Origin of the sequence: Rathayibacter sp. PhB127 (genome assembly GCF_003751665.1) — a bacterium.
GTDB classification, from domain to species: Bacteria; Actinomycetota; Actinomycetes; order Actinomycetales; family Microbacteriaceae; genus Rathayibacter; species Rathayibacter festucae.
The window spans coordinates 1-56,659 of record NZ_RKHW01000005.1 but is presented as its reverse complement, the minus strand read 5'-3'; the positions used below and the strand labels follow the sequence as shown (position 1 = coordinate 56,659).

The following is a 56,659-nucleotide window of genomic DNA, read 5'->3' as shown; positions in this document are numbered from 1 at the left end:
CCGTCAGTGCGCGAAGAACCCGCGCCTCATCCCGTGCTCGTTCGAGTACGTCTACCTCGCGCGGCCCGACTCGATCCTCTCCGGGATCTCGGTCTACGAGGCCCGGCTGCGCCTCGGCGACCGGCTCGCCGATACCATCGCCGAGTACACGCCGGGCGGCGCGATCGACGTGGTCATGCCGATCCCGGACTCCTCGCGCCCCGCCGCGATGCAGGTCGCGCAGAAGCTGGGCATCCCGTACCGCGAGGGCTTCTACAAGAACCGCTACGTCGGCCGGACGTTCATCATGCCCGGGCAGGCGGTGCGCAAGAAGTCGGTGCGGCAGAAGCTGAACGCGATGTCGAGCGAGTTCAAGGGCAAGAACGTGCTGATCGTCGACGACTCGATCGTGCGCGGCACGACGTCGAAGGAGATCGTCGACATGGCCCGCACGGCCGGCGCGAACAGCGTCACCTTCGCGTCCGCGGCGCCGCCGGTGCGCTACCCGCACGTCTACGGCATCAACATGCCGTCGCGGCAGGAGCTCGTCGCGCACAACCGCCGGATCCCCGAGATCTCGGAGGCGATCGGCGCCGACTACCTGATCTACCAGGAGGTCGCCGACATGAAGGCGGCGATCCTGGAGGGCTCGGACGTCACCGACCTGGAGACCAGCTGCTTCACCGGCGAGTACGTCACCGGCACCGTCACGCCGGAGTACCTCGACTGGGTGGAGCGCACGCAGCTGAGCTGACGCTGGGAGAGCGCGCATCCGGCAGGCACAGCACCCGGGTGCGCGCAACGGGGTGCCCTGCGGCGACGGATCGTCCATGATCGTGGGGCGCCGCTCCGTGCGCCCGAGACGAGGAGTCCCCGTGATCTACCGCCTGCTGCCCCTGCTCCTGACGTTCATCGCGGGTCGCCTGAAGAAGTCGCAGAAGGCCAAGCGCGCCACGCAGAACGCCGCGCGCTCGACGAGCCGCAGCAGCCGCAAGCGCCGCTGACCACTCGCTTGCAGAGCGTCGTCTCTAGCGCGTCGAGGCGTCCGGCTCCGTGCCGGGCGCCTCGTTCTCGTCCGGGGCGTCTAGGTCGTCCGTCGGCTCGTCGTCGCGGTCCACCTCGCGGGCGACCGTGCGCTCGGCGGTGGTGCGGACGACGCGGCGGCCGACGACCCGGTCGAGGATCACGACGACGAGCGCGGCGAGACCGCCGAAGATCGTCACGAACAGCAGCAGACTGAAGCCGAAGACCTGCGCCTGGCTGAAGCCCTCGGTCTCGGGCAGCGCGAAGGTGAGCACGAAGGCGACGATCGCGCCGAGGCCCGCGCCGAGCGCGAGGATGCGCCAGACCCGCGGCGAGCGGCGGACGTCGACCTCCTCGCGGGTGATCTCGACGTCGTCGGGGCGCGGCGAGGAGTCGAGCGGATCGGTCATGCCTCCATTGTCCCCTGTGCCCGGCCGGGCGCGGGCCGAGTGGCGAGGCGGCGGCGGATCGGGTAGCGCGCGAGACGGGGCGGGGCCGCAGCATGGTTATCGAGTAGCCGACGAAGTCGGCGTATCGAGATCCACCGTCGTTCGGTGGGCGGGTCTCGATACGCCGCTGCGCGGCTACTCGACCAACATGAAAAGGACGCTGCGCGACTGTTCGACCAGCACAGGGGCGCCACACCGTGCTGATCGAGTAGCCGACGAAGTCGGCGTATCGAGATCCACCACCGTCGGAACGGTGGTCTGCAGGCCCCCGCGCTGGAGGACGGTGGGTCTCGATACGCCGCTGCGCGGCTACTCGACCAGCATGAAGGGGGCGCCGCTTCGCGGCTCCGACGCCAGCCATGAGGGGGCGCCGCCTCGCGGCTCCGCGGCCGGTCAGGAGGGGGCGCCGCATCGCGGCTCCGAGGGCGCGGCTCCGCGGCCGGTCAGGAGGGGGCGCCGCATCGCGGCTCCGCGGGTGCCGCGTCGCGGCTCCGAGGGCGCGGTCACATGGAGTGGAGGAGCCGGCCCGCCTGCGCGCGGAGCTCGCGGACGACGGTCCGCACGGAGAGCCGCTCCGCGCGGTCGGGGCGCATCAGCGCGACGATGTGGCGCACGGAGTTCACGCCGCGGAGGGGCTTCACGACGATGCCCGCCGTGCCCGCGGTGTAGCGCGGGACCACGGCGATGCCGAGGCCGGCCGCCACGAACGCCTCCGTCACGCGGGTCGAGGCGAAGCGCTGCTCGACACGGACCGGCTCGCCCGAGGTCGTCTCGATCTCCTGCATGATCCGCTCGAACGGGAAGCCGTCGGGCACGCCGATCCAGGTCTCGCCGACGAGGTCGCCCGCCGTGACGGTCGCGCGGTCGGCGAGCCGGTGGCCGAGCGGCAATGCGATGTCGAGCGGCTCGACCATCAGCTCGGCCATCGCGAGGCCGTGCCCGGCCCAGGCGCTGCGGCCGGTGGGCGAGTGCGCGAGCACGATGTCGAAGTCGGCGGTGAGATCGAGGAACTCGTCGGTCCCGGGATCCGCGTCCTCGCAGTGCACGACGAGCCCCTCGACGCTGCGCAGAGCGACCAGGGCGTCCGGCAGCAGCATCTGGCCCGCCGTCGGGAACGTCGCGATCGTCACCTCGCCGATCGGGTTGTTCTTGAACGTCTGCCAGACCGCGTCGGCGCGCTCGAGCGCGGTCGCGATCTCGGTGGCGCTGCGGGCCAGCTCGCGGCCGGCCGCGGTGAGGACGACGCCGCGTCCCGAGCGCTCGATCAGCGGCACACCCGCCTCGCGCTCGAGCACCTTGAGCTGCTGCGACACCGCCGAGGGAGTGCGGTGCGTCGCCGCCGCCACCGCGGTGATCGAGCGCCGCATCGAGAGCTCCCGGAGCAGTTCCAGCCGTCGCACGTCCATGTAGGAACGCTACACGTCAGGCCAAGAACAGTGCGATTGTCCTAAGGAACAGAAAGCTCGAGAGTGGACGTTGTACAGAGCATCCCGGCGGATGGATCGCCAAACCTGGCAGACACGTCGGAGCAACGAAAGGCAGAACACTCATGAGCATCGCAATCCTCGTCGTCCTCGGTGCCGTCGCCGCATGGGGCACGGTGTCGACGGTGCTCGTCGCCAGCCGCGACGGATACCGTCAGGTCCCCGTCCGCCACTGAGCCCCGCGCTCCGCGACAGCACCTCATCGCGTTCCGACGCCGTCTCCCCCTCCGGGGAGGCGGCGTTCTCGCGTTTCGAGGGTCATGCCGTCGACCACCGCACCCGTGAACGCGGAAGAGGCCCCGCGGCGCGAACCGCGGGGCCTCTCCTGTGCGAGTGCTACTTCGCGGCGGTGCGGCGGCGCAGGCGCGCCACGGTCATGCCGAGTCCGAGCAGCAGCGCCGCGGCACCGGCTGCGAAGGCCGGAGTCGCGTCGACGCCGGTCGCGGCGAGGTGACCGGTCGAGCCGCCCGAGGCGCCGGGCACGGCAGGAGCCGTCGTCGCCGGGGTCGTCGGGATGACGGTCTCGGTCGGCTCAGGAGAAGGGGTGACGCCGGGGCCTGCGGCCTCGGTCACCGTGAGCGTCGACACGACCGAGACACCCGTGACCGGCAGAGCGAACTCGAGCTCGTGGTCACCGGCCGACAGCTCCGCGACCGAGAAGCCGACCGACGCGCGACCCTGCTCGTCGGTGGTGTCGACGACGGTGTGGTCGATCGGAGCGGTCGCCACCTGGACGCCGTCGATCAGCACCTGCACCTCGTCGTCGCGGACGGTCGAGTTGTTCACGTCGAGCGAGGACAGCTCGTAGGACAGCGTCTCCGCACCCTCGACGCTGGTGTCGACGATGCCGATCGAGCGCGAGGCGGGGTCCGGCGTCACCGGCGAGAACTCGGCCATGTACTCGGTGAAGGCGTTCAGATCGCTGCGACCGGAATCGGCCTTGTCCGCCCCGGTGCCCAGCGCGGTGAAGTTGTCGCCGCCGGCGCCGAGGAAGGAGTTGGTCACGATCTTGAAGGTCTCGTCGTCGCCGACCGGCGCTCCCTGGTAGAAGACTCCGGTGATGTGCGAGCCCACGGCGGCCGTCGGGTCGTAGGTGTACGACAGGTCGGCGGAGATGCCGAGGTGCAGCTCCGGCCGCGACTTGCCGGGCTGCCACTGCTGCTCGAGCACCTGGCGGATCTGAGCGCCGGTCAGCGTCTCGGTGACCAGCGTGTTGGCGAACGGCTGGACGACGGCGGCCTCGCGGTACGTGACGTTGCCGTCCGCATCTCCCTCACCGCTGGAGGCGTAGGTGATGTCCTGGCGGATCCCGCCAGGGTTCATGAAGGCGATCTGGGTTCCGAGGTCCTCCTGCGTCGCCCAGAGCTGCGCGTCGGCGACGAGGTTGCCGATCGTCGACTCCGCTCCGCGGTTCTCGGTGCCGTCCGACTGCACTCCGCGGCGCACGTCTCCGGTGACCGAGCCGATGGAGACCGCGCCCTCGACATCCGCGACGGCGACGGCGTCAGCGACCAGCGCGGCGACCGTGGTGCCCTCGGGAGTGGACTCGGGGGTGTAGATCGGCTGGTAGACCGTCGAGACGACGCCCTTGGCGTCCGTGACCTCGACCGGCTGGAGGAGGTCGACGAGGTCGGACGTGATCGAGGTGAGAGTCTTCGTGTCAGCGTCGACGGTCATCTCGAGGTGACCGAGGTAGGTCCCGTAGCTGCCGGTCTGGAGGACGGGAAGCGTCTTGTCGCCGATCGTGACGTCCTGGTCGTAGACCTGGTGGGTGTGGCCCGAGACGATCGCGTCGACGTTCGGACCGACGCCGTTCACGATCTTCCCGAACACCGACTCCTGGTCGGTGAAGCTCACGGTGGGCGATGCGGCCCCCTCGTGCATGACGACGACGACCACGTCGGCTTCGAGGTTCTTCTGCTTGACGGGCACGGAGGCGTCGTCGGTCTCGTCCACGCCGTCGTGCAGACGGGCGGTCTCCTCATTGACAGAGTCGACGATCGAGGCGACGTCGAGCGTCGAGATGCCGTCCGGGCTGACCAGGTAGGGCAGGTCCTCCGTGGTCGCGCCGACGAAGCCGACCTTCACTCCATCGAAGTCCTGGACGTAGGACGGCGAGTAGGCGTGCTCGTGGGTGTCCTTCTCGAGCAGGTTCGAGCTGATGTACTCGTAGTCCGAGCGCGGGATGATGCGCTCGTCGAGGTCCTCGCGGCCCTTGTCGAGCTCGTGGTTGCCGACCGCGGTGGCGCTCAGACCGATCTCGTTCAGCGCGTCGATCGTGGGGTTGTCGTCCTGAACCAGCGAGGTGAAGGTCGAGGCCCCGACGTTGTCGCCCGCCGACACGAGGATGGAGTTGGCGGGGTTCTCGGCCTTCAGCGTCGAGAACGCCGAGGCGATGGAGGCGGCACCCGCGGTGCTCTGCGCGACCGAGGAGCCGGCAGTGGCCTCGAGACGGCCGTGGAAGTCGTTCATCGTGTAGACGTCGATGACGCGCTCGTCGGCGGCCATCGCCGGAGCCGCTCCGAGGAGGGCCGCTCCGGCCACCGCGCTGACGGCGGTGACGGAGAGGAGTCTGGTCAGGCCGCGACGGCCGGGGGTAGTGCTTCGCATCTTTAGGAGGTCTCCAAGCATCGAGCGGCGATTCGGAGCGAACTCCTGCCGCAGTGGGGGAACTTTCCCAGACAACCCGACGCGGGCCTGCCCGTCAAACGTCGATCGGGGCGGCGGCGGTGCGTTTACGAGATGTTAATTCGCCGACGGCCGGCGGACGTGGAGCAGCGGGAGGTAGAGCGAGAGGTCGGCGCGCACGCCCGAGGCGTGGATCCGGCCGCTCGCGAGGCCCTCGCTCCAGGGCAGGGAGCCGGTCGCGAGGGGCAGCCAGGTGGCGGCGTCCATCTCGATCACGTTGGGCGGAGTGCCGCGGGTGTGGCCCGGGCCCTCGACGCACTGGGCGGCACCGAACGGCGGCACGCGAACCTCGACGCTGCGGCCCGGGACGTTCGTCTCGATGATCTGCAGGAGGAAGCGCACGGCGGTCGCGGTCGTGTTGCGGTCGGCCCCGCCGGCGAGCGCCGCCCGCACGGCGTCCTGCCCGGTCGCCTCGTCGATCTTCCCCTTGGCCATGCGTCCAGTCTGCCGTGCCGCCCGGTGCCCGCCGGTGCCCGGCGGCTCCGCGAGATGCCACTTGTGCACGCGACACGCCGCAGAAGGCGTGCACAAGTGGCATCTCGCGGAGGTGGGGGCGGGGCGCGCGGCGACGGGGCGCGCGGCGGGCGGGGGCGCTCCGGGGCGGGCCTATCCTGTCAGGGTGAAGATCCTCGTCCTCGGCTCGGGTGCCCGTGAGCACGCCATCATCACCGCTCTGCTCGCGGAGGAGGAGGCGCACGAGATCATCGCGGCCCCCGGCAACGCGGGGATCGCGCGCGACGTGGAGGTCATCCACTTCGACACCAACAGCCCGCGCCTGGTCAGCGACTTCGCGGCCGAGCAGGGCATCGAGCTCGTCGTCATCGGCCCGGAAGCCCCGCTCGTCGCGGGGGTCGCCGACGCCCTGCGCCGCCGCCGCATCCCCACCTTCGGCCCCGACCGCGCGGCCGCCGCCCTCGAGGGCTCGAAGACCTTCGCCAAGCGCGTGATGGACATGGCGCGCGTCCCCACCGGCCGGGCGACCCGCGTCTCGACCCTCGTCGACGCGACGCGCGTCATCGACGAGTTCGGCGCCCCCTACGTCGTCAAGGCCGACGGCCTCGCCGCAGGCAAGGGCGTGCTGGTGACCGAGTCGCGCACCGCCGCCGTCGCGCACGCCGAGTTCTGGCTGCAGTCGGGCGACGTGCTGATCGAGGAGTTCCTGGCCGGCCAGGAGGTCTCGCTCTTCCTCCTCTCCGACGGCCACGACGTCGTCCCGCTCTCGCCCGCCCAGGACTACAAGCGCCTCGCCGACGGCGACGAGGGCCCGAACACCGGCGGCATGGGCGCCTACTCCCCGCTCCCCTGGCTCGCGGACCGCTGGGAGAGCGAGCGTGCCTTCGTCGACGAGGTCATCGACACCGTCGCCATCCCGACCATCCGCCAGCTCGAGCGCGAGCGCACCCCGTTCGTCGGACTCCTCTACTGCGGGCTCATCGTCACCGACGCCGGCATCCGGGTGATCGAGTTCAACGCGCGCTTCGGCGACCCGGAGACCCAGGTCGTGCTGCCGCGTCTGGTCTCCCCGCTCTCGGCGCTGCTCTTCGCGGCGGCTACCGGCGCGCTCGCCTCCGTGCCGTGGCCGGCCTTCTCGGAGGACGTCGCCGTGACGGTCGTGCTCGCCAGCGAGGGCTACCCCGAGAACGCCGCCACCGGGCGCGTCCTCGGCGGCCTGGAGGCGGCGGCCGAGGTCCCCGGCGTCACCCTCGCGCACGCCGCGACCCAGCTGGTCGACGGCCGCTTCGTCGCCACCGGCGGCCGGGTGCTGAACGTCGTCGCCCGCGGCGCGGACTTCGCCGAGGCACGCGAGCGGGCCTACCGCGCCCTCGACCTGATCACCCTCGACGGCGGCCAGTACCGCCGCGACATCGCGCTGCGCGTCGCCGGGCGCTGACGCCCCGCGCCGCTCGCTCGCTCGCTCGCTCCGCAAGAGTTGTCGTACCCGCCGCACGGGTACGACGAGTTCTGGAGAGTCGGTGCGGCGTCGGCGGACGGCTCCTCACGAGTCGTCGCAGCGGAGGCGCCGGTACGACAACTCTTGGAGAGCGGAGCGGGGCAGCAGGGGGTCAGGCGGTGCGCAGGGGCGTGCGGCGGGTCGCGGACCACCATGCTGCCGAGTAACCGAGGACGACGGCGCTGCACAGGGCCATGACGGTGCGCGGCTCGAGGAGCAGGATCCCGAGCGAGACCAGGGCCTGGCTGAGGGCGATCGCGAGCATGGCGACCATGTTGTCGACGGCGAAGACGCGGCCTCGCAGGTCGTTCGCGGTGATCGACTGCAGGCCGTAGCCGCTGAGACTCGCGTTCATGCTGCCCCCGACGTGGGCGATCAGGACGAGGGCGATCGCGAGGACGACGGAGGTGCTGATCGACACCAGGGCGTAGCCGAGGCCGAAGAGGAGCACGGCGCCGACGATCCCGCCGCGCAGGTCGGGCGAGCGCTCCGCCGCGAACCGCGCGACGCGGGGCCCGATCACGGCGCCGACGCCGCGCGCGGCGAAGAGGAGACTCGCGGCGACGGCGGGGTCCGCCGCCATCGTCAGAGCCAGCGCCGGGAAGAGCGCGATGGCGCCGTTGCCGAGGTGGCTGCCGGGCTTCGCCAGCAGCAGGGCCGGGATCCTTCGGTCGGAGCGGCAGAAGGCGGCGACCTCGCGGACGTCGCGGGCGAAGCGAGCCGCTCCTCCGCGGCGCCCGGCCTCGCACCCCGCCCCCTGCGCCGCCCCGCGCTCGGCGCCGCGCGCCGCGGGCAGGCCGAGCAGCAGCAGCGCGGAGAACCCGTAGGCGCCGGCGGTGATCGCGAAGCAGAAGTACGGCGAGACGAGCGCGGAGGCGATGCCGCCGAGGGAGGCGCCGAGCGCGAGCATCACTCCCCAGACCGAGTTCAGCCCGGTGCTCGCGACGAGCAGGCTCTCCCGCGGCACGATCTGCGGGACGATCGCGTTCACGGCCGGAGTGAAGAACGCCTTCCCCGCCGCGAGCAGCGCGAAGGTGAGCACCGCGAGCCACGCGGTCCCCGCCGACTGCAGCAGGAACAGCGGCAGCACGGCGAGCGCCGACCCCGCCTGCGCGACGACCAGCACCGTCCGGCGCGACATGCGGTCGACGAGCCCGCCGGCCCAGAGCGAGAGCACGGCGATGACCGCGGTCTCGGCCGCGAGCAGCAGCGCGCCGAGGGCGCCGTCGCCGGTGAGGCGCTGGAGCAGGACGATCAGCGGGATCATCGTGAACCAGTCGCCGCCCTGGCTGACGATCTGGGCGAGGAAGACGCGGCGGTAGTCCGGGTTCGCCCGCAGGATCCGCCGGACGCTCTCGCGCGCGGCCGTCATCGCGGCGGGGTCCGTCCGGTCGGGTCGTGGCCGGGGGCGTCGCTGCGGATCGCCGCGAGGTCGCTCCGCCGGAACCGCGCGACCATCAGCGCGTCCTCCTCCGAGAGCTCGTCGAGCAGCCCAGGGGGCAGGAGGTCGAGGAAGTCGCAGGCCCGCGCGACGGCGACCCCGATCGCGTCGCCGGTGCCGCGCTGCACGGCGTTCGCGACGACCCGCATGTCGCCGTGCACGATGTCCAGCGCCAGCTCCGGCAGGAGCTCCGGCGCGAGGCGCTGCAGGACGAGCGCGGTCTCGACCGCCATGGTCATCCGTGCCGCCGCGTTCGCCGGCTCGTGCAGGCGCTGCGTGATCGAGTGCGGACCGGACTCGCGCACGCGCCAGTGGTAGACCACCTCCGAGACGACGTCGACCGACGCGGCGCGCAGGTGCGCCTCGATCATGACCGGGCCGTCCTCGTACTCGGCCAGCTGGAACGCCAGCCCCGAGCGGTCCCAGAACGAGCGGCGGAACACCTTGTTCCAGGACATCCGGTCGAGGATCAGCGCGGGATCGCGGGTGAGGTGCGTCCCGAGCCGGGTCGCGGCGAAGACGTCGCGGTAGCGCGGGTGCGCCCAGACCCGGGCGGAGTCGAAGCGCCGCACGTCGCCGGACGCGAAGTCGGATCCGCTCGCGCCGAGGGCGCGGAGGAGGTGGTCGTAGGCGCCGGGCGGCACCCGGTCGTCGGCGTCGCAGAAGGCGAGGAACTCGCCCTGCGCGGCGGCGACCCCGGTGTTGCGGGTGGCGCTCAGGCCGCGGTGCTCCTCGCTGAGGACCGTGACGCGCGGCTGCGACGCCGCGAAGGCGCGGGCCAGGGCGAGGGTGCCGTCGGTCGAGCCGTCGTCGACCACGACGACCTCGCCCACGTCGTCCCGGTCCGCCAGGGAGGTGAGGCACTCGAGGAGGTAGGCCTCGACGTTGTAGGCGGGGACGACGATGCTCAGGTTCTGCGGCACGGGAGGTCAGCTCTTCTCGGAGGGTGCGGGGGTCGCGGGTGCGGGGACTGCGGAGGCGGGGGACCCGGTGGGGTCGAAGCGCAGGGCGGGGGCGGCGGGTCCGGCGGCCAGGCCCCGGGTCAGTCTCGCGGCGTACTCGCGGAGCCGCTCGTCGCCGTCGCCCGGCGCAGCCTCGGGTCGCCGGCGCTCGAGGGCGATCGTCGCGGGCCGCGCGGACAGCACGAGGGTGCGCTGCCCGAGGCGGACTGCCTCGTCGACGTCGTGCGTGACGAAGACGATCGTCGGGGTGCAGCGGCTCCACTGCCGCAGGAGCACGTCCTGGGCGATCCCGCGGCTGTGCAGGTCGAGGGCGCTGAACGGCTCGTCCAGGAGGACGACGCGCGGGTCGGCCACGAGCGTCCGGGCGATCTGCGCGCGCTGGCGCATGCCTCCGGACAGCTGCTTGGGCAGCAGGTGCGCGGAGTCGGCCATGCCCACGCTCGCCAGCAGCTCGTCCACCCGGGCCCGCCGCTCGGCGCGCCCGACGCCCTGGAGCAGCAGCGGCAGCTCGACGTTGCGGCGCACGGTCCGCCACGGGAGGAGGGCGTCGTCCTGGAAGGCCATCGCCCGGCTCGCGTGCGGTCCGGTGACGACGGTGCCGCCGGCCCGGACGACTCCGCCCGAGGCCGGCTGCAGCCCGGCGAGGACGCGCAGGAGCGTCGACTTGCCGCAGCCGGAGGGACCGAGGACCGTGACGATCTCGCCCGCGCCGACGGAGAAGGACAGGTCCGCGAGCACGGGCCGGCCCGCCAGGGTGACGGTGAGCTCCTCCACCCGGAGCTCCTCGCCGCCGCTCACGCGTCGCCCCGCGGCAGCCAGGAGGTCGCGCGTCGGCCGAGCCGCTCGACGGCCGCGGAGGTCAGCCAGCCCAGCAGCCCGATCACCGTCATCCCGGCGACGACCGCCGGGTAGTCCACGACGGTGTAGGACTGCCAGGTCCGGTAGCCGATGCCGAACTGCCCCGAGATCATCTCCGCGGAGATGACGCAGACCCAGGCGACGCCGACACCGACCGAGAGACCCGCGACGATCCCGGGCAGCGCGCCGGGCAGGACGACCCGGGCCAGCACCTGGAGGCGACCGCCGCCCATCGTGCGCACGGCGTCCTCCCACGACGCGGGCAGGGCGCGGACCGCGTGCCGGGTGCTCACCGCGACCGGGAAGAACGCGGCCGCGAACGTGATCGCCACGATGCCCTGCTCGCTGGTCGGGAAGAGCAGGATCGCGATCGGGACCAGCGCGATGGCCGGGATCGGACGGGCGATCGCCACGAGGGTGCCGATGCTGGCGTCGGCGAAGCCGCTCCGGGCGACCGCGACGCCGACGACGGTGCCGAGGACGCCTGCGAGGACGACGCCGACGCCGATCCGGCCGAGACTCGCCAGCACGTCCTGGTGGAGCGCGCCGGTCGCGATCTGGGCCTGCAGCGCGGCGAGCACCTCGGTCGGCGGCGGCAGCGTGCCGAAGGACAGCCAGAGCCGCGCACCGCCGGTGGTCAGCAGCTGCCACAGCAGGATCGCGAGCGCGACGGTGCCCAGACGCGTGGCGATCCTCAGGGCCGTGGTCCGGTGCTGTGCCGACGCGGGCGCGGTGACGCTCCCGATCCCGGTCGCACTCGCGGTCGCGGTCGCGTCGGCGGTCTCAGAGCGCGCGCGCACGGTCCAGCGCCTCCCCGTAGGTCAGCGACTCGCCGCCGGGCTCCGCGTCGAGGAACCCCTGCGCCGCGGAGCGCGTGGCGAACGGCAGCAGGCGGTGGCCCGCCTCCGCGCCGGGGACGTGGACCCACTCCGACCGGTCGGCGAACCAGCGCGTGCCCGTGCTGTGGTCGGGCACGTAGGCCGCCCGCGGCGGGAGGGGTGAGGAGGCGAGCGCCGCGAGGAGGCACTCCGGGGTCGCGTGGAACACGGTCTGCTCCTCGCCGGCCGGCCACGCCTCGGACGCGGTCGCGGCGGCCCACTCGGTCACCGGGCAGTCCTCGTCCCGGACGAGCTGGACCGCCGGGTTCTCGAGCGACTCGGCCGCCGCGTCGTAGCCGTCGCCCCAGGCGGCGCGGAGGGCGGAGTCGTCCGCGAAGGACCCGGCGTCGAAGTCGACCGGGACGCCCGACGCGTCGAGGTACTCGGCGTCCTCCGCGAGAGCGTCCAGGAGCGGCTGCTTCAGCGTCGGGTCGAAGGTGGCGATGCCGTTCGCCCCGTTGTAGAGGTGCACGACCTCGACCGGCAGGCCGGTCTCCTCCGCGACGATCGTCGACGCCCGGAGCGGATCGGCGTGCAGGAAGGCGGTCGCCTCGATCATCGAGGAGAGGAAGGCGTCGACGACCTCCGGCCGCTCCTCGGCGAAGGCGCTGCGCACGACGACGCCGTGGAAGGTGGGCGCGCGGGTGGCGGCGCCGTCGACGAGGAGGCGGGCGCCGCCGTCGTGGACCATCAGCCCGGGCCAGGAGGTGAACTGGGAGACGGCGTCGACGGATCCGGCCGTCAGGGCGGACGCGCCGACGCTCGGCGCCTGGTTCACCCGGGTGACGTCCGACTCGGCGAGGCCGGCGCCGCGCAGGACGCGCGAGAGGAGGCCGTCGCCGGCCGAGCCCGTGCTCGTGGAGATCGAGGCGCCGCGGAGGTCCTCGATGCCGTCGGCGTCGGAGGAGGCGGGGACGACGATCCCGTTCAGGCCGCCGTCGATGCTGTACGCCGTGACCGCGATCAGCTCGGTCCGCGCCCGCTCGTGCGGCCTCGTCGTCGACGCGTTGACGACGAGGGGGAAGTCGCCCATCGAGCCGAGGTCGACCTTCTCCGCGAGCATCTGCGCGGTGATCGGGGCGCCGGTGTCGTAGTCCTGCCAGGTCACGCGGTAGCGCACGCCGCCGCCGTCGAGCTCCTCGAGGGCCTTCTCGAAGAAGCCCCGCTCGCGGAGCAGCGTGCCGGCCGTCACCGTGTTGATGGTCCTGGACTGGTAGCCGATGACGACGTCGACGGTCTCCTCGCCCGGCGCCGTGCAGGCGGTGGCGAGGAGGGCGGCAGTGAGGACGGAGGCGACGCCGAGGGCGCGGCGGAGCCGGCGCGGGGAGGGCCGGGCGGTGCGGAGGGTGCGGCCGGTGGGCGCGGTGCGGGTGCGGGCGGTCATCGGGTGCCTCCGTCGGCGTCGGTGGGGTGCGGCCGGAGCTCGACGGCGAGCGTGAGCACGGTCCCGGTGCCGAGGTCCAGGCGGTGGACGCCGCTCGGGAGGGAGCGCAGCCTCGGGACGCAGACCTCGGCGAGGATCGAGCGCGAGCCGAGGACGGTCCGCTTCTGCTCCGAGCGCAGGACCAGCTCGGTCGAGAGGGTCGCGTTCACGATCTGGCAGCAGTCGGCCGGCACGGTGACGACGCGGCCCGGCTCGGTGCAGATCAGGACGATGCCGACGTCCGTGCACAGCAGGAGCACGCCGTCCCGGTCGCTCTCGCGGTGGGCGCCGGCGCCGTGGTGCAGGAGTGCGCGGTACCAGCGGTGCACGCGGAGGAGGCAGACGCGCTGGCCCGGATCGAGCGCGGTGAGGTCGCGTCCCCAGGCGGGGACTCCCCCGGCGACCATCCGCAGGGCGATGACGCACACCTCGGCGGGCGACGCCGAGCGGGGGAAGGTCTGGTAGTCGTTCAGCCCCGGCATCCCCCGGGCCTGGATGTAGTCCATCCGCACGAGGTTGGTCCGCGACGCGTACGGGGAGTCGCCGCCGCGCACGACCGAGCCGAGCCCGGCGATGGCGGCGGTGGCGTAGTCCTGCTTCATCTCGACGACGACCGGCCGCGGCTGCGCCTCGGTGATCGCCGCGCACTCGGCGAGGACGCGGTGCAGTCCGACGATCGTCGAGCCGAGGTCGTGCGCGTGCTCGGGGGACTCGCACTCCTCGGACGGCAGCCAGTTGAAGAGGTCGTACTTGACGCCGTCGAACGGGTGGCGCCGGAAGAGGTCCCGCACGACGTCGACCATGACCCGCCGGGCGCGCTCGCTGCGGAAGCACAGCGAGTAGAACATCGTCGGGTTCAGGATCGGGGCACCGAGAGCGTCCTGGACGAGGAGGTCGCCGACCCGCCCGAACGCCGCGGAGGCGGGACCGACGGCGTGCGGGGCGCACCAGATGATCACCCGGCTGCCGAGCGCGTGGATCGACTCGATCAGCCACGGCAGATCCGGGTACTTGACCGGATCAGGGGTCCAGTCGCCGATGTCCATCGGCACGTCGTAGCTCGAGTCCAGTCCGCGGCCGAACCAGCCGTCGTCGATGACGATGTTCGGGATCCCCAGCTCCGCGGCGAGGCGGGCGTTCCGCAGGACGAGCTCCTGCGTGACGTGCTCGGAGCTCCAGTCGACCCAGGTGCACCAGTAGGGCTCGAGCGCCTCGGGGCGGGTGGAGTAGCGCACGTCCAGGGCCAGCCGCTCGCAGGCGGAGAACCGCCGCAGCACCGAGCGCCAGTCGGCGTGCTGCGACGCGGGGAGGACGGCGATCCAGAACCGGTGCACGGCCTCGCCGTCGTCACCGGCCTCCGCGGTGTCGGCGAGGTGGAGCAGCGTGAACTCCACCCGCAGCCGGCGGAAGTGCACGTTCAGCGCCCGGTTCGAGGCGGGCTCGTGCAGGGTGATGTCCATCTCCGTGGGCGCGGCGATCACACCCACGCCGTGGACGCCGCCGCCGAGCCGCTCGAAGACGTAGACCGGCGTCTTCAGCGAGTTCGCGCGCACCTGCAGGTCGCCGCTGAAGCGCCAGGCGGAGATCGGGTGGCTGCTGTTCATGTGCCAGCGGCCGGTGTCCGGGACGACGACGTGGTCGAGGTTGTCGAGGGTCGTCGTGTAGACGACGCTCACGTCGCGCAGCTCGGGGCGGGCGGGGAGGCGGACCTCGAGCAGCTCGTCCGCGGCGCCGGTGAACCGCCAGCCCGTCGGGACGGGAGTGCTGTCCGCGACGACGAGGCGGCCGTCGCCGGTCGCGACCAGCACGGCGCGGAATCCGACGGACGTCCCGTCGACGCGCCGGGCACGGACCTCGACGCTGCCGGCCGCGGTTCGCCGGGCCGTGCTGTCGCTGGATCCCACGGTGCGCTGCTTCCTTCGTCGGCGGTGCCCGGCGGAGTCGGCGGCGCCGCGATGATCCGTGACCGTTCACGGAGCGCAGGGCCGCCTCGTGTCGCGACACGGTGATCCGCGCCGTTGCAGGCATGGTGACGTTAGCATCCGAGCGCGTGCGATGAGTACCCGGGTGATCGGGTAGCGACGCTGCGGGGACGGGGCGGGCGGTCCCGGCCCGGGGTCAGCGCGCGGTCGCGACGATGTCGCGGAGGGCCTCGCCGAGGTCGGGGTGGGCGAAGGCGAAGCCGGCGTCCTCGAGGCGGCCGGGGACGACCCAGCGGCTCTTCAGCAGCAGCTCGGACTCGGTGCGCAGGGCGAAGGTCGCCGGCTCGAGGACGAAGCGCGGGGCGGGCAGGCCGATCCGCCGGCCGACCGCGGCGCGCAGGAGACGGGAGAGCTCGGTGTTGTCGCTGGGGTTCGGTGCGGCGAGGTTCACGGGGCCGTCGAGGGGCTGCTCCTCCAAGAATCGGATCGAGCGGTGGACGTCCTCGACGTGGATCCAGCTGAAGTGCTGGCGGCCGCGGGTGGGGCGGTACTCGTGGTGCACGCCGGCCGCGCGCCGGGCGCGGGTGGCGGGCCAGCGGCCGTCGAACTGCGGGCCGCCGAGGCCCAGGCGGGCGAGCTTCAGCAGGATGCCGGTGGCCGGGCCGTCGCCGAGCACGATCGTCATCCGCAGGGCGAGGCGGCGGACGCCGGGGGTCTCGCCGGCGAAGAAGGCCTCCTCCCAGGCGCGTGCGACGTCGACCGAGAAGCCCTCGCCGAGCACGCCGTCCCGCTCGGTGTTGGCGCGCTCCTCCTCGTGGCGGTAGATCGTGGCGGTGCTCGCGTTCATCCAGACCGGCGGCGGGGTCGCGGCGGCCGCGACGGCGCGGTGCAGCTCCTGCGTGGTGTCGATCCGGGAGCGCAGGATCTCGGCGCGGTTGGCCGGCGTGTAGCGGCAGTCGACGCTCTTGCCCGCGAGGTTGACCAGCAGGCGGGCGCCGTCGAGGGCCCGGGTGATCGCGGCGGTGTCGCCCCAGCGGGCGTCGGGGCCGGAGCGGCCGATCCGGCGGACGGTCCAGCCGTCGGCCTCGAAGCGGCGGGCGAGGTCGGTGCCGAGGAAGCCGCTCGCTCCGGCGAGGACGACGACGGGGCGCGCGGGGTCGGGCATGCGTTCATCGTGCCGCATCGGGGCGGTCGAGGGTGCGTCGCCGAGGCGTCAGAGCCGGCGGGCCGCTGCCAGCGCACCGGCGAGGCGCTCCGGGAAGCCGGGCGGGACGTCCTCGGGCAGGGCGTCGACCGGCCACCAGGCCAGGGCGTCGCTCTCGTCGCTGACGGCGAAGGGCTGCGCGGGGTCGGCGATCGCGCCGTAGCCGATGTCCCAGTGCGCGCTGCAGCGGCCGAAGCCGCCGCCGAGACCGTGCCGGTCGAGGTCGAGCGGGACGTCGCCGAGCAGGGTGAGGGCCGACAGGCCGCTCTCCTCGCGGGCCTCGCGCTCGGCGGCGGCGGGGACGGAGACGTCGGCCGACTCGACGTGCCCGCCGAGCTGCACCCAGAAGCGGCCCTTGCGGTGGTAGCAGAGCAGCACGCGGTCGAGTGCGGGCGAGAGCACGAAGCAGCTCGCGGTGACGTGCTCGGGGCCGCCGTCCCGCTCGAGGGCCGCGTCGCCGTGCTCCGCGAGGAAGGCGAGGTACTCGTCCCGCAGCCCCGCGAGCGCCGCGGGCGCCGCCCACTCCGTCAGCTCACTGCTCAGCCTGCCTCCACGCGCGTTCTCCACCCGCACGAGCGTAGGCGAGAGCCCCCTCCCGCGCTGCGCCTGCGGCCACGGTCCGCGAGATGCCACTTATGAGCGCGACACGCCGCCGCGGGGGCTCATAAGTGGCATCTCGCAGGGAGGGAGGGTCAGACGGCCAGGCCCGAGAGGCCTTCGCGGTCGACGCGGCGGTGGAAGCGCATGCCGGCGAGGCCACCGAGGACGGCGCCGACCAGGGAGACGACCAGGGCGGCGAGGACGGTCACGATCGCGGTGACGGTGGCGTCGCCCGCGTCGAGCGGGATCTGCGGGAAGCCGCTGACGGCGGAGAGGATCTGGCTGCCTCCGGTGAGCGCGGAGACGATGCCGACGACGATCGCCACGACGACGGCCCAGGCCCAGACCGCGACGCCCTGCTTGGCGCCGCTGAAACGGGCCATCCGGCCGGCGACGTAACCGCCGGAGTAGTAGGCCACGAGGAGGATCACGAGCAGCGCGATCGCGCCGACCCAGCCGAAGGCGGCGGGGTCCGCGGCCAGGTCGGCCGTGACGTCCTGCGTGCCGACGACGGCCGCGCCGATCGCGGTGACCAGGGCGGTGAGGATGACCGCGAGGCCGGTCGCGGCGAGCCAGCCGAAGAAGGCGCAGCCGATCTTGAGGCCGCCGAAGCGGTCCTTCTCGCGCTGGTGGATGTCCTTGCGGGCGGCGGTGCGGGCCTTCGCGGCCTCCGCGGAGTCGGGGTCGACGGGGGCGCGGTGCGCGGCGGGCTGGTCGTCGGGGGCGGTGGTCGCGGTGGCGCCCGTGGCGGTCGCTCCCGTGCCGGGGGTGGTCGAGGCGGTGCTCGTCGTGTCGAAGCGGGCGGTCGCGTCCCGGTCGCTGCGGGTCGGGTCGCTGCTGTCGGAGCCGGGGCCCCGATCGGTGGGCGTGCTCATGTCGGCCTCCTCGTGCGCCCCGGTGCGGAGCGTCGGCTCAGTCAACTCCCCGGCGGCTCCCGGTGTCTCGGGCTTGACGGCGCGGATCGACGGGCGGGGCGGGTGCCGGCGGGGTCGTCGCCTCCTACTGATCGAGTAGCCCGCGAAGCGGGCGTATCGAGATCCACCGTGGTCAGCAGGTGGGGTCTGCAGAATCCGACTTCTGATGACGGTCGGTCTCGATACGCCCCTTCGGGGCTACTCGACCAGCATGGGGGCGCTGCGGGGCTACTCGACCAGCATGGGGGCGCTGCGGGGCTACTCGACCAGCATGGGGGCGCTGCGGGGCTACTCGACCAGCATGTTCGCGCACGACCACGCTCGGCGCGGCCGAACGGGCGTCAACCCCGTTCCGCCGCGCGGCGGGAGCGGCTTGCATGGGGAGACCGACCCACGACGAGAGGGAGCATCATGACTCCGGAATCCCCTGAGCAGACCCCGCCCGGTACCGAAGGCCAGCTGACGCCGAAGGCCGACCACGGCGAGACCAGCTACCGCGGCTCCGACCGCCTGCGCGGCAAGGTCGCCCTGGTCACCGGCGCCGACAGCGGCATCGGCAAGGCCGTCGCGATCGCGTTCGCCCGCGAGGGCGCCGACGTCGCGATCTCGTACCTGAACGAGCACGAGGACGCCGAGGACACCGCGAAGTGGGTGCGCGAGGCGGGCCGCGAGGCTCTGCTCCTGCCCGGCGATCTGCAGGACCCGGCGCACTGCCGCTCCGTCGTCGCCGAGACCGTCGAGAAGCTCGGCCACCTCGAGGTGCTCGTCAGCAACGCGGCGTTCCAGATGAGCCGCGAGGAGGTCACCGACATCCCCGACGAGGAGTGGGACCGCACGATCGCGACGAACATCAGCGCCTACTTCCACCTGGTCAAGGCCGCGCTGCCCCACCTGAACAGCGGCGCCTCGATCATCGCGACGAGCTCGGTGCAGTCGGATCAGCCGTCGTACCAGCTGCTGCCCTACGCGGCGACGAAGGCCGCGATGCTCAGCATGACCGCCTCGCTCGCGCAGGCCCTCGGCGAGAAGGGTATCCGCGCGAACGCGGTCGCCCCGGGCCCGATCTGGACCCCGCTGATCCCGGCGACCATGCCGCCGGAGGCCGTCGCCTCGTTCGGCGAGCAGGTCCCGCTCGGCCGCCCCGGCCAGCCCGCCGAGGTCGCCCACGCCTACGTGCTGCTGGCCTCGGACGACGCCAGCTACATGAGCGGCTCGACGATCGCCGTCACCGGCGGGAAGCCGATCCTCTGAGCACCGCCACGCGGAGCCTCCGGAGCGCCGCTCACCCGCAGGAACGTGCGATAGGTTCCCGCGGGTGAGCGTCCACATCCGCAGCATCGAGACGGCCGTCCCGCCCACGGTCCTGCACCAGCCGGCGCTCCGCGACCTCTTCGCCGCGCAGCCCGCCGTCACCCGCCTCGGCTCGCGGCTGATCGGCGCGGCCTTCAACGCCTCGGGGATCGACACCCGGTACACGGTCGTCGACGAGCTGGACGGCGAGGAGCGCGAGGGCGAGAGCACCTTCTACGACGCCCGCTCCGGCCGGCTGCTCGACCCGGGCACGGCCGCGCGCAACGCCGTCTACACGGCCCGTGCTCCGGAGCTCTTCGCGCAGGCGGCCCGGCGCGCGCTCGACGCCGCCGGCTTCGCGCCGGACGAGGTCACGCACGTGGTCACCGTCTCCTGCACCGGCTTCTACGCACCCGGGCCCGACTACCAGCTGGTCCGCGCGCTCGGACTGCGGGTCTCGACGCAGCGCTTCCACCTCGGCTTCATGGGCTGCTACGGCGCCTTCCCCGGGCTCCGCGCCGCCCGCGCGTTCTGCGAGGCGGACCCGTCGGCCGTCGTGCTGGTCGTCGCGGCGGAGCTCTGCAGCATCCACCTGACCAGCTCCAGCGATGCGGAGCAGATCGTCGCCACCTCCGTCTTCGCCGACGGGGCCGCCGCCGCGGTCGTCACCGCCCGCGCGCCCGAGCCGGGCACCGCGGTGCTTGACATCGACGAGCTCGACACGACCCTCACCCCCGAGGGCGAGGACGAGATGGCCTGGACGATCGGCGACCACGGCTTCACCATGCGGCTGAGCACCTACGTGCCGTCCATCATCGGCACGAACATCACCGCCGCGCTCGAGCCGATGCTCGGCCTCGGCGGGGTCGGCGCCGCGGACGTGCAGCGCTGGGCCGTGCACCCCGGCGGCCGGAGCATCCTCGACCGCGTGCAGTCGGCAATCGGCCTCTCGGACGAGCAGATGCGGCCCTCGCGCGAGGTGCTGCGGACGGTCGGGAACATGTCGAGCGCGACCGTGCTGTTCATCCTGCGCCGCCTGCTGCACGGCGAGGCGGCCGCCGGCGAGCGGATCGGCGCGATGGCGTTCGGGCCGGGGCTGACCGTCGAGATGGCGCTGCTGACCAAGCGCGGCGGGGCGTGAGCGCCCACGCGCCGCTCGTCCCCGACCTCCGGCACCGGGAGACCGACGCGCAGGAGCTGATGGACGACCCGGCCTGCGACCGCGCGCTGCTCGACGCGACCTACGCGCGGTTCGGCACGGTGAACCGGCTCGTCTCCGGCTGGCGGCGGCTCTACCGGACCCGGCTGCGACCGCTGTTCCGGAGCGAGGAGCCCCTGCGGCTGCTCGACATCGGCTCGGGCGGCGGCGACATCGCGCGCTCGCTCGCCGACTGGGCGCATGCGGACGGGCTGCGGCTCGCGATCACCGCGATCGATCCGGACGAGCGGGCGTTCGCCTTCGCGACGTCGACGCCGGCGCCGGCCGGGCTCGAGTTCCGGCGGGCGAGCAGCGCCGAGCTGGTCGCCGAGGGCGCGCAGTACGACATCGTGACGTCGAACCACCTGCTGCACCACCTGCCGGCCGAGGCGCTCCGCGCGCTGCTCGAGGACAGTGAGCGGCTCGCTCCGCGCGCGCTGCACAACGACATCGAGCGCTCGCGGCTGGCGTACACCGCGTACGCGGCGGCGACCCGGCCGATCGCGGCGGGGTCGTTCCTGCATTACGACGGGTCGCTGTCGGTGCGGCGGAGCTATACGGCGCCGGAGCTGCGCGTGCTGGCGCCCGAGGGCTGGCGCGTGGAGCGGGCGGCGCCGTACCGGCTGCTGCTGGCGCGCGGGTAGGGCGCGCTCCGGGCTGGGCTGCTCGGCGACACGCGGCCGGGCTCACGCGCGGGCGGACTGCTGACCGGGGCCGGCGGCTGAGCGGGAGCGGGTCCGGCCCGCGGGCCGGCTGAGCGCGGGCTAGCGGTGGGGGCGCTCGACGTCGTCGCCGGGCGTGCGCTCGTCGGGGCCGTGCGAGCGGCGGTACTGCCAGCCGGCGAGGGCGAGGATCAGCACGCCGCAGAGGACGGTGATGATGTCCGGCACGGAGACCCCGTCGCCGAGCGAGCTGATGCCGGCGCCGAGGAGCAGGACGCCGCCGATGAGGTAGAAGATGACTCGCGTTTTCATGGCCTCGTCGCTTTCGTCCGCCGGAACAGGCCCTGCGATGCTACCCGGTCGCGCCGGACGGCGGCCGGGCGCGGGTCCAGGCGCGCTGGACCTCCGGCACGCGGAATCGGCTCCGGCACGCTGGAATGCGCCGGAACCACGAGCCCGGGGTGGAAGCACGAGCCGAACGTCGTGACGCGCGAGCTCCGGCACGCGGAAACACCTCCGGCACGCTGAAATGCGCCGAGATCGCGAGCCCAGAGCGGAAGCGCGAGCCGAACGTCCGAGCGGAGTGCGTCCGGGACGCGAGAAGGTCACCTCGTCAGGGGGGACGCTCCATGCTGATCGAGTAGCCCGCGGAGCGGACGTATCGAGATCCACCCGCGTCGAGAGGACGAGTCTGCAGACCCGCCCTGCTGAGGACGGCGGGTCTCGATACGCCCCTGCGGGGCTACTCGACCAGCATGGAGGGGGCGTCACATCATTGCCCGCCCCGGAGAACTTCACCTCGTCAATGCGGGAACCCCATGCTGATCGAGTAGCCCGCGCAGCGGGCGTATCGAGGTCTACCCCCGTCTGCACAGCGACCCCCGGGTAGGGGGCGCGGCCCGGGCTGTCAATGGGGCATCGGCGTGTCTCCCCGCCGATTCCGCGTGGAGGGGTTCCACCGGTTACCGTCCCCGAGGAGCCGTCCGCCGTGGGCGGCTCGCACTGACGAAGGGCGCCCGTGGCCACGCTGACCTATGGACCGCAGAATCTCGAGATCGAGTTCGAGGAGCGGGTCCTCGCCCACCTCAAGGTCGCCGTGCTGTCGAAGCTGCGGCGCAACGAGGCCTTCTCCCTCTCCTGGACCGAGGACGCCTCCACCGGCCACGGCCGCAGCTCGGTCTGGCTGCACCCGTCGGTGCCGCTGCACTTCCGCTTCGCCGAGACGCACCAGCCCAAGCTCAACCGCGCGTGGATCGAGCAGATGCTGAGCGTCGCGAGCATGCACGGCGAGCTGTCCGTCCTCCCGGAGCCCGAGGAGACGCGCCAGGGCTCCTGAGCCCGCCGCCTTCTCCCCCGGGACCGGATCCGTCAACCCCACCCCCCATCACAGGGTCACGACGTAGCGTCTGAGGACAGTGACCGGGCGGTTCTCCGTCGGTCGCGACCACGGACGGAGACGACGATGACCGATACCGCGCGAGCAGTCGCAGCACCCACCCTGACCGGGACGGGAGGCTCCCTGCGCAAGGACGAGCCGATCGCCGTCCGCCACGCTCCCGACTCCGCCTCGACCGACTCGCAGCCGGTGCTCGGCTGCCGGATCGATGTGAGCGGCCGGATCTTCACGGTCGAGCTCGAGATGGCCGGCGTCTTCCTGCGGCAGGTCCGCCGCACCCTCCGCGACGGCGACAGCGCGCTCGTCCTTCTGCGCCACGTCGACGGGATCGAGATGATCCCCTTCACCCGCGCGACGCCGTTCGAGGTGTCCGACATCGTCTGCCCCGAGGGCGTCGAGCCCGCGGAGGCGCGGATCGCCGAGGGACTGCGCGCCCGCTAGGACCGCCGCGGCGCGGGGTCGATCCCGCGCCGCCGTTCGATCGGATCCGCGCAGCCGCCGCGATCAGGCGGGGAGCGACGCCTCGATCAGCTGGACGATCCGCGGGTCGTCGGGCTCGACCGTCGGGCGGAAGCGGTGCACGGTGCCGTCCGCGGTGATCAGGAACTTCTCGAAGTTCCACTTCACCTTGCCGGCCTTGCCCGCCTCGTCCTCGGTCTTGGTCAGCTCCGCGTAGAGCGGGTGCGCCGAGCGGCCGTTGACCTTGACCTTCTCGAACATCGGGAAGGTGACGCCCCAGGTGGTGGAGCAGTACTCCTTGATCTTGTCGGAGTCGCTGAGCTCCTGCAGGAACTGGTTGCTCGGGAAGCCGAGCACCGTGAAGCCGCGGTCGCCGTACTGCTTCTGCAGCGCCTCGAGCTTCTCGTACTGCGGGGCGAGGCCGCAGCGGGAGGCGACGTTGACGATGAGCTTCACCGGCGCGTAGTCGGCGAGCGTCGACGAGGATCCGTCGATCGTGGTGAGCGGGATGTCGGTGATCGTCTCGGGCACGGGGGCTCCTTGTCGAGGAAGTGGGGGGGGTGATCGTCAGGCTATCCAGTGCAGCCGTGCGCGGGCCGCGAGACACTCCTCCACAGCCGCGCCCTCACCGCGACTGTCCCCCGTCGGCGCAACTCCCTCCCCGCCGGTGTGCGAGCGGCACCACCATGGAGGCATGACCCCCTCCTCGCAGCAGCTCGTGTCGGTGGGTGGGCGGCGCCTGCGGCTGACCAACCTCGACAAGGTGGTCTATCCGGAGGCGGGGTTCACCAAGGCCGACGTCCTCTCCTACTACGCGTCCGTCGCCTCCGCGATGCTGCCGCACCTCGCGCGCCGGCCGGTGACGCGCAAGCGCTGGGTCGACGGGGTCGGCACGGCGGAGGAGCCCGGCGAGGTCTTCTTCGAGAAGAACCTGCCCTCCTCCGCGCCCTACTGGCTCAGCCGGACGAAGCTCGCGCACTCCTCGCGGGACGTCGAATACCCGCTCGTCGACGACGTCGCCGGGCTGACCTGGCTGGCCCAGCAGGCCGCGCTCGAGCTGCACGTGCCGCAATGGCGGGTCGGCTCGGACGGCGAGCGGCGCCCGCCGGACCGGCTCGTGCTCGATCTCGATCCGGGCGAGGGGGCGGGGCTGGCGGAGTGCGCCGAGGTGGCGTTCCTGGCGCGGGACCTGCTGGAGGGGATGGGACTCGAGCCGTTCCCGGTGACCAGCGGCAGCAAGGGCATCCACCTCTACTGCCCACTGGACGCCTCCGCCTCGAGCGATCAGATCTCCTCGGTCGCGCACGAGCTGGCGAAGGTGCTGGAGTCCGACCACCGGGATCTGGTCGTCTCCGACATGAAGAAGACCCTGCGCGAGGGCAAGGTGCTCGTGGACTGGAGCCAGAACAGCGCGGCGAAGACGACGATCGCGCCGTACTCGCTGCGGGGCCGGCTGCTGCCGTGGGTCGCCGCGCCGCGCACCTGGGAGGAGATCGGGGCGGAGGACCTGCGGCACCTCGCCCCGGACGAGGTGGTCGAGCGGCTGCGGAGCGACGGCGACCTCCTGCGCCCGGTGCTGGCCGCGCGCGGTGCGGGGCTCGAGCCGTCGCCGGAGCGGATGGCGGGATTCGCGGCGACCGACGCCTCCGCCGACCGGCTGGCCGCCTACCGGAGCATGCGCGACGCCTCGAAGACGCCGGAGCCGGTGCCCTCGCCGGGGGCGGGGATCGCGACGTCGGGCGACACGTTCGTCGTGCAGGAGCACCACGCGCGGCGGCTGCACTACGACTTCCGGCTCGAGCACGACGGTGTCCTGGTCAGCTGGGCCGTGCCGAAGGGGCCGCCGCTGGACGGCGACCCGAACCGGCTGGCGGTCCAGACGGAGGACCACCCGCTCGAGTACGCGACCTTCGAGGGCACGATCCCCGCGGGCGAGTACGGCGGCGGCGAGGTGCGGATCTGGGACGAGGGCACCTACGCGCTGGAGAAGTGGCGCGAGGGCGAGGAGGTGATCGCGGTGCTGACGGGCCGGCCGGACGGCGGGCTCGGCGGCGAGCCGCGCCGGTACGCGCTGCTGCACACGGGGGCGAAGGGCGGGAAGGGGGACGAGAAGAACTGGCTGCTGCACCTGATGGCGCTGGGGGCCGCGGCGCACGGCGGACAGTCACACGGAGGGAAGACGCACGGGCGCGGGGTCGGGGTGCGGAAGGGCGGTGGGTCCGGCGGGGCGTCGGGGTCCGGCGCGTCGGGGTCGTCCGCTGCGGCCGCCACCGATTCCGGGGCGTCGGGGTCCTCCGCTGCCGCGCCGACCGCGGAGGCCGCCGCCTTCCGGCCGATGCTCGCGACCGCCGGCCGTGCGGCGGACATCCCCGGGGATTCCGCGATCGAGATGAAGTGGGACGGCTATCGCGCCCTGGTGCGGGTGGCGGGCGGAGCGGTGACCCTGACCAGCCGGAACGGCAACGACCTGACGGCCGCGTTCCCCGACCTGCTCGGTCCGATCGCCGAGGCGGCGGCGGTCGACTGCGTGCTGGACGGCGAGATCGTCGCGCTCGACGACCGCGGCCGGCCCGACTTCGGCCGGCTGCAGACCCGCGGCGGGCTGACCAGGCCGCGCGAGATCGAGGCGGCGGCACGCGCGACTCCGGCGCACCTGATGCTCTTCGACCTGCTGGCGATCGACGGAACGGAGGCCGTCGGCCGCCCCTACGACGAGCGCCGCGCGGCCCTGGAGCAGCTGGCGACCGAGAACGAGCGCGTGCACGTGCCGTCGGTGTTCGACGGCGACCTGGAGGAGGCGATGTCGACGAGCCTCGCGCTCGGCCTGGAGGGCGTGGTCGCCAAGCGCCGAGACGCGGCGTACCGGCCGGGCGTCCGCTCCGGCGACTGGGTGAAGCTCACCCATCACCGCGTGCAGGAGGTGGTGATCGTCGGCTGGCGCGAGGGCGAGGGCGGCCTCGTCGGCTCGGTCGGCTCGCTGCTGACGGCGCTCCCCGGCGACGACGGCCTGGTCTACTCCGGCCGGGTGGGCAGCGGCTTCAGCGACCGAGAGCGCCGCGGACTCGTCGACCGCCTCGCCGAGCACGCCACCGACGAGCCCGCGGTCTCCGTCCCGCCCGCCGAGTCCCGCGGCGTGCACTGGGTCGAGCCCGTCCTCGTCGGCGAGGTCCGCTACCGCGAGCGCACCGCCGGCGGCACCCTCCGCCAGCCCGTCTGGCGCGGCTGGCGCGCCGACAAGTCCGCCGCGGAGGTGCGCCTGGAGTGAGCGGCGAGTTACTGAGAGACGAGGTTGCGGTCTTCTGGGATCACGCCGCTCACTTCGCTCGCCCGCCTGTGTAATGCGGACAACTCGATGGCGTTGCGCCAGCGTTTCGCACAAACGCGAGCCGAAAACCCCCGCACAGCCGCACCTACAAGGAGGAGAGAATGCCATGGACAGAAGAGCCGCGGTACCGTTCAGAGCCCGCTTGGCTTTATCGTCAGCACTGATCGACCTTGGCTTACACGCCTCGCGCAGCTTGATTCGGCTAGCGGAGCGCGAGAAAGCCGAGTCGAGCGAAGCCTATCGATGGCAAACCGTCGGCGGTCAAATGCCGCTCGCAACCATCCATCGCCTCGCCCTCGTCAGCACCGACCATTACCACGCCTTCGCTCGACTCCTTCGACTTGCGGAGCCCTATGCCCCCTCATTGGCATCGCTAGCTCGATCGTTCGGAGAGGTCAGTGGTAAAGCCTGGTGGCTACTCGAGTCCACTTCCGCTGAACAACTCAGTCATCGTACGGCGGCCCTCAAGCTGTCGGACACGACGAGTGCTGGAAAGCGAGAAATCAGCACCTTCGGACCTGACGGGGTCTCGACGCCCGTCGCGGATCCCCTGCAGTCCGCTCAAGCAGCACTGACTCGATCGGAGGTCTCTGGAAAGCGCGAAAAAGTGCCGAATTACACACAATCCTTCGAACTCGCCTGCTCCAAGTCCGAACTAAAAGGCGGGACCGAGCTTTATCGCCACCTCTCAGGAGCCGCCCACGGCTCCCTTCTGACTATGGGATCACTCACTCACGTCGGTCCGCAGAATGCGGATGGCTCCGCCTACACATACCTTGCCCTGTCACTCGATCTCACCGAAAGCTATCTGGATGCCCTTGTCGGAATAATGAGTTCCATCGTTCGGCGCGTCTCGGTCGCTTATGATGCGCAGGATGAACTCGAGAGACTGCGGCAGGTAGTGATACGCGTGGATGACTCGATCAGAGCAGTCCTTCGAGAGGTTGAGTACCGCTGACATTCGTCTCCGCACCGACTCTTGCGGGTGTGGCAATCGGCATGCGAAGCGAGACGCCGGCGCTCAGTGGAGGTTCTTCAGTCGAGGCGGACGCCGCGGAGGAGGACGAGGGTGGAGCCGACGGCGACGCCAGTGCCGATGAGGACGCCGCCGGCGCCGGCCGCGGCGGCGATGGTGCCGAGGAGGGTGGGCAGGGCGATCAGGCCCATGCGGTTGCCGGCCAGGCGGAGGGAGAGGGCGCGACCGTGGCGGTCGGCGGGGGTGCGCTCGATCAGCCAGGACATGGTGATCGGCTGGCCGATGCCGAGGCCGAGGCCCAGCAGGGCGACGGCGACGAAGAGCAGCGCGGTCGGAGCGGGCAGGGCGGTGAGGACCAGGCAGACGGCGGAGACGACGACGCCGGCGACCATCACGCGGGTGCGGCCGAAGCGGGAGGTCGTGGCGCCGAGCAGGAGGCGGGAGGCCATCGAGGCGAGGGCGCGGACGGTCAGCAGGGCGCCGACCACGCCCGCGGGGAGTCCGCGTTCCGCGCCGAGGGCGGGCAGGTAGACGACGGTCAGGTCGACGGCGGCGACGACGGTCGCGCTGGTGAGCAGGGCGCGGGCGAGGCCGGGGATCCGCAGCAGACCGAGCGTCGAGCCCTCGGACGGCGCTGCTGCGGCGGCGGGGCGGGGCGCGGGGCGGGCGATCGCGGTGGTGACGGCGAGGAGGAGGACGGCGAGCGCGCCTCCGACGAGGAACAGCGGCGCGGGGTCGGGGCGGACGGCGCTGCCGGCGAAGACGGGGATGAAGGCGGGGCCGATCGCCTGGCCGAGGGAGGCGGCGAAGGTGTAGTAGCCGAAGCGGCTGTCGAGGCGGGTGCCGGCCGCTCCCCCGGCGACCACCGCCTGCTGGCCGACGACGCAGCCGAGGTGACCGGCGCCGAGCAGCGCGGTGCCGCAGAGCAGGCCGACGAGGCCGCCGCCCGCGAGGAGCAGCAGCCCGGCGGCGGCGATCGTCAGCAGCGAGCCGCAGGCCATCACGAAGCGGGCGCCGACCCGGTCGACGAGGCCGCCGACGGGCAGCGCGATCAGCAGCGGCACCACCGCGAACGAGGCGCCGAGCGCGCCGAGCGCCCAGGCCGGCACGTCGAGCTGGATCGCCTGGTAGACGGCGGCCGGCCGCAGCAGGAAGGCGACGGCCTGGATGAGCACCGCGTGCGCCAGCAGCGCGCCGGTCGAGAGAGCCTGGCGGTCCGGCACGGCGCTCCCTCCCCTCGGCGGGCGATCGCCCGCCGTCCATCCTGGCGCACCGCCGCACGGGAGCCCGCGCACACGATCGACGGCCCCGATGCGGTGAGCGAGAAGCCCTCGGCGGCGAGTCGCCCGAGAAGGCTCGTTCCGGGGCTGCAGAACGAGCCTTCTCGGGCGACTCAGTAGGCGAGATGGGGGCTGAGCTGCGAGGCTCCGGCGGCCGCACTCGACGCGCGGCGAACCCGAGCGCCGAGTCGCCCGAGAAGGCTCGTTCTCGGGCCGCAGAACGAGCCTTCTCGGGCGACTCGGTGGGTGCGGGGGTCCCGCAAGCACAGGGGGCGGTGATCCGGCGCGAACGGCTCGCTCGGCGGCGGGCAGGCAGCCGTTGGTGACGGATCGGGCGACACGGAGGGACGGGCAGGAGCGCGGACGTCGGCGGGTCAGCGGTCGAGCGGCTCCGGGAGCGGCTGCGCGTGCTCCGGCAGGACGCCGAGGTGGTGGCGGCCGCGCAGGCGGAACCACACCAGGCCGACGGTGACGACCGCGCCGACGACGATGAGGGCGATCCAGCGGAGGGGGCCGTCGCCGTAGACCTCGGTGCGGGGCCAGGCGAGGTTCACGGCCATCGCGGCTCCCCAGAGCACGGCGACGATGTTCACCGGCAGGCCGAGGCGGCCGAGCGAGAAGTAGCCGGCGGGCGCGTCGGCGGTGGGCCAGCGTCGGCGCAGGCGGCGCAACAGCAGGGGGACGGTGACCAGCAGGTAGGCGAGGTAGATCAGGATGACGGCGACGCTCGTCACGGCGGTGAAGATCTCGGGGGTGCCGATGTTGACGACGAGGATCAGCACGGCGAGCACGCCGATCAGGACGGCCGGGGCGACCGGGGTGCGGCGGCGCGGGTCGACGCGGGCGAGCAGGGTGCTGCCGGGCAGGGCGTTGTCGCGCGCCATCGCGAAGACCAGGCGGATGCCCGCGGTGTGCACGGCGAGCGCGCAGACGGTGATCGCGACGACGATGCAGCCGAGGAACACCGAGCCGAGCGGGCCGCCGAGCACCTGCAGGACCACCAGCTGCAGGCCGCCGGACGGGGAGCCGAGCGCCGGGTCGGCGAGATCGGGGGCGGCGAGGAGGCCGAAGAGGATGATCAGGCCGCCGAGAACGAACGAGGCGGTGATCGCGCGGAGGATCGCGGCGGGGGCGGTGCGCCGGGGGTCGACGGTCTCCTCGCCGAGCGAGCCGGCGGTGTCGAAGCCGTACATCACGTAGGCGGAGGCGATCGCGGCGATGAGGAACGCGCCGAGGTAGCCGCCGGGGACGCCCTCGCCGCGGCCGGCCGTCTCGAGGACGACGCTCGGCGGGTTGACCGCATTGGCGGCGAGGACGACGACGAGCAGCACCGCGGCGACCAGCTCGATCAGCACGCCTACGCTGTTGATGCGGGCCATCAGCCGCACACCGATCGCGTTCACGCCGGTCGTGAACGCCACCAGGATCGCGCCCCAGAGCACCGCGCTGACGCCGGCGCTCGTGCCGGTGCCGTCGCCGACGAGCTGGAAGCCCCGCCAGATCTGCGGGAGCGTGCTCTGGTAGGCGAGCACGACGGCGGCGAGCGACACGACGGAGGCGAGCGCCATTATCCAGCCGGCGAGCCAGCTCACCGTCGGGCCGGCCAGGCGCTTGCTCCAGTTGTAGACGGAGCCGGCGACGGGGTAGCGCGCGGCGAGCTCGGCGAAGCAGAGTGCCACGGCGAGCTGGCCGGCGAAGACCATCGGCCAGGACCACCAGTAGGCGGGGCCGCCGTTCGCGTAGCCGAAGGAGAAGAGCTGGAACGTGCCGGTCAGGATCGAGATGTAGCTGACTCCCGCGGCGAAGCTGCCGAAGCGGCCGATGCCGCGGGTGAGGGTCTGCCGGTAGCCGGACTCGGCCATCCCGTCGTCGGACATCCGCGCCTCCATGCACGGGGTCGGGGCGTGCGAGGTCAGGATGGCAGGCCGCGGCGGGGCGCGGGGTGCGGGGGCACGGATGGGGGTGGTTGACGGAGCAGGCAGGGGAGGGTCTCGATACGCCGCTGCGCGGCTCCTCGACCAGCATGAGGCGGAGACGTCCGGGCGGGCGGGGTCTCGATACGCCGCTGCGCGGCTACTCGACCAGCATGATCTGACGGCGGGCGGTTCATGCTGATCGAGTAGGCCGCGGAGCGGGCGTATCGAGATCCACCGTGGTCAGAAGGCGGGTCAGCAGGCCCGAGGTGCTGGCGACGGCGGTCTCGATACGCCGCTGCGCGGCTACTCGACCAGCATGAGGACGCCGCTGCGCGGCTACTCGACCAGCATGAGGACGCCGCTGCGCGGCTGCTCGACCAGCACGGGGACGCCACTGCGGCTGCTCGACCAGCATGGGACGTGAGCGCGTCAGCTCGTCGAGGGGGTCGGCGGGCCGAAGACGAGGATCAGCTCGGCGGGGGCGGCGGACTCGTTGGCGACTCCGTGGTGACTGCCGGCCGGGGCGTAGAGGGCGTCGCCCGCGCGGAGGACGGCGCTCTCGCCGTCGACGGTCATCACGACCTCGCCGAGGACGACGACGTAGAGCTCGTCGGAGCTGTCCGGCGAGCAGCTGCCGGGGTCGCCCGCGAGGTGCACGTGCTCACCCTCGGAGGTGCCCGGCTCGAGATGGAAGCGCATCACCGAGCTGGGCAGCGCGGTGGTCGCCCGGAAGTAGTACTCCAGATCGAGCACGCCCGAGCCGCCGTAGAGCGGGCGGCGGCGCGCATCCTCACCGAGTCTCTGGATCTGCACGGGGTCCTCCTCCGAAGTCGGTCCTCATCAGCCTGCCGGACGCGCGGCGCTCAGCCCAGGAGCGGCGCCGCGACCGGCGGCGTCACTCCGAAGGCCGACACGTCCTCGCTGGTCGCACCGTCGAGGGCGAGCTCGGCGAGCACGCGGCCGATGGTCGGCGTGAACTTGAAGGCGTGCCCGGCGCCGAGCCCGACCAGGATGTCGGGGTGCTCGTCGAGCGGGCCGAGGACGAAGCGGCGGTCCGGCGTCAGCGCGTACTGGCAGGTGACGGTCCGCAGCACCTCGCCGGCGGTGGGCACCACGGCGCCGACGAAGCCGGTCAGCTCCTCCAGCAGCTCAGCCGAGGGGACGAAGGTGCGCTCGCGCGGCGCCATCAGGTTGTCGGAGACGTCGCGCGCGGCCTTGATCGTCGGCTCGCCGTAGGTCGGGAAGCCGTAGAAGCAGTGCTCGTCCTCCCAGATCCAGACCGGGAAGCGCTCGCGGTCGAAGGCGCTCGGCTCGGGCGGCGCGAAGTAGCTGACCTGCTCCTGCATCGTGACGAGCGGGATCGCGGCGCCGAGCGGCGCGAGCAGCTCGTTCGTCCAGGCGTCCGCGGCGAGGATCACCTTGCCTGCGAGCACGTCGCCGCCCGCGGTGCGCACGACCACGCCGTCCTCGCCGGGGAGCAGCGCCTCGACCGGCGTGCGGTCGCGGATCACGGCCCCGTGCTGCCGAGCGCGAAGCTGCAGCACGGCGACCGTGCGGGCGGCGTGCACGATGCCGGAGTCGGCGGTGTACACCGTCTGCGTGCCCTCGGGCAGCGAGAACTGCGGCCAGCGCGCGGTGACCTCGGCCGGCGTGAGCAGCTCGAACGGGACTCCGCTCTCGGTGAGACTCGACCGGAACGCCTCGGCGGAGTAGGGGCTGCCGGCCGGGAAGAACACCAGCCCGCCCGTGATCGTGACGAGCGACTCGCCCGACTCCGCCTCGAGGTCGGCCCAGTCGAGGTACGCCGACTGCGCGAGCCGGACGTACTCGGGGGCACCGTAGGAGGTGCGCAGGATGCGCGAGGTGTCGTGCGAGGCGCCGCGCACGTGGCCGAGCTCGAACTGCTCGAACGCGACGACCCGGGCGCCGCGGCGGGCCAGGTGGTAGGCGGCGGCGCTGCCGAGAGCGCCCATTCCGACGACGGCGACGTCGAACTTCTCCATGCTGATGCTTCGCTTCCGTGGATCGGTGAGGGCCGCCGGGATCGACGGCTCGGGTGACAGGGTCAGAGGACCTTGGACAGGAACGCGCGGGTGCGCTCGTGCTGCGGGTCGGCGAGGATCCGCTCGGGCGGCCCCGACTCGACGACGACGCCGCCGTCCATGAAGGTCACCGTGTCGGCGACCTCGCGGGCGAAGCCGATCTCGTGGGTGACGACGATCATCGTCATGCCCTCGGCGGCGAGGTCGCGCATCACGTCGAGCACCTCGCCGACCAGCTCGGGGTCGAGTGCGGAGGTCGGCTCGTCGAAGAGCATCAGGCGGGGTCGCATCGCGAGGGCCCGGGCGATGGCGACCCGCTGCTGCTGACCGCCGGAGAGCGAGCGCGGGTAGGCGTCCGCCTTGGCGCCGAGGCCGACCCGGTCGAGCAGCACGCGGGCGCGGGCCGTGGCGTCCGGCACCTTCTCGCGGCGGACCAGGACGGGCGCCTCGATCAGGTTCTCCAGCACGGTGAGGTGCGGGAAGAGGTTGAACTGCTGGAAGACCATGCCGATCTCGCTGCGCCGCGTCGCGATCTCGGCGTCGCGCAGCTCGTGCAGACGGCCGTTGTGGCGGCGGTAGCCGACCAGCTCGCCGGCGACGCTGATCGTGCCCGCGTCGATCTTCTCGAGGTGGTTGATGCAGCGGAGGAAGGTGCTCTTGCCCGAGCCGGACGGGCCGAGCAGGCAGGTCACCTCGCCCGGCGCGACGGTCAGGTCGATGCCGCGGATGACGAGGTTGCCGCCGTACTGCTTGTGCACGCCGGTCGCCTGGACCATGGGCGCGGTCACAGCGCTCCCTCCCCTCGGGCGGCGGGCCGCGGCCTCGCGCTCGCGAGCAGCGCCCCGAGCGGGGTCGGGCCCTGGACGATCCGGTCGCCACGGGAGAAGCGCCGCTCGATCATCCGCTGACCCGCGCTGAGGACCGTGGTGACGAGCAGGTACCAGAGGCTGACGGTGATGAGCAGCGGGATCACCTCGAAGTTGCGGGAGTAGATGGTCTGGGCGGCGAAGAGGATGTCCGGGATCGCGATCACGCTCACCAGAGACGTCGTCTTCAGCATCGAGATCGTCTGGTTGCCGGTCGGCGGGATGATCACCCGCATCGCCTGCGGCAGGACGATCCGGCGGAAGACCTGGGCCTTGCGCAGCCCGAGCGCCTCGGCGGCGTCGACCTGGCCGGGGTCGACCGAGAGCAGGCCCGCGCGGACGATCTCGGACATGTAGGCGCCCTCGTTGAGCCCGAGGCCGAGGATCGCGGCGAGGAACGGGCTGATCAGCACGTTGGTGTCGGCGCTGGCGAAGGTGGGGCCGAACGGGATGCCCAGGCTCAGCTCGGGGTAGAGGGCGGCGAGGTTGAACCAGAAGATCAGCTGCACCAGGAGCGGCGTGCCGCGGAAGAAGGCGACGAACGCGCCCGCCGCCGTGGCGACCACGAGCGTCTGCGACTGCCGGCCGACAGCCATCAGGACGCCGATGACGATGCCGACGACCATCGCGATCGCGGTGAGCAGGAGCGTGGTGCCGAGTCCGCGGAGGATCCGCCCGTCGAGGAAGTAGCCGAAGACGCTGCCCCACTCGAAGTTCGGGTTGGTCGCGACCGAGTGGGTGAGCAGCGCCGCCAGCACGAGGATCACGACGGTCGCCGCCCGCCGGCCCCAGTGCCGGACGGGGACCACGGTCTCGGGCGGCGCGGTGGTCGTCGCGCGCTGCTCCACGGCGGTCATCCGCTGATCTGGGCCGGGTCGGTGTAGAGCTCGGCCTGCTCGACCGCGCCGACCTCGACGCCGAAGCGCTGGAGGTTCTCCTCGTAGTCGCCCGTCGTCATCAGGTGCTCGAGGGCGGCCTGGAAGGCGGGGGCCAGCTCGGAGCCGTCCGGGAAGGCGATGCCCCAGGGGCTCGGCTCGAAGTTGACGTCGAGCGCCTCGAGCGCGCCGTCGGACTGCTCGGCCTGGAAGACGGCCGGCGGGACGGCGCTGACCGTCGCGTCGACGCGGCCGGAGCTCAGGGCGAGCACGGCGTCGGCCGCGGTCGGGAAGGTCGAGATCTCGATCGCCGGCTCGCCCGCCTCGGTGCAGACGGCGTCCCACTTCGGCAGCGTGATGTCGTTCTCGGTCGAGCCCTTGAGCACGCCGACGGACTGGCCGCAGAGCGTGTCGATCGTGAGGTCGAGCGGGTTGCCGCCCTCGACCAGCAGCGTGGTGCCGCCGAGGAAGTCGCTGACGAAGTCGACGGTCTCGAGCCGCTCGGCGGTGACGCCCAGCGCGGCTGCCGCGGCGTCGATCTTGTTCGAGGCCAGCGAGGGGAAGAGCGCGTCGAACTTGATGTCCTCGAAGACGACGTCGAGGCCGAGCACCTCGCCGATCAGGCGCATCTCCTCGGGCTGCGAGCCCGAGAGCGTGGTGCCGTCGTCGGCCAGGTCGAGCAGGGGCGGATAGCCGGGGCCGCTCGCGATGCGGATCTCGCCGGCCGCGGCGATGTCCTCGGGCACCAGGTCGGCGATGCTCTGCTCGAAGAGGGCGCTCGGCTCCGCGTCGGTCGTGGCGGCGGCGTCGGCCGAGCAGCCGGCGAGCAGGGCGGCGGAGGCGAGCACCGCGGTGACGACGGCGGCCCGGCGGGCGGGGTGCGGCGCGGCGCGGGGCGCTGTGCGGGTCGCGGGGCGGGGGACGGTCGGGTTCATGGGACTCCTAGGGCTGTGGGAAGCGTTCGTGGAGCGGGTGACGGCGCGCCGCCGTCGCGCTCGGCGGGCCGTCGTGACCGCCGCCGGGCGAGTGCGATCACTGTAGGAACGGCGGGTTCCGGCGCTGTTACAGTGCGTGCTGGCGGCGATTCGAGCGCCTCGAGATTGACGGTTCTGCAGAGGGGCGGCTCGTGAGCGGACGCGTGACGACGGGCCTGCGGGTCGTGCGGCTGCTCGGCGAGCGGCCGGATCCGACGGCGCCGCTCGGGGTCGGCGTGATCGCCGCCGAGCTCGGCGCGCCGCTCAGCTCGGTGTCGCGGCTGTGCGCGGAGCTGGAGCGGACGGGGCTGATCGAGCGCGGCGCGGACTACGGCAGCTACCGCCTGGGCGCGGTCGCCGTGCGGCTCTCGGGGCGGGCCGCGGCGCCGGTCGCTCGGTCGCTCCGCTTCGCGCTGACGCTCGCCGCGCAGCAGACCGGCGAGACCGTCGTGCTGGCGGCCGGAGCGCCCGGGGCGATGCGGGTGATCGGCAGCGTGCTCTCGTCGTGGACCCTGCACTCCCCCGCCGCGGTCGGCGAGCGGATCGACGACGCGGGGAGCGCGATCGCGCGGGCGGCGGATCCGCTGGGGCCGGGCGACGAGACAGTCGAGGAGACGATCGAGGGGCTGCGGGTCGAGATCGCGACGCCGCTGCTGACGCCCGGCGGCGAGTGCGCGGCGGTGCTGGCGGTGCGGCTGCCGGCGGTGCGGCTGCGCGAGAACGGGCCGCGGATCCGGCGGGCGCTCGCCGTCGCGCGGCGGAGCATCGAGGCGGGGCTGAGCGGCTCGCGGGAGGCGGGCGCGGGGCACGACACGGCGGACAGCGACGAACCGACGATCTCAGCCGCCCCTCCCGCCGGGGGTTCCGCCCTCCACGCCGTGCCGCCGCTCCTGCAGCACCTGGCCGACGGGCCGGACACCGCCGCCGGCGCCGCGCGGGCGACGGGCCTCCGCCGCGACCGCACCGGCCGGCTGCTCGAGGCCTGCGTCGCGGCGGGCGTGGTCGAGCGCGGCGCCGACGGGGAGTTCCGCGTCGCCTGGGTCGTGCACGGCTGGTTTCGGGCGGCGGCCGCTCCGCTGATCGTCTCGCGCGGCGGGCCGCTGGTCGCGGAGGCGGCGCGGAGTCTGCGCGCCTGCGCGTTCGTCACCGTGCTCGCGGGGATGCGCAGCCTCACGCTCGTGGAAGAACTCGAGCTGGCCGGCGACGGCCTCGCGATGATCCCCTGGCTCGGCCGCGCCCACCCGATCGTCGGCTCGGACGGCGGCCCCACGATGCTGATGGACCTCGAGCCGGACGAGCTGACGCAGCTGTTCCCGGCCCGGCACACCCCGCGGGACCTGGCCCGGTTCCTCCGCCGGATGCAGACCGTCCGCCGCGACGGCGTCCTCTCGATGCAGGCCTACGACGACGCCGGCATGGTCTCGATCTCGGCCCCGATCCGCGACGCGAGCGGCGCCGTCGTGGCGGCGGCCTGCCTGGTCGGGATGACCGACGACGTCACCGCGCGCTCCCGTGAGCTCGAGCGGGCGGCGATCCGGCTGGCGGAGGCGGTGTCGGGCGTCCTGCGCTGAGGGTGTCCGCGTGCGGGCGTGCACAACTCAGGCCGGAAGCCCCGAGAACCGCGAATTCTCGACCGATCGCGCCTTCCGGCCTTGGTTGTGCACGCACCGGTCCTCTGAGGGAGCACGGACCTCCCCGTACAGAGGGCGATGTCCCTGCTGATCGAGTGGCCCGCGCAGCGGGCGTATCGAGATCCACCCGCGCCAGAAGGACACGTCTGCAGACCCGCCCCGCTGACGACGGCGGGCCTCGATACGCCCCTGCGGGGCTACTCGACCACCATGACGCGGCGCAGCCGCGCCCTTTCCCTCACCACTGAGACGCGAAGCGGCTTCACCATCCCGAGACGCCCCCGAGGGCTGCTCGACCGGCACGAAGGGAGGCCGACTCGGCGTGGGCTCGCGCGCATCAGCGCGTCGTCGCCGGGCGAGTGGGAGCGGCTCCCGACGCGAGGGAGCGCACATCGCTCCGCAGGTCAGCGGCTCCGCTCCTGGCGCGGGATCTGCGTCAGGTCGATGCCGAGGACGCTCCGGAGCTGCGCGGCGAACGCCCGCTCGAGGTCGGCGCAGACCGGGTCGCCCTCGGCCCAGATGCGCGCGGCCCGGCAGCTCGCCTCGATCCGCTCGGCGGTCGCAGCCCGCCACCACTGCGGGTCGGCGGCTGCGGCGAGGAGGCTGCGGGCGTCCTCGACCTCGCGCCGGTAGCGGGCGAGCAGTCCGCGCGTCCTCTCGGGGTCGGCCTTGGCCACCCAGAGGTCGTCGATGTGGGACTGCAGTTCGGCGTCCCCGACGCGGCAGGCGTGCAGGACCAGCTCGCGCGCGTTCTCGACCGGCGGGGTGCGGGTGTCGTCGAGGCCGGCCACGGTCAGGGCCGTTCGCCGGCGATGCGGTGGTCTTCGGGGGGTCGGGGGTCGTGCAGAGTCGTCATCGAGATCCTTCGGCGCGCAGTCGGGGGCGGGGAGCGGCGGGGGCCCGGCGACGTGCGTCCGACCGGTCGCGAGGGAGTGGGGGCTCTCCTGCGGCGGGCGAACGGTGCCCTCGTCGCCACGGCCCTGGGTCGGCGTCCGCGGGCGGGCGCCCTCTCATGGGGCCGCGGGGGGATGCGACGACGGCCGACTCCGGATCCGCTCGTCGACGACGCTATCTGAACAACCCTTCAGACTTCGAGGTGTTGACAGGGCCCCGGATCCGCACGGGTGGACGCGGGCGGGCTCCGATGCCCGGCCGCACCCCGTTCCGCGTCCACTCGCGGTGCGCCTCCCGCGCGAGTGGACCCGGATCGGGCTCCGGCGCTCTCGCAGCCCCCGCTCCGCGTCCAGTCGACGCGGCGCAGCACGCAGCAGCGCTCGCCGAGATGATCCTGCGAGAAGAGAAGGACCCCCGGCGCGTCACGGTTCGCGCCCGGAGAGGCGCACTGGGGGAATTCGCTGGAGGCATGACGGGGGGCCGCCGCTCCTCCGAAAGATCACCTTATCAGTATGGCGAAGCCAATGCTGATCGAGTAGCCCGCGGAGCGGGCGTATCGAGATCCATCAGCGTCAGAAGTCGAGTCTGCAGACTGCCCTGCCGACGACGGCGGGTCTCGATACGCCCCTGCGGGGCTACTCGACCAGCATGAACGGGATACGCCCCTGCGGGGCTACTCGACCAGCATGACGCGGCGCAGCCGCGTCCTTTCCCTCACCGCAGCGTCAGCGCGTCGTCGCCATCACCCGCAGGCGGCAGGCCAGCTCCAGGGCGAAGCGGGTGTCCGGGTCCTCGAGGTCCAGGGCCAGTGCCTGCTCGATGCGGCGCACGCGGTAATTGACGGCGTTCGGGTGCAGCAGCAGCACCTCGCCGGCCCGGGCGAGGGAGTTGCGGTTGCTGAGGTACGCCAGCAGGGTGCGCACCGAGATGGCGGAGCGCTCGGCGCCGAGGGCGTCCAGCGGCGCGAGCACGTCGTCGAGCAGCGCGCGGCTGAGCGGCGACGCGTAGAAGTCGAGCAGCACCCGGCGCAGACCCGTGACGTCGGTGACCTCCACCGCGCCGAGGCGGCCGGCGGCGACGGCCGAGCCGGCGGTGATCCGCGCCTCCGTCGCCGACTGCCGGAGCCCCGAGGCTCCGGACTGCGGCGTGCCGAGCCCGACCGTGAACGTCCACCCCTCCCCCGCGACCGCCGAGCCGTACGCGATCAGCCGCTCCGCCACGTCCCGCACCCGCCGCTGGTGATCCGGCGCCCCCGACTCCTCCGAGGCCACCACCACCAGGTCGTCGTGGAAGACCGCCAGGTGCCAGACCTCGTCGCGGCCGTCGGTCAGCTGGAAGGCGTTCAGCTCGATCGCCGCGACCAGCGCGGCGGGGAGGCGGCGCTCGGCGTCGTCGCGGTGGCGCGGCGTGATCCAGGCGGCGGCGTGCGCGGAGGCGACCGGCAGCCCAGCGCGCGCGGCGTCGACCGCGAGGGCGTCGATGCGCGAGGACTCCGCCAGCAGCAGCTCGACCACGAGGTCGGCTCGCGAGCGCGCCGGACCGAAGCGCACCTGCGACTCGCGCTGCAGGGCCCGCGAGAGCAGCGCGGCGATCACCGGCAGCGCGATCACCGCCGCGGTCTCCGGCTGCTCGGCGACCAGCCGCCCGACCGCGACCTCGCCGATGCAGACCGCGTCGGGGTCGCTCCAGGTGACGGCCGGGTCCTCGATCATCCGCAGCTCGATCCCGAGCGCCGCCGTCGCCGCGTCGAGCACGGCCGAGCGCGCATCGAGCGGGTCGCCGTCGCAGGCGGCCCGGGCGGCGGCGATCGCGAGCTCCGCCCGACCGAGCGCCTCGGCAGCTCCGCCGCGCAGCAGCCGGTCGATCGAGACGGCCAGCTCGGACGGCGGCGCGCTCGCGGTCAGCACAGGCAGGGCCCCGCGGTCGGCCAGCGAGCGCGAGGTCTCGGCCAGCGCCAGCTCGCCGACGAAGAGCAGCGCGGCGACCTCGGCCGCGATCGCCCGCCGGATGACGATGTCGATCTGGTACGCCCGCGGCTGCTCCGCGCCGTGCAGCACGATCACCAGATGGCCGGGCAGCGCCTGTCCCACGTCCTCGAGTGCCAGCATCTCCACTCCGCTGAGCGAGACGCCCGCCGGGTCGCCCGCGCGGCAGACCATGCCGAACTGCTCGCCGTGCTCGAGGACGTGAAGGAGGGACGTCTGTGCCATGAGCACAATCATGGCCGTATCCTCATGGTGTCGGCACATTCCACCCGCTTGCACCCCTGGCTAGCCTCGGAGCATGAGCTTCACGCCCCCGGCCGGACCGAGCCCCGTCCGCCTGATCACCCGCGACGACGTCGCTCCCCTGGCCGCCGGCTGCGCGGTCTTCGGCACCGGCGGAGGCGGCTCGGTGCACGGCGCCCAGCTCTCGGTCGAGAACGCGATCGACGCCAACGGCCCGGTGCGCGTCGTCGGCGTCGAGGACCTCGGCCCGGACGACGCGGTCATCATCATGTCCGGGATGGGCGCTCCCTCGGTCGGCATCGAGATGCTCGGCTCGAGCAGCCAGGCGCACACGCTGCTGCGCGAGGTCGAGCGCCTGATCGGCCGCCCGGTCACCACCGTGATGGCGGCCGAGATCGGCGGCAGCAACGGCGTCGCGCCGGTCGGCTGGGCCGCGGAGCTCGGACTCGCGGTGCTCGACGCGGACGGCATGGGCCGCGCGTTCCCGAAGGCCACCATGATCTCGATGAACGTCGCGGGCCTGCCGAGCGAGTTCGCGGTGATGAGCGACGTGGTCGGCAACGTCACCGTCCTCCGCACCGTCGACATCGCCTGGCTGGAGCGCCACGCCCGCGCCTTCACCGTCGCGGCCGGCGGCATCGCCCTCGGCGCGCACTACCTGCTCACCCACGAGACCGCGCCGGGCGCCGTGATCGAGGGCACGGTGAGCCGCGCGATCCAGGTCGGCCGCCGGCTGCTCGCCTCCGCCGACCCGGTGACCGACATCGCCGAGGAGCTCGGCGCGGCCGTGCTGATCGGCGGCAAGGTGATCGACATCGACCGCAGCACCGAGGGCGGCTTCACCCGCGGCTCCGTCACGATCGACGGCGTCGGCGCCGACCGCAGCCGGATGGTGCGGGTCGAGATCCAGAACGAGAACCTCGTGGTGATCGAGGACGGCGGCGTGGTCGTCAGCGTCCCCGACCTCGTCTCGATCCTCGACTCCGAGACCGGCGAGGCGATCTCGACCGAGATGCTCCGCTTCGGTCAGCGCGTCAGCGTGCTCGCCTGGGCCTGCGATCCGCTCTGGCGGACCCCGCGCGGGATCGAGCTGGCGGGCCCCGCCGCCTTCGACTTCGACTTCGACTACGTGCCGTTCGACGGCGCCGTGGCGGAGGTGGCCCGATGAGCGCCGCACTCCGCGACCTCTCCGTCGGCATCGACGTCGGCGGCACCAACACCGACGCCGTCGTGCTCGACGCCGACGGCGCCGTGACCGCCTGGACCAAGCAGGCCACCACCGAGGACGTCACCGGCGGCATCCGCTCCGCGCTCTCCGCGGTGCTCGGCGAGCTGGGCGCCGACCGCGACCGCGTCTCCCGCGTCATGCTCGGCACCACCCACGCCACCAACGCGATCGTCCGCCGCCGCGACCTCGGCCGCGTCGCCGTGATCCGCCTCGGCGCGCCCGCCTCGACCGAGTTCCCCTCGCTCTCCGGCTGGCCCGCCGACCTCCGCGACACCGTGCTCGCCGGCAGCCTGCTCGCCGGCGGCGGCCACCTGATCGACGGCTACCCGATCTCGCCGCTCGACGTCGACGGCGTCCGCCGCTTCCTCGACTCGCTCGAGGGCCGCTTCGACGCGGTCGCCGTCTGCGGCATCTTCAGCCCCTCCTTCCCGGAGCAGGAGCTCGAGGTCGCCGCGCTGGTCGCCGACCACGTCGGGGTCGACCTGCCCGTCTCGCTCAGCCACGAGATCGGCGCCCTGGGCCTGCTCGAGCGCGAGAACGCGACCGTGCTCAACGCCGCGCTGCACGGCATCGCCCGCGATGTCACGCAGGGTCTGCTCACCGTGGTCGACGAGGAGCGCCTCGACGCCGCCACCTTCTTCGCCCAGAACGACGGCACGCTGATGGCCGTCGAGTACGCGGCCCGCTACCCCGTGCTCACCATCGGCTCGGGCCCCGCCAACTCGATCCGCGGCGCCGCGTTCCTCTCCGGCGCCGACGACGCGATCATCATCGACATCGGCGGCACCACCAGCGACCTCGGCGTGCTCGTCGACCGCTTCCCCCGCGAGTCGACCCTGCCGCGCGAGATCGGCGGCGTCCGCACCAACTTCCGGATGCCCGACATCCTCAGCGTCGGGATCGGCGGCGGCACGATCGTCGACACGGCCACCGGCGTGCCGACCACCGACTCGGTCGGCTACCGGATCGCCCGCGAGGGCCTGCTCTTCGGCGGCGCGACCGCCACCCTCACCGACGCCGCCGCGATGCAGCTGCCCGGGATGATCCCCGGCCGGAGCCTCCCCGCCCTCGACCGCGCCACCCGCTCCGCCCTCGGCAACGCCCTCGCCGTCGCGCAGGACCGGATCGAGTCGGCCGTCGAGCGGATGTCGCTCGGCCGCGTCGGCCTGCCGCTCGTGGTCGTCGGCGGCGGCGGCTTCCTGGTTCCGGACCACGTGCACGGCGCGAGCGAGGTGCTCCGCCCCGACCGCGGCAACGTGGCCAACGCCGTCGGCGCCGCGATCGCCCTGGCCGGCGGCCGCGCCGACCAGCTGTGCGACCACGTCGACCGCGCCGCCGCGATCGAGGCGGCCGGCCGGATCGCGATCGAGCGCGCGATCCAGGCCGGCGCCGATCCGCGCCTCGTCGAGATCGTCGACGTGCTCGAGACGCCGCTGTCGTACTCGGCCAGCGCGTCGCTCAAAGTCTCCGTGAAGGCCGCGGGCCCGCTGGCCCTGATCGGGAGTCCTGCACCACTCGCCCTGCATTCCCCGAAGGACGCATCATGACCCGTTCTCCCCGCACCACAGCGCTCCGAGTCCCGGCCGTCGCCGCGGGCTCGCTGGTGGCGCTGCTCGCCCTGAGCGCCTGCTCGGCCCCGGCCGGCGGCTCCGCGGCCGACGCCGACCCCGTCTCGGGCGGCACCTTCTCCCTCGCGATCAACGACGACCCGGGCAGCCTCAACCCGTTCACCGGCGTCTCGCTCGTGCAGCGCGCGATGGTCACCTTCGGCTACGACTCGCTGGCCTACACGACCCCCGAGGGCGAGGTCGTGCCCTTCCTCGCCGAGAGCTGGGAGAGCACGCCCACCTCGATCTCGTACACGCTGAAGGACGGCATCACCTGCGCCGACGGCACCCCCTTCACCGCCGAGACGGCCGCGGCGAACTTCGCCTACCAGGCCAACGCCGACAACGGCACGTTCTGGTTCGGCTCGAACGTGACCGCCGACATGACGGCGACCGCGGACGGGAACGTCGTCACCGTCACCTCGACGGCGAACAACCCGTTCCTGCTCCAGGGCACCGGCAGCATCGAGATGGTCTGCCAGGCCGGCCTCGACGACCCGTCGACCCTGACCGACACCACCAACGGCACCGCGCTCTACGCGCTGACCGCGTCGAGCCCCGGCTCCGACTACACCTACACCAAGCGCGACGGCTACACCTGGGGCCCGGACGACGTCACCAGCGACACCGAGGGCCTGCCCGACGAGATCGAGGCGCGGGTGATCACCGACGAGGCGACCGCCGCGAACCTGCTGATCTCGGGCGAGCTCAACGCCGCCTCCGTCATCGGCGCCGACCGCCAGCGCCTCGATGCGGCGGGCCTGGACACCGAGGGCGTGCTCAACCCGATCGGCGAGATGCTCTTCAACGAGCGCGCCGACCGCCCCACCGCCGACGTCCGCGTCCGCCAGGCGCTGACCCTCTCGCTCGACCGCGACGCCGTCGGCGAGCTGGTCACCGACGGCAACGCCGTCGACTCGGTCTCGCTGGTCAACCAGATCCCGCTGACCTGCGTCGCCGGCGGCCCGGAGTGGACGCTGCCCGACACCGACGTGGAGGCCGCCGGCGAGCTGCTCGACGAGGCCGGCTACCCGCTCGGCTCCGACGGACTGCGCGCGAAGGACGGCGAGCCGCTGACCATCCGCTTCCTCTACGACGCCGGAACGCCCTCGCACGGCGCCGCCGCCGAGGAGGTCCAGCAGGAGTGGAACGAGCTCGGCATCACGACCGACCTGGTCGCCGAGGACTCGGCCGGCTGGTCGACCGACCTCTACCAGAGCTACGACTGGGACACCGGCTTCATCCAGCTCGCCCCCTCGAGCCCCGTGGTGCTGAGCCTGTTCTTCCTCGGTGAGACGAGCGAGAACGGCGGCTACAACTTCATGGGAGTCTCGAACCCCGAGTACAACGCCCTCGCGACGCAGGCGCTCAGCGCCGGCAGCGCCGACGAGGCCTGCGGTGTCTGGAAGCAGGCCGAGGCCGAGCTGATCGAGCGGGTCGACGTCTTCCCGCTCGCCGAGACGGAGTCGCCGATGTACGTCAAGGGCGCGACCCTCGAGCGTCCCGGCACCGTCGCTCCCACCACGATCCGGATGCAGGGCTGACCATGACGATCCCCTCGGTGCGACCCACGGCCCCGCTGTCACCGGCCTCCCCGCCGAGCGCGCCCGCGGCCGGTCCGCGCCGGGGGGATCGTCTGCTCGGCGTGGTCGGATCCCCGCGCCTCGCCTTCCTGCTCAAGCGGTTCGCCCGCGCGGCGGTCTCGCTGGTGATCGTCCTGATCGCCTCCTTCTTCATGGTCCACTTCGTGCCCGGCGACCCGGTGCGCGCGGCGCTGGGCCCGACGGCGCCGGCCGAGACCGTGGCGGTGCTGCGCAGCACCCTCGGCCTCGACCTGCCGATCGGCCAGCAGTTCGCGAACTACCTCGGCGGGCTGCTCCGCGGCGACCTCGGCACCTCGATCAGCACGCAGCGGCCGGTCGGCAGCACGCTGGCCGAGCGGCTGCCCGCCACGCTGATGCTCTCGGTCGTCGCCTTCGCGGTCGCCGCGCTCGGCGCCTTCCCGATCGGCGTCGCGACCGCCGTCTCAGCCCGCGCGGGCAGGCACCGCACGCTCGACCTCGGCGTCTCGGGCCTGCTCGGCGTCGTGATCGCGATCCCCAACTTCCTGCTGGCGGTCGTGCTGATCTGGCTGTTCAGCATCGTCGTGCCGCTCGCGCCGTCCGCGGGCTGGGGCGGCCCGGAGTACGCGGTGCTGCCGGTGCTCGCGCTCGCGATCGGCCCGCTCGCCTACCTCGCGCGGATCGTGCACGTCGAGATGGTGCGGGTGCTGGAGGCGCCGTACCTCACCACCGCGCGCAGCAAGCGGCTGCCGGGGCACCTGCTCTACCTCCGGCACGCGCTGCCCAACATCGTCACGGCGACGCTGACCGCGGGCGGAGTGGTGCTCACCGGCCTCGTCGCCGGCACGGTGCTGATCGAGACGGTCTTCGTCATCCCGGGCATCGGATCGACGATCGTCTCGTCGATCACCACCAAGGACTACCCGCTGATCCAGGGCATCGTGCTGATGTACGCCGTCCTTGTCCTCGCCGCCAACCTCGTCATCGACCTGCTGCTCGCCGCGCTCGACCCGCGGTCGGCCATCGCGGAGGCCTGAGCCATGAGCACTGCATCCCGTTCCCCCCGCCCGTCCCTGGCCCACCGGCTGCCGGAGTCGCTGCGCACCCCGCAGGGCGTCGCCGCCGCCGTCGGCCTCGTCCTGGTGATCCTCGCGACGGTCCTCGGCCCGATCCTCTTCGGCGACCTCGCCACCGAGCGCTCGATCGCCGACCGCCAGCAGGGCGCGAGCCTCGCGCACCCCTTCGGCACCGACGACCTCGGCCGCGACCTCCTCGCCCGCGTCGTCGTCGCCACCCGCGTCTCGGTGCTGCTCACCCTCGGCGCGACCGGCATCTCGGTCGTCGGCGGCGTGCTGCTCGGCGTCGTCGCGGTGCTGCTGCCCCGCCTGCTGCAGCGGCTGATCGCGGGCCTCATCGACATCCTGCTGTCCTTCCCCTGGCTGCTGCTCGCGCTGTTCTTCTCGGTGATCTGGGGCACGACCGCGGTCGGCGCGATGCTCGCCGTCGGCTTCGCCGGCATCCCGGTCTTCGCGCGGCTCACCAGCACGCTCGCGGCCTCGGTCTCGTCGAGCGACTACGTGCGCGCCGCCGGGATGCTCGGCAGCCGCCCGCTGCGCACGACCGTCCGGCACGTGGTGCCGAACATCCTGCCGCCGCTGCTGGTCAACTCGGCGGCGCACGCCTCCGTCACGCTGCTCTCCTTCGCCGCGCTGTCCTTCCTCGGCCTCGGCGTCCAGGCGCCCGAGTACGACTGGGGCCGGCTGCTCAACGAGGGCGCGAAGCGGATCTACGTGGATCCGATGGCCGCGATCGGCCCCGGCATCGCCGTGGTGCTGGTGGGCGTCGTCTTCGCGCTGCTCGGCGAGGTGTTCAGCGAGTCGTCCTCGCGCCGCCGCCCGGTCAAGGCCGTGAAGCGCCGGCGCTCGGACGAGGTCGTCGCACCCGTGACGGACGCGATGCCCGTCGTCGAGATGTCCGGGCTGCGCGTGGCGTTCCCCGGCCGCGACGGCGCGATGACCGAGCGCGTGCACGGCGTCGACCTGACGATCCTGCCCGGCGAGACCGTCGGCATCGTCGGCGAGAGCGGCTCCGGCAAGTCGGTCACGGCGAGCGCCGTCGCCGGGCTGCTCGGCCCCGACGCGCTGGTCACCAGCGAGCAGCTCGTCTTCCGCGGCATCGACATGACCGCGGTGCCCAACGCCGCCGAGCGACGCCGCCTCGGGCTCGAGCAGGCGATGATCTTCCAGGACCCGCTGACCTCGCTCAACCCGGCGCTCACCATCGGCCGCCAGCTGCGCGAGGCGAGCGAGGTGCACGCCCGCACCCCGCGCGCCGAGTCGCTGCGCCGCGCGATCGACAAGCTGAACCTGGTGCGCATCCCGGACGCCGAGAAGCGGGTCGGCCGGCTGCCGCACGAGTTCTCCGGCGGCATGCGGCAGCGGGCGATGATCGCGATGGGCCTGATGGGCACGCCGCGGCTGCTGATCGCGGACGAGCCGACCACCGCGCTCGACGTCACCGTGCAGCGGCAGGTGATGCAGGCGCTGCGCGAGGCGCAGACCGCGACCGGAGCGGCGATCCTCTTCATCTCGCACGACATCGCGCTGGTCAGCGGCTTCTGCGACCGGATCGTGGTGATGCGCGACGGTCGGGTGGTCGAGGAGATCGCCGCGGACCGCCTCGACGAGGCGCGGCACCCCTACACGCGCGGGCTGATCGCCTGCGTGCCGGACATGGCGACCGACCGGAGCGCGCTGCTCCCGGTGATCGCGGCGATCGACGAGGAGCCGGCGGCACCGTCGACCGACCGGACGGCCCACGACGAGCCCGCCCACGACCAGGAGGCACTGACCGCATGAGCGAGCTGCGCTACGAGGCGGTGAGCGTGCGCTTCGGCCACGGCCGCTCGGCGACCACGGCCGTCGACGCCGTGGACCTGACCGTCCGCCCCGGCACCACCCACGGACTGGTCGGCGAGTCCGGCTCCGGCAAGTCCACGGTCGCCCGGGTCGCGGTCGGCCTCACCCCGCTGCACTCCGGCCGGATCCTGCTCGACGGCGTCGACATCACCAGCCGCGAGCCCTCCGCCCGGGCCGCGCGCCGCCGGGTGCAGATGGTGTTCCAGGACCCGCTGTCCGCACTCGACCCGCGGATGAGCGTCGGCGCCTCGATCGCCGAGGGACTGCTCGCGACCGGCCGGCGCCACTCCGCCGCCGCCCGCGACGACCGCGTCCGCGAGCTGCTCGACCTGGTGCACATCGACCCGGCGCGCGCCGACGACCGCCCGACCGCCTTCTCCGGCGGGCAGCGCCAGCGGATCACGATCGCCCGGGCGCTGGCCGCCGAGCCGCAGGTGCTGATCGCCGACGAGATCACCTCGGCGCTCGACGTCTCGGTGCAGGGCGTGGTGCTCAACCTCCTTCGCGAGCTGCAGCAGAGACTCGACCTCACGATGCTCTTCATCTCGCACAACCTCGCCGTCGTCCGCTACGTCAGCGACGAGGTCTCGGTGATGCGCGGCGGGCGCCTCGTCGAGCACGGCACGACCGACACCGTGCTGTCCGATCCCGCCGACCCGTACACGAGGCAGCTGCTCCGGGCCGTGCCCGTGATGGGCCGGCCTCTCGACCTGGAGGACGCATGACCGAGCTCCTGATCCGCTCCGCTCGCTTCGCGGGGCGGGACGCCCCCGCCGACCTGCTGCTGCGCGACGGCGCGATCGCCGAGATCGCCCCGGCCGGCACGCTGCCGGGCAGCACCGAGGCGCTCGACGCCGACGGCCGCTTCCTCGCGCCCGGCTTCTGGGACGCGCACGTGCACTTCACCCAGTGGGTGGTGCGGAGGCAGCGGGTCGACCTCGCGCCCGCGGCGAGCGCCGCCGAGGCCGTGGCGATCATGCGCGCGGCGCTGCCGGTGCGCGAGGACGCCGTGCTGATCGGCTACGGCTTCCGCGACGGCCTCTGGACGGACGCGCCGACCCGCGCCGCCCTCGACGCGATCGCGCCCGACCGCCCGCTCGTCCTGATCAGCGGCGACCTGCACTGCGGCTGGCTCAACAACGCGGCCGGCCGGCGCTTCGGCCTGTCGATCCCGGAGGACGGGGTGCTGCGCGAGACGGAGTGGATCGGCACGCTCGACCTGATCGACGCCGTCGGCCTGCCCTCCGTCGCCGCCTACCGCGAGACCGCCGAGGCCGCCGCGGCCCGGGGAGTCGTCGGCATCGTCGAGTTCGAGAACGCCGACAACTCCCGCGCCTGGCCGGCCCGCATCGCGGAGGGCGTCTCGTCCCTGCGCGTCGAGACCTCGGTCTGGCCCGACCGGCTCGACGACGCGATCACCCGCGGGCTGCGCACCGGCGACGCCCTCGATCCGGCCGGCCTCGCCCGGATGGGCCGCCTCAAGATCGTCGTCGACGGCTCGCTGAACACCCGCACCGCCTACTGCTTCGACCCCTACCCCGGGATCGCCGCCGACCACCCGCACCCCTGCGGCGTGCTGAGCGTCGCGCCCGAGGAGGTGGAGGGCCTGCTGGTCCGCGCCCGCGACGCCGGCATCCTCCCGGCCGTGCACGCCATCGGCGACCGCGCGAACGCCGAGGTGCTCGACGTCTTCGAGCGGCTCGGCCTCGCGGGCACGATCGAGCACGCCCAGCTCGTCGCGGCCGAGGACTTCGCCCGCTTCGGCCGCCTCGGGCTCGTCGCGAGCGTGCAGCCGGAGCACGCGATGGACGACCGCGACGTCGCGGACCGGCACTGGGCCGGCCGCACCGACCGCTCCTTCGCCTTCGCCTCGCTGCATGCCGCCGGAGCGACCCTCGCCCTCGGCTCCGACGCGCCCGTCGCCCCGCTCGACCCGTGGATCTCGCTGGCCGCCGCCGTCAGCCGCCGCCGCGACGGCCGCGAGGCCTGGCACCCGGCCGAGCGCCTGCCGTTCGACGTCGCGCTCGCGGCGAGCACCCGCGGGGCGACCGTCGCCGTGGGAGCCGCGGCCGACCTCGTGCTGCTCGACCGCGACCCGGCGACCGCCGACGACGCGGAGCTGCGCACGACACCCGTCGCAGCGACCCTCCTCGGCGGCCGGCCGACCTGGTCCGCGCTCTGACGGACTCTCCTCCACAGGGCCGCGCCGGACCGGTGTCCTCCACAGGCCGACTCTCCTCCACAGGCTGCGCAGACCCGGCCGTTCTCCACAGGACACCTCTCCTCCACAGGCCGCGCAAGCCGCGCGTTCTCCACAGCCACTCCCTCCTCCCCGACAGGACCCACCCGCCATGCCCCTGATCACCACCCCGGCCGGCGTCGCCGTGCACTACGAGACGACGGGCGACCCGTCCGGCCGCCCGCTCGTCCTGCTGCACGGCGGCGGCGCCCAGCTGATCGGCTGGGACGACCGCTTCTGCGAGCTGCTCGCCGAGCACGGCTTCTTCGTCGTCCGCACCGACAACCGCGACGTCGGCCTCAGCCAGGCGACCGGCGGCCCGGAGGACACCACGGCCGGCTACGACCTCGCCGACATGGCGCTCGACGTCGTCGCCGTGCTCGACGAGCTCGGGATCGCGCGCGCGCACCTCACCGGCATGTCGATGGGCGGCTACATCGCGCAGCTGGTCGCGATCCTGCACCCGGAGCGGGTCGCCTCGCTCGGCCTGATGTCGACCTCGCTCAGCTCGGCGCCGGAGTTCCTGGTCGGCGAGCACACCGGGCAGCCGATCACCGAGGTCCCGGAGGTCCTCGACCGCGACGCCTACATCGCCATGTTCGTCGGCGGCCAGCGGCACTACCAGTCGCCCGGCTTCCCCTTCGACGAGGCGGCGAGCGCCGCCCTCGGCGCCCGCTACTACGACCGCGCCTACACCCCGACCGGGCTGATCCGGCAGTGGAACGCGCTGCTGCGCGGGCCGCTCGAGCGGCGGGAGGCGATGGCGAAGGTCACCGTGCCGGTCGCCGTCCTCCACGGCCGCGGCGATCAGAGCCTGCACTGGAGCGCCGCGCTCGAGACCGCGCGGATCCTGCCCCAGGCCGAGCTGCACCTCTACGAGGAGATGGGTCACGACATCCCCGTGGAGCTCTGGCCCGAATTCGCTGCGATCCTGGCTCGGACCGCCGCCCGCGCCGAGAGGACCGCCGATGCGTGAGAGCACCGAGTACGCGATGACCGACCCCGCCGAGATCCGCGCCCTGATCCGCGCGACGCCCTGGGCGACGATGGTCAGCGCGACCGCGGACGGCGTCGTCGTCTCGCACTACCCGTTCCTGCTGGAGGAGCCGCTCCCCGGCGCCGACCCCGACGAGCTCGTGCTGGTCAGCCACGTCGGCCGGCCCGACGAGCGCGCCCACCGGCTCGGCGAGTCCGAGCTGGCCGTGGTCTTCCAGGGCCCGCACGGCTACGTCTCGCCCAGCTGGTACGGCGTCGCGCGCGCGGTGCCGACCTGGAACTTCGCCGCCGTGCACGTCTGGGGCGTGCCCGAGCTGCTCGGCGACGCGGAGAACCTCGCCGTGCTCGAGCGGCTCGTCGACCACTTCGAGGACGAGCTGCCCGAGCCGTTCCGCCTCCGGATCAGCGCCGAGAACGCGGCCTACGCCGAGCGGATCGTGCACGGCACGGTCGGCTTCCGGCTCCGGGTCACCCGGCTCGAGGCCAAGGAGAAGATGAGCCAGGACAAGCCGGCCGAGGTCGTCGACCGGGTCACGGCGGCGCTGGACGCGCCGGGGCCGTACTCGAACCCCGCGCTCGCCGAGCGGATGCGCCGCGTGCACGCCTCGATGCGGCCGGAGACTCCGCAGTGATGCCCGGCCTCCACGACGACCTGGTGCGTCTGCGCCGCCGCCTGCACGCCGACCCCGAGCTCGGCCTCGCCCTCCCGCGCACCCAGGCGCTGCTGCTCGAGGAGCTGGCCCCGCTCGGCCTCGAGATCACGACCGGCTGCGGCCTCGGCTCGATCACCGCCGTCCTCCGCGGCGGCCGCCCCGGCCCGGTCGTCCTGCTGCGCGCCGACATGGACGCGCTCCCCGTCGTCGAGGCGACCGGGCTGCCCTTCGCCGCGACGAACGGCGCGATGCACGCCTGCGGCCACGACCTGCACATGGCCGGGCTGATCGGCGCGGCCCGCCTGCTCGCCGCCCGCCGCGAGGAGCTCGCCGGCACGGTCGTGCTGATGCTCCAGCCCGGCGAGGAGGGCTTCGCCGGCGGCCGGCTGATGATCGAGGAGGGCGTGCTCGACGCCGCGGGAGAGCGCCCGGTCGCCGCCTTCGCGATGCACGTCGACTGCTCCACCGACTCCGGCCTCTTCGTCACCCGCTCCGGCCCGATGATGGCGAGCGCCAGCGGCATGCGGATCACCGTGACCGGCACCGGCGGGCACGCCGCGTTCCCGCACCTCGCCGTCGACCCGATCCCCGCGGCGGCCGCCCTGGTGCAGGCCCTGCAGACCTTCGTCGCCCGCCGTGTGCCGGCGACCGACCCCGCCGTCGTCTCGGTGGTCAGCATCGTCAGCGACTCGACCGCGCCCAACGTCCTGGCCGCACGGGTCGAGCTGATGCTCAACATCCGCACCCTCTCCCGTGACACCTTCGCCCTCGTCCGCTCCTCGCTCGCCGAGCTGGCCGCAGGCGTCGCCGCGGCGCACGGCTGCGGCGTCGAGACCGAGTTCATCGACTCCTACCCCGTCACCCACAACGACCCGGAGGAGACCGAGCGCGTGATCGCGTCGCTCACCGCCCGCCACGGCGCCGACCGCGTGCTCCGCCTCCCCGCGCCGTCGATGGCGTCGGAGGACTTCGCCTACGTCCTCGACGAGATCCCCGGCACGCTCCTCTTCCTCGGCACCCGCCCGCCCGGCGTCCCGGCCGAGGGCGCCCCCTCGATGCACTCCGAGTCCGCCGTCTTCGACGACGCCCTGCTCGGCCTCCACGCCGAGACCCTCGCCCAGCTGGCCCTCGACCGCTGCACGCTGATCGAGTAGCCGGCGCAGCGGGTTCACCGAGATCCACCGTCGAACTGCGTCCAGGTCTCGAGACGCCCTTCGGGCTCCTCGACCAGCAGGGGGTGCGCACAACATCAGCTGAGAGCAGGGGGCCTCCCCTGACAGCGGAGGCCACCCCTTCTCAGCTGATGTTCTGCAGCGCTCGAGCGCTCCACGCCGTTCGAGCGGCCCCTCCGCTGATCGAGTAGTCCGCGAAGCGGACCCGTCATGCTGACCGAGCTCCCCGCGCAGCGGCCCCCCTCACGAAGATCGAGCAGCCCGGGCAGCGGCCCCCTCACGAAGATCGAGCAGCCCTCGCTGCGGCCCCCTTCATGCTGATCGAGCAGCCCGCGCTGCGGCCCGCCCCATGCTGATCGAGCAGCCCGCGCAGCAGGCGTATCGAGATCCACCCTCGCCCGATGCGCCCCGGCGGGGCCACTCGACCGGCACGCACCCGGACCCGCTCGGTCTAACGCAGCCCGGCCGCGCACTCCAGCAGGTCGGGGATGCCGCTCACGGGCTGCGGCTCAGGGGCGGCCCGCGGGCCGAGGCGGCGGAAGACCGGCGGCTCCGTCGCCAGCACCTGACCGACGGCGCGCCCTCCGGTCCAGACCGTCAGCAGCACCTCGCCGTCCGGGCGCTCGGGAGCGCCGATCTCGTAGACCCGGCCCCGCACGGCCGCGCGCACCGGCGTCTTCCGGGCCAGGTGCACCCACACCGGGAACTCGCAGACCATGTCGACTCCTTTCTCATCAGCCCTCGACTGGGCGGAACCGCTCAGTAGTCGAGAGCGCTCTCGACGTCGAAGTCCGAGGTCAGACCGCCGTCGCCCGGCTGGACCGGGTGCGACCCGACGAGCGCCTCGGTGCGCGCGCGGATCCGCTGCACCTCCTCGTGGTTGTCCGGCTCGGGCAACTCGGACGGCGTCGTCTCCGAGACGAGCGACGCGCCGGAGTTCAGCAGGAACGACACCTGGATCGTCGCGCCGTCCGCCCCGATCCCCGTGTACTCGACCCGGTCGGCCGTGCGGTTCGCGCCGAGTGCGACCGCGTACGCCACCAGGGCGTCTGCTGCGTCGTCCCCGAGCAGGATCGTCTTGTCCGCGAAGAGGATGTGCTTCATGCCACCATGCTCGGTCGCGGTCCCCGCGCCGGGGGAGGTCCTTGACAGATCGGGGAGGGGACGGAAGGGAAGCGAGAGTCCGTCGGGGTTGCCGCCGGAGTCGAAGTGGAGAAAGGTGTCGATCACGCGGGCGCCCGCCGGCTGTGACGAAGGCTGGAGACGGCGATGGGAAAACTGTTCTACGACGGATCCGTCGAGATCGATTTCGAGGACAGGGTGCTCGCGCACCTGCAGATCGTCGTCACCGCCAAGCTCCGCCGCAACGAGTCCTTCCTGCTCAGCTGGCGCGACGATCACAGCATGGGCGACGGCCGCAGCGCCATCTGGCTGCATCCCGCGGTCGGCCTGCGCTACAAGTACTTCGGCGGGCGGATGCCCCGCATCAACCCCGCCTGGATCGCCGCGCTCACCGATCTCGCCAACTCCTCCGGCGGCCTCTACGTCGTCGCCGAGCCCGACACCGAGCACGTCCGCACGGCCGACCGGGAAGCGCACTGATGCGCCGGCTCGACATCCTCTACAACGGAGCGCCCTACACGGTGAGCGACCGCACCGCCGCCCAGTTCCGGGGCGAGGTGGACGCCGCCCTCGCCGCGGAGACCCCGCAGTGGCTCACCGTGAACCACGGCGAGGGCCGCGCCAGCACCGCGCTCATCCTGATCACCCCGTTCACGGCGATCACGATCCTCACGAACGACGCCGAGGACGACGTCGCACCCGACGCGGCATGAGCGGCGCGGGGCCGACGCCGACGCGGCGACACTGCAGGCGCCCGCCTCGACGCTCCGGCCCGCGCGTCCCGGCACCGCGGCGGCTAGGGTGGGCGCGATGACCGATTCCGCCGTCCTCTGCGACCCGTATCTGCGCGGGTACCCGATCGACGGCGTCGCCATCTCCACCCTCGGCCGCACCTTCGGCGGCGAGACGATCGCCGCGAGCGACCCGACGGCCGCGCGGCTCGACGAGATCCAGCTCGACCTCGGCCAGGGCCCCTGCTGGGACGCGATCGCCGCGGGCGCCCCCGTGTCCCTCCTCGACACCGGCACCGACGTGCGCTGGCCGCTCTTCGCCGAGGCGGTGGACGCCCTCGACGTGCGCTCGGTGTTCGCCTTCCCGCTCACCTTCGCCGGGCTCTCGATCGGCGCCGTCGACCTCTACACCCGCACCCCGATCACCCTCGACGACGCCGCGCTCACCGAGATCTCGGCGCAGTCGCCCGCCACCTCGCTCCGGGTGCTCGCCGCGGTGCTCCACGACGACGCGGACGAGGTGAGCAGCAACCCCGGGTCCCGGAGGGTCGTCCACCAGGCGACCGGCATGATCATCGCCCGCTACCGCCTCGACTCGGACGACGCCCTCGTGCTGCTGAGGGCCCACGCGTTCGCCCAGCACCGCCCCCTCGTCGACGTCGCCCAGGACATCGTCGCCCGCCAGGACGGCTTCCCCGACCGCCCGCTCACCGTTCAGGACGACTCATGGTGATCAACTCCCGCGAGCGGAGCGTCATCGCGACCTTCGTGGCCCTCTCCGACACGCTCGTCGACGACTACGACGTCGTCGACTTCGCGCAGATGCTCGTCGAGAGCAGCGCGACCCTGTTCGACGCGGTCTCGGCGGGCCTGGTGCTCGCCAGCCCCGAGGGCACGCTCGAGGTGCTCGCCTCGACCGACGAGGACACCCGCCTGATCGAGCTGCTGCAGCTCGAGACCGCCGGCCCGTGCGTCGAGTGCTACGAGACCGGGCGCGCCGTCGTCGTGCCGGACACGCTCGCGGTCGACGACCGCTGGTCCGAGTTCCGCACCCGCTCGAGCGACCTCGGCGTCCGGGCCGCGCACTGCGTACCGATGCGCTCGCGGGGCACCACGATCGGCTCGCTCAACCTCTTCCAGGCCGGCACCGGCACCCTCGACCCCGACGACGTCGCCGTCGTGCAGGCCTTCGCCGACGTCGCGACGATCGGCATCCTGCACCAGCGCGCGCTCCGCGAGAGCACCGTCACCCAGGAGCAGCTGCAGCGCGCCCTCGACAGCCGCGTCCTGATCGAGCAGGCGAAGGGCATCATCGCCTACTCCCAGCGCACCACCGTCGACCGCGCCTTCGAGATCCTCCGCTCCCGCTCGCGCTCGACCTCCACGCCGATCACGACCCTCGCCCACCAGATCATCGAGGGCTACCGGGACTGACCGGCCGCCGCGGCAGCCCGAGCCGCCGGCCCGCGTATCGAGCCCCGGTGGCCGATGTGCCTGCGGTGGGGGATCTCGATACGCCCGCTGCGCGGGCTACTCGATCAGCATGGAGCGCCCGCGCCCGCGCCCGCGTCCGCGTCCGCGCATGCACGGGCCGCGAAGAACAGGGAGCGCAGCTCGCCTTTCATGCTGGTCGAGTAGCGGGCCGCAGGCCCGCGTATCGAGACCCACCCGGTCCGTCCGCTACGCCGTCAGGGAGACGGCGGTCCAGGAGACCGGGGGCAGCGTCAGCGCCAGCACGCCGTCGACCAGCGTGGCGTCGACGGGCTTGAGGCCGACGCGGTTCTGGTCGTCCTTGGTGTTCCTGGCGTAGACGTCCTCGTCGAAGAGGGCGACCGCCTCGGCGACGGTGGAGACGCCGAGGCCGTTCACGTCGACCGTGACCTCGAGGGCGTCGGTCGTCGAGCGGTTCACCAGGAACACGGCCGCGCGACCGTCATCCAGCGTGGCGACGGAGTCGACGAGCGGCGCGTCACCGTGGCGCGCGGTGGAGTAGGACCCGACCTCGATCCGCGGCCGCAGCACCGAGCCCGACGCGAGGCGAGCGGTGGTGGAGAACGGGAAGAACGTGGTCTGCCGCCAGGCCGCTCCGCCCGGCTCGGTCATGATCGGCGCGATCACGTTGACGAGCTGCGCGAGCGACGCCGAGGTGACCCGGTCGGAGTTCTTCAGCAGCGTGATCATGAGGTTGCCGAGCACGACCGCGTCGGCGACCGAGTAGACGTCCTCCAGCAGCCGCGGCGCGTACGGCCACTCCCGGGCACCGCTGGTGTCGGCGGCGGCGAGGGCGGCCTCCTCCTCCTGGTGCTCCTGGAGATACCAGATGTTCCACTCGTCGAAGGACAGCTTGATGTCCTTCGACTTCTTCAGCTTGTGCTTCACGTGGTCGACGGTCGCGGCGACGGTGGAGATGAAGTACTCCATGTCGAGCGAGGACGCCAGGAACGACCCGAGGTCGCCGTCGTACTCCTGGTAGTAGGCGTGGCAGGAGACGTACTCGACGTCGTCGTACGCGTGCTCGAGAACGACGCGCTCCCACTCGCCGAAGGTCGGCATCGAGGAGCCGGAGGAGCCGCAGATCACGAGCTCGAGGGACGGGTCGGCGATCTTGAGCGCCTTGGCGGTGCGGGAGGCGAGCTTGCCGTA

General features: G+C 73.1%; 52 protein-coding genes (1 of these 52 cut by a window edge). 25 read left to right on the top strand and 27 right to left on the bottom strand.

Annotated features, from left to right (window positions below):
* Positions 1-733 carry the 3' portion of an amidophosphoribosyltransferase gene (gene purF / locus EDF22_RS18500; RefSeq protein ID WP_123448060.1) on the top strand. The gene continues 725 nt to the left of window position 1, outside the view, so only the last 733 of its 1,458 coding nucleotides appear in the window; the start codon falls outside the window, past its left edge; its stop codon occupies positions 731-733.
* A gap of 121 nt (positions 734-854) precedes the next feature.
* Positions 855-983, top strand: a complete 129-nt coding sequence (locus EDF22_RS21390; protein ID WP_260303555.1) for a hypothetical protein — start codon at positions 855-857, stop codon at positions 981-983.
* A gap of 24 nt (positions 984-1,007) precedes the next feature.
* On the opposite strand, the gene EDF22_RS18495 is transcribed toward EDF22_RS21390, so the two are convergent.
* From EDF22_RS18495 to EDF22_RS18480, 4 genes are all read right to left on the bottom strand, one after another.
* On the bottom strand, positions 1,008-1,412 hold the full coding sequence (locus tag EDF22_RS18495) for a hypothetical protein (protein ID WP_123706300.1): 405 nt from the start codon (positions 1,410-1,412) through the stop codon (positions 1,008-1,010).
* A 542-nt stretch (positions 1,413-1,954) separates the two neighbouring features.
* Positions 1,955-2,857 (bottom strand): LysR family transcriptional regulator, encoded by a 903-nt coding sequence (locus tag EDF22_RS18490; protein WP_123448058.1) that lies wholly within the window; start codon positions 2,855-2,857, stop codon positions 1,955-1,957.
* Between the two features lie 414 nt (positions 2,858-3,271).
* Positions 3,272-5,545 (bottom strand): bifunctional UDP-sugar hydrolase/5'-nucleotidase, encoded by a 2,274-nt coding sequence (locus EDF22_RS18485; RefSeq protein WP_123706299.1) that lies wholly within the window; start codon positions 5,543-5,545, stop codon positions 3,272-3,274.
* Positions 5,546-5,680: 135 nt separating this feature from the next.
* Complete coding sequence (locus EDF22_RS18480; RefSeq protein ID WP_123706298.1) at positions 5,681-6,058, bottom strand: sterol carrier family protein; 378 nt, start codon at positions 6,056-6,058, stop codon at positions 5,681-5,683.
* Positions 6,059-6,242: 184 nt separating this feature from the next.
* On the opposite strand from EDF22_RS18480, the gene purD reads away from it, so the two are divergent.
* Positions 6,243-7,514, top strand: coding sequence for a phosphoribosylamine--glycine ligase (gene purD, locus EDF22_RS18475; RefSeq protein WP_123706297.1), 1,272 nt, complete (start codon positions 6,243-6,245; stop codon positions 7,512-7,514).
* A gap of 172 nt (positions 7,515-7,686) precedes the next feature.
* Here the strand turns inward: purD and EDF22_RS18470 are convergent, their stop codons facing one another.
* The 9 genes from EDF22_RS18470 to EDF22_RS18430 form a co-directional block, all read right to left on the bottom strand.
* Positions 7,687-8,946: an MFS transporter gene (locus EDF22_RS18470; protein WP_123706296.1), complete on the bottom strand. Its 1,260-nt coding sequence runs from the start codon at positions 8,944-8,946 to the stop codon at positions 7,687-7,689.
* The gene (locus EDF22_RS18465; RefSeq protein ID WP_123706295.1) at positions 8,943-9,938 is read right to left on the bottom strand and encodes a glycosyltransferase family 2 protein; all 996 of its coding nucleotides are present in this window, start codon (positions 9,936-9,938) and stop codon (positions 8,943-8,945) included. The genes EDF22_RS18470 and EDF22_RS18465 overlap by 4 nt, the downstream gene beginning before the upstream one ends.
* A gap of 6 nt (positions 9,939-9,944) precedes the next feature.
* A complete protein-coding gene (locus EDF22_RS18460) occupies positions 9,945-10,751 on the bottom strand; it encodes an ABC transporter ATP-binding protein (RefSeq protein WP_221180972.1) in 807 nt (268 codons plus the stop codon).
* Between the two features lie 20 nt (positions 10,752-10,771).
* Entirely contained in the window at positions 10,772-11,635 is an 864-nt protein-coding gene (locus tag EDF22_RS18455) for an ABC transporter permease (RefSeq protein WP_221180971.1), read from the bottom strand.
* On the bottom strand, positions 11,619-13,097 hold the full coding sequence (locus tag EDF22_RS18450; RefSeq protein ID WP_123706293.1) for an ABC transporter substrate-binding protein: 1,479 nt from the start codon (positions 13,095-13,097) through the stop codon (positions 11,619-11,621). The genes EDF22_RS18455 and EDF22_RS18450 overlap by 17 nt, the downstream gene beginning before the upstream one ends.
* Positions 13,094-15,040 (bottom strand): alpha-galactosidase, encoded by a 1,947-nt coding sequence (locus EDF22_RS18445; protein ID WP_123706292.1) that lies wholly within the window; start codon positions 15,038-15,040, stop codon positions 13,094-13,096. The genes EDF22_RS18450 and EDF22_RS18445 overlap by 4 nt, the downstream gene beginning before the upstream one ends.
* A 214-nt stretch (positions 15,041-15,254) precedes the next feature.
* Positions 15,255-16,223, bottom strand: a complete 969-nt coding sequence (locus tag EDF22_RS18440; RefSeq protein WP_123706291.1) for an epimerase — start codon at positions 16,221-16,223, stop codon at positions 15,255-15,257.
* Between the two features lie 48 nt (positions 16,224-16,271).
* Positions 16,272-16,829: an NUDIX domain-containing protein gene (locus tag EDF22_RS18435; RefSeq protein ID WP_260303553.1), complete on the bottom strand. Its 558-nt coding sequence runs from the start codon at positions 16,827-16,829 to the stop codon at positions 16,272-16,274.
* Between the two features lie 125 nt (positions 16,830-16,954).
* On the bottom strand, positions 16,955-17,737 hold the full coding sequence (locus EDF22_RS18430; RefSeq protein WP_123706290.1) for a hypothetical protein: 783 nt from the start codon (positions 17,735-17,737) through the stop codon (positions 16,955-16,957).
* Positions 17,738-18,187: 450 nt separating this feature from the next.
* On the opposite strand from EDF22_RS18430, the gene EDF22_RS18425 reads away from it, so the two are divergent.
* The 3 genes from EDF22_RS18425 (at position 18,188) to EDF22_RS18415 (ending at position 20,908) form a co-directional block, all read left to right on the top strand.
* Positions 18,188-19,027, top strand: a complete 840-nt coding sequence (locus tag EDF22_RS18425; RefSeq protein ID WP_123706289.1) for an SDR family oxidoreductase — start codon at positions 18,188-18,190, stop codon at positions 19,025-19,027.
* A 64-nt stretch (positions 19,028-19,091) separates the two neighbouring features.
* Complete coding sequence (locus EDF22_RS18420) at positions 19,092-20,207, top strand: type III polyketide synthase (protein ID WP_123706288.1); 1,116 nt, start codon at positions 19,092-19,094, stop codon at positions 20,205-20,207.
* Positions 20,204-20,908 (top strand): methyltransferase domain-containing protein, encoded by a 705-nt coding sequence (locus EDF22_RS18415; RefSeq protein WP_260303552.1) that lies wholly within the window; start codon positions 20,204-20,206, stop codon positions 20,906-20,908. Before EDF22_RS18420 ends, EDF22_RS18415 begins: the two co-directional genes overlap by 4 nt.
* 120 nt (positions 20,909-21,028) lie before the next feature.
* On the opposite strand, the gene EDF22_RS18410 is transcribed toward EDF22_RS18415, so the two are convergent.
* A complete protein-coding gene (locus tag EDF22_RS18410; RefSeq protein ID WP_123706287.1) occupies positions 21,029-21,238 on the bottom strand; it encodes a hypothetical protein in 210 nt (69 codons plus the stop codon).
* Positions 21,239-21,944: 706 nt separating this feature from the next.
* On the opposite strand from EDF22_RS18410, the gene EDF22_RS18405 reads away from it, so the two are divergent.
* Positions 21,945-22,262, top strand: coding sequence for a hypothetical protein (locus EDF22_RS18405; RefSeq protein WP_123448043.1), 318 nt, complete (start codon positions 21,945-21,947; stop codon positions 22,260-22,262).
* Between the two features lie 126 nt (positions 22,263-22,388).
* Positions 22,389-22,763: a hypothetical protein gene (locus EDF22_RS18400; protein WP_123448042.1), complete on the top strand. Its 375-nt coding sequence runs from the start codon at positions 22,389-22,391 to the stop codon at positions 22,761-22,763.
* A 63-nt stretch (positions 22,764-22,826) separates the two neighbouring features.
* Here EDF22_RS18400 and EDF22_RS18395 read toward each other — a convergent pair whose 3' ends face one another.
* Positions 22,827-23,312 carry a glutathione peroxidase gene (locus EDF22_RS18395; RefSeq protein ID WP_123448041.1) on the bottom strand — a complete coding sequence of 162 codons (486 nt, stop codon included), beginning with the start codon at positions 23,310-23,312 and terminating at the stop codon, positions 22,827-22,829.
* Between the two features lie 163 nt (positions 23,313-23,475).
* On the opposite strand from EDF22_RS18395, the gene EDF22_RS18390 reads away from it, so the two are divergent.
* Both EDF22_RS18390 and EDF22_RS20570 read left to right on the top strand, forming a co-directional pair.
* Positions 23,476-26,046, top strand: a complete 2,571-nt coding sequence (locus EDF22_RS18390) for an ATP-dependent DNA ligase (protein WP_123706286.1) — start codon at positions 23,476-23,478, stop codon at positions 26,044-26,046.
* A 166-nt stretch (positions 26,047-26,212) separates the two neighbouring features.
* The gene (locus EDF22_RS20570) at positions 26,213-27,064 is read left to right on the top strand and encodes a hypothetical protein (protein WP_148059240.1); all 852 of its coding nucleotides are present in this window, start codon (positions 26,213-26,215) and stop codon (positions 27,062-27,064) included.
* A 77-nt stretch (positions 27,065-27,141) separates the two neighbouring features.
* On the opposite strand, the gene EDF22_RS18385 is transcribed toward EDF22_RS20570, so the two are convergent.
* From EDF22_RS18385 to EDF22_RS18355, 7 genes are all read right to left on the bottom strand, one after another.
* Positions 27,142-28,305 carry an MFS transporter gene (locus tag EDF22_RS18385; protein ID WP_123706285.1) on the bottom strand — a complete coding sequence of 388 codons (1,164 nt, stop codon included), beginning with the start codon at positions 28,303-28,305 and terminating at the stop codon, positions 27,142-27,144.
* A gap of 431 nt (positions 28,306-28,736) precedes the next feature.
* Positions 28,737-30,239 carry an APC family permease gene (locus tag EDF22_RS18380; RefSeq protein WP_260303551.1) on the bottom strand — a complete coding sequence of 501 codons (1,503 nt, stop codon included), beginning with the start codon at positions 30,237-30,239 and terminating at the stop codon, positions 28,737-28,739.
* A 468-nt stretch (positions 30,240-30,707) separates the two neighbouring features.
* Positions 30,708-31,091 (bottom strand): cupin domain-containing protein, encoded by a 384-nt coding sequence (locus EDF22_RS18375; protein WP_123706283.1) that lies wholly within the window; start codon positions 31,089-31,091, stop codon positions 30,708-30,710.
* A 50-nt stretch (positions 31,092-31,141) separates the two neighbouring features.
* A complete protein-coding gene (gene solA, locus EDF22_RS18370; protein WP_123706282.1) occupies positions 31,142-32,281 on the bottom strand; it encodes an N-methyl-L-tryptophan oxidase in 1,140 nt (379 codons plus the stop codon).
* Between the two features lie 62 nt (positions 32,282-32,343).
* On the bottom strand, positions 32,344-33,108 hold the full coding sequence (locus EDF22_RS18365) for an amino acid ABC transporter ATP-binding protein (protein ID WP_308197440.1): 765 nt from the start codon (positions 33,106-33,108) through the stop codon (positions 32,344-32,346).
* Positions 33,105-34,043: an amino acid ABC transporter permease gene (locus tag EDF22_RS18360; protein WP_123706280.1), complete on the bottom strand. Its 939-nt coding sequence runs from the start codon at positions 34,041-34,043 to the stop codon at positions 33,105-33,107. The genes EDF22_RS18365 and EDF22_RS18360 overlap by 4 nt, the downstream gene beginning before the upstream one ends.
* A complete protein-coding gene (locus tag EDF22_RS18355; RefSeq protein ID WP_123706279.1) occupies positions 34,040-34,996 on the bottom strand; it encodes an ABC transporter substrate-binding protein in 957 nt (318 codons plus the stop codon). Before EDF22_RS18355 ends, EDF22_RS18360 begins: the two co-directional genes overlap by 4 nt.
* A 191-nt stretch (positions 34,997-35,187) precedes the next feature.
* Between EDF22_RS18355 and EDF22_RS18350 the strand changes: the two genes are divergently transcribed.
* The gene (locus EDF22_RS18350; protein ID WP_123706278.1) at positions 35,188-36,606 is read left to right on the top strand and encodes a helix-turn-helix domain-containing protein; all 1,419 of its coding nucleotides are present in this window, start codon (positions 35,188-35,190) and stop codon (positions 36,604-36,606) included.
* 464 nt (positions 36,607-37,070) lie between these two features.
* Here EDF22_RS18350 and EDF22_RS18345 read toward each other — a convergent pair whose 3' ends face one another.
* The gene (locus EDF22_RS18345) at positions 37,071-37,457 is read right to left on the bottom strand and encodes a hypothetical protein (RefSeq protein WP_123706277.1); all 387 of its coding nucleotides are present in this window, start codon (positions 37,455-37,457) and stop codon (positions 37,071-37,073) included.
* An 828-nt stretch (positions 37,458-38,285) separates the two neighbouring features.
* On the bottom strand, positions 38,286-39,770 hold the full coding sequence (locus EDF22_RS18340) for a CdaR family transcriptional regulator (RefSeq protein ID WP_221180970.1): 1,485 nt from the start codon (positions 39,768-39,770) through the stop codon (positions 38,286-38,288).
* Between the two features lie 73 nt (positions 39,771-39,843).
* Here EDF22_RS18340 and EDF22_RS18335 point away from each other — a divergent pair, with 73 nt between their 5' ends.
* The 10 genes from EDF22_RS18335 to EDF22_RS18290 all read left to right on the top strand — a co-directional run bounded on the left by EDF22_RS18335 (position 39,844) and on the right by EDF22_RS18290 (position 52,145).
* Positions 39,844-40,956 carry a DUF917 domain-containing protein gene (locus EDF22_RS18335; RefSeq protein ID WP_208322988.1) on the top strand — a complete coding sequence of 371 codons (1,113 nt, stop codon included), beginning with the start codon at positions 39,844-39,846 and terminating at the stop codon, positions 40,954-40,956.
* Positions 40,953-42,563, top strand: coding sequence for a hydantoinase/oxoprolinase N-terminal domain-containing protein (locus EDF22_RS18330; RefSeq protein ID WP_123706276.1), 1,611 nt, complete (start codon positions 40,953-40,955; stop codon positions 42,561-42,563). Before EDF22_RS18335 ends, EDF22_RS18330 begins: the two co-directional genes overlap by 4 nt.
* Positions 42,560-44,167 (top strand): ABC transporter substrate-binding protein, encoded by a 1,608-nt coding sequence (locus tag EDF22_RS18325; RefSeq protein ID WP_123706275.1) that lies wholly within the window; start codon positions 42,560-42,562, stop codon positions 44,165-44,167. Before EDF22_RS18330 ends, EDF22_RS18325 begins: the two co-directional genes overlap by 4 nt.
* A gap of 101 nt (positions 44,168-44,268) precedes the next feature.
* On the top strand, positions 44,269-45,222 hold the full coding sequence (locus EDF22_RS18320) for an ABC transporter permease (protein WP_221180969.1): 954 nt from the start codon (positions 44,269-44,271) through the stop codon (positions 45,220-45,222).
* A 3-nt stretch (positions 45,223-45,225) separates the two neighbouring features.
* Positions 45,226-47,043, top strand: coding sequence for a dipeptide/oligopeptide/nickel ABC transporter permease/ATP-binding protein (locus EDF22_RS18315; RefSeq protein WP_123706273.1), 1,818 nt, complete (start codon positions 45,226-45,228; stop codon positions 47,041-47,043).
* Positions 47,040-47,828, top strand: coding sequence for an ABC transporter ATP-binding protein (locus tag EDF22_RS18310; RefSeq protein ID WP_123706272.1), 789 nt, complete (start codon positions 47,040-47,042; stop codon positions 47,826-47,828). Before EDF22_RS18315 ends, EDF22_RS18310 begins: the two co-directional genes overlap by 4 nt.
* Entirely contained in the window at positions 47,825-49,285 is a 1,461-nt protein-coding gene (locus EDF22_RS18305) for an amidohydrolase (protein WP_123706271.1), read from the top strand. Before EDF22_RS18310 ends, EDF22_RS18305 begins: the two co-directional genes overlap by 4 nt.
* A gap of 169 nt (positions 49,286-49,454) precedes the next feature.
* Positions 49,455-50,318 carry an alpha/beta fold hydrolase gene (locus EDF22_RS18300; RefSeq protein ID WP_123706270.1) on the top strand — a complete coding sequence of 288 codons (864 nt, stop codon included), beginning with the start codon at positions 49,455-49,457 and terminating at the stop codon, positions 50,316-50,318.
* Complete coding sequence (locus EDF22_RS18295) at positions 50,311-50,970, top strand: FMN-binding negative transcriptional regulator (protein WP_123706269.1); 660 nt, start codon at positions 50,311-50,313, stop codon at positions 50,968-50,970. Before EDF22_RS18300 ends, EDF22_RS18295 begins: the two co-directional genes overlap by 8 nt.
* Positions 50,970-52,145 carry a M20 family metallopeptidase gene (locus EDF22_RS18290; protein WP_123706268.1) on the top strand — a complete coding sequence of 392 codons (1,176 nt, stop codon included), beginning with the start codon at positions 50,970-50,972 and terminating at the stop codon, positions 52,143-52,145. The genes EDF22_RS18295 and EDF22_RS18290 overlap by 1 nt, the downstream gene beginning before the upstream one ends.
* A gap of 469 nt (positions 52,146-52,614) precedes the next feature.
* Here the strand turns inward: EDF22_RS18290 and EDF22_RS18285 are convergent, their stop codons facing one another.
* Both EDF22_RS18285 and EDF22_RS18280 read right to left on the bottom strand, forming a co-directional pair.
* The gene (locus tag EDF22_RS18285) at positions 52,615-52,881 is read right to left on the bottom strand and encodes a hypothetical protein (RefSeq protein ID WP_123706267.1); all 267 of its coding nucleotides are present in this window, start codon (positions 52,879-52,881) and stop codon (positions 52,615-52,617) included.
* A gap of 41 nt (positions 52,882-52,922) precedes the next feature.
* Complete coding sequence (locus EDF22_RS18280; RefSeq protein WP_123706266.1) at positions 52,923-53,267, bottom strand: hypothetical protein; 345 nt, start codon at positions 53,265-53,267, stop codon at positions 52,923-52,925.
* Between the two features lie 165 nt (positions 53,268-53,432).
* Between EDF22_RS18280 and EDF22_RS18275 the strand changes: the two genes are divergently transcribed.
* The 4 genes from EDF22_RS18275 to EDF22_RS18260 all read left to right on the top strand — a co-directional run bounded on the left by EDF22_RS18275 (position 53,433) and on the right by EDF22_RS18260 (position 55,450).
* Positions 53,433-53,765, top strand: a complete 333-nt coding sequence (locus EDF22_RS18275; RefSeq protein WP_123706265.1) for an ATP-dependent DNA ligase — start codon at positions 53,433-53,435, stop codon at positions 53,763-53,765.
* The gene (locus tag EDF22_RS18270; RefSeq protein ID WP_123706264.1) at positions 53,765-53,998 is read left to right on the top strand and encodes a hypothetical protein; all 234 of its coding nucleotides are present in this window, start codon (positions 53,765-53,767) and stop codon (positions 53,996-53,998) included. Before EDF22_RS18275 ends, EDF22_RS18270 begins: the two co-directional genes overlap by 1 nt.
* A gap of 97 nt (positions 53,999-54,095) precedes the next feature.
* A complete protein-coding gene (locus EDF22_RS18265; RefSeq protein ID WP_123732452.1) occupies positions 54,096-54,749 on the top strand; it encodes a GAF and ANTAR domain-containing protein in 654 nt (217 codons plus the stop codon).
* Entirely contained in the window at positions 54,743-55,450 is a 708-nt protein-coding gene (locus tag EDF22_RS18260) for a GAF and ANTAR domain-containing protein (protein WP_123706262.1), read from the top strand. Before EDF22_RS18265 ends, EDF22_RS18260 begins: the two co-directional genes overlap by 7 nt.
* Positions 55,451-55,696: 246 nt before the next feature.
* Here EDF22_RS18260 and EDF22_RS18255 read toward each other — a convergent pair.
* Positions 55,697-56,659, bottom strand: a 963-nt coding sequence (locus EDF22_RS18255; protein WP_311316365.1) for an alpha-L-arabinofuranosidase C-terminal domain-containing protein, incomplete at its 5' end; no start/stop codon positions are given.

Bases quoted from the DNA above. Each gene is read 5' to 3' on its own strand.
- EDF22_RS18495 (WP_123706300.1), bottom strand. From the start codon at position 1,412: ATGACCGATCCGCTCGACTCCTCGCCGCGCCCCGACGACGTCGAGATC.
- EDF22_RS18490 (WP_123448058.1), bottom strand. From the start codon at position 2,857: ATGGACGTGCGACGGCTGGAACTGCTCCGGGAGCTCTCGATGCGGCGC.
- EDF22_RS18485 (WP_123706299.1), bottom strand. From the start codon at position 5,545: ATGCGAAGCACTACCCCCGGCCGTCGCGGCCTGACCAGACTCCTCTCC.
- EDF22_RS18480 (WP_123706298.1), bottom strand. From the start codon at position 6,058: ATGGCCAAGGGGAAGATCGACGAGGCGACCGGGCAGGACGCCGTGCGG.
- EDF22_RS18470 (WP_123706296.1), bottom strand. From the start codon at position 8,946: ATGACGGCCGCGCGCGAGAGCGTCCGGCGGATCCTGCGGGCGAACCCG.
- EDF22_RS18450 (WP_123706293.1), bottom strand. From the start codon at position 13,097: ATGACCGCCCGCACCCGCACCGCGCCCACCGGCCGCACCCTCCGCACC.
- EDF22_RS18440 (WP_123706291.1), bottom strand. From the start codon at position 16,223: ATGCCCGACCCCGCGCGCCCCGTCGTCGTCCTCGCCGGAGCGAGCGGC.
- EDF22_RS18430 (WP_123706290.1), bottom strand. From the start codon at position 17,737: ATGAGCACGCCCACCGATCGGGGCCCCGGCTCCGACAGCAGCGACCCG.
- EDF22_RS18425 (WP_123706289.1), top strand. From the start codon at position 18,188: ATGACTCCGGAATCCCCTGAGCAGACCCCGCCCGGTACCGAAGGCCAG.
- EDF22_RS18410 (WP_123706287.1), bottom strand. From the start codon at position 21,238: ATGAAAACGCGAGTCATCTTCTACCTCATCGGCGGCGTCCTGCTCCTC.
- EDF22_RS18400 (WP_123448042.1), top strand. From the start codon at position 22,389: ATGACCGATACCGCGCGAGCAGTCGCAGCACCCACCCTGACCGGGACG.
- EDF22_RS18390 (WP_123706286.1), top strand. From the start codon at position 23,476: ATGACCCCCTCCTCGCAGCAGCTCGTGTCGGTGGGTGGGCGGCGCCTG.
- EDF22_RS20570 (WP_148059240.1), top strand. From the start codon at position 26,213: ATGGACAGAAGAGCCGCGGTACCGTTCAGAGCCCGCTTGGCTTTATCG.
- EDF22_RS18380 (WP_260303551.1), bottom strand. From the start codon at position 30,239: ATGTCCGACGACGGGATGGCCGAGTCCGGCTACCGGCAGACCCTCACC.
- solA (WP_123706282.1), bottom strand. From the start codon at position 32,281: ATGGAGAAGTTCGACGTCGCCGTCGTCGGAATGGGCGCTCTCGGCAGC.
- EDF22_RS18360 (WP_123706280.1), bottom strand. From the start codon at position 34,043: ATGACCGCCGTGGAGCAGCGCGCGACGACCACCGCGCCGCCCGAGACC.
- EDF22_RS18355 (WP_123706279.1), bottom strand. From the start codon at position 34,996: ATGAACCCGACCGTCCCCCGCCCCGCGACCCGCACAGCGCCCCGCGCC.
- EDF22_RS18340 (WP_221180970.1), bottom strand. From the start codon at position 39,770: ATGGCACAGACGTCCCTCCTTCACGTCCTCGAGCACGGCGAGCAGTTC.
- EDF22_RS18335 (WP_208322988.1), top strand. From the start codon at position 39,844: ATGAGCTTCACGCCCCCGGCCGGACCGAGCCCCGTCCGCCTGATCACC.
- EDF22_RS18330 (WP_123706276.1), top strand. From the start codon at position 40,953: ATGAGCGCCGCACTCCGCGACCTCTCCGTCGGCATCGACGTCGGCGGC.
- EDF22_RS18325 (WP_123706275.1), top strand. From the start codon at position 42,560: ATGACCCGTTCTCCCCGCACCACAGCGCTCCGAGTCCCGGCCGTCGCC.
- EDF22_RS18315 (WP_123706273.1), top strand. From the start codon at position 45,226: ATGAGCACTGCATCCCGTTCCCCCCGCCCGTCCCTGGCCCACCGGCTG.
- EDF22_RS18310 (WP_123706272.1), top strand. From the start codon at position 47,040: ATGAGCGAGCTGCGCTACGAGGCGGTGAGCGTGCGCTTCGGCCACGGC.
- EDF22_RS18305 (WP_123706271.1), top strand. From the start codon at position 47,825: ATGACCGAGCTCCTGATCCGCTCCGCTCGCTTCGCGGGGCGGGACGCC.
- EDF22_RS18300 (WP_123706270.1), top strand. From the start codon at position 49,455: ATGCCCCTGATCACCACCCCGGCCGGCGTCGCCGTGCACTACGAGACG.
- EDF22_RS18295 (WP_123706269.1), top strand. From the start codon at position 50,311: ATGCGTGAGAGCACCGAGTACGCGATGACCGACCCCGCCGAGATCCGC.
- EDF22_RS18290 (WP_123706268.1), top strand. From the start codon at position 50,970: ATGCCCGGCCTCCACGACGACCTGGTGCGTCTGCGCCGCCGCCTGCAC.
- EDF22_RS18285 (WP_123706267.1), bottom strand. From the start codon at position 52,881: ATGGTCTGCGAGTTCCCGGTGTGGGTGCACCTGGCCCGGAAGACGCCG.
- EDF22_RS18280 (WP_123706266.1), bottom strand. From the start codon at position 53,267: ATGAAGCACATCCTCTTCGCGGACAAGACGATCCTGCTCGGGGACGAC.
- EDF22_RS18275 (WP_123706265.1), top strand. From the start codon at position 53,433: ATGGGAAAACTGTTCTACGACGGATCCGTCGAGATCGATTTCGAGGAC.
- EDF22_RS18270 (WP_123706264.1), top strand. From the start codon at position 53,765: ATGCGCCGGCTCGACATCCTCTACAACGGAGCGCCCTACACGGTGAGC.
- EDF22_RS18265 (WP_123732452.1), top strand. From the start codon at position 54,096: ATGACCGATTCCGCCGTCCTCTGCGACCCGTATCTGCGCGGGTACCCG.
- EDF22_RS18260 (WP_123706262.1), top strand. From the start codon at position 54,743: ATGGTGATCAACTCCCGCGAGCGGAGCGTCATCGCGACCTTCGTGGCC.